This window comes from Streptomyces sp. 12E, assembly GCF_055633275.1.
The window spans coordinates 2,649,365-2,705,404 of the sequence record NZ_JBVNCJ010000001.1 but is presented as its reverse complement, the minus strand read 5'-3'; the positions used below and the strand labels follow the sequence as shown (position 1 = coordinate 2,705,404).

Sequence of the window (56,040 nt, the reverse complement as noted above, 5' to 3'; positions counted from 1 at the left end):
ATCGGGGAACCGGTGGCGGAGGAGTCCGCCGGGGCGGCCGAAGGACGGGGCAGGAAACGGGCCTTCGCCCGGTCCGCCAGCCGCATCACGGCCGGGGCCAGCAGCAGGCCGGCGCCCATGACGGCGGCGCCCGCCGCCGCGTCGAGGAAGTAGTGGTTCGCGGTGCCCATCACCACGATCGTGGTCACCAGCGGGTAGACGACGGCGGCCGTCTTCGTCAGGCGCGTGCGCCCGTACCGCCAGAGGATCACTCCGCACCACAGCGCCCAGCCCACGTGCAGGCTCGGCATCGCCGCGTACTGGTTGGTCATCCCGCCGAGCCCGCGCGGGGCGCTCGCCTCGCCGCCCCACCAGCCGTACGCGCTGTAGTGGGCCATCGTGTCCACGAAGCCGTGGCTCGCGTCGAGCAGCCGGGGCGGGCAGGTGGGCAGCAGGGTGAAGCCGATCAGACCGATGAAGGTGGACGTCATCAGCCAGGTGCGGGCGGCGCGGTAGTGCACCGCGCGGGAGCGGAACAGCCAGACCAGGACCGCCGGGGTCACCAGGTAGTGCAGCGACGCGTACCAGAAGTCGGCGGGTATGCCGAGCCACGGCTCGCGGGTGAAGAGACGGTTCAGCGGGTGCTCGGCGTTGAGGTACAGCGCCTTCTCGATGCGCAGGATCGCCAGGCCGTGGTCGACGGCGTCGGAGACGTCGCCGCGGACGACCAGCCGTCCCGCCGAGTAGCAGGCGTACACCAGGAGGATGAGCGGCAGCTCCGTCCACCAGCGCAGCCGGGTCGCCGGGGCAACCTCGGTGCCCGGTGTCTCGGTGTGCGGCATCCGATCGCTCCCCCTTTGTTCTCGCGCGGTGCTCCGTTCAGCGGCCAGCCACTCTACGGTGTGCGCGCGTCCCCCGTGACATGCCCTCGGCCCTGAGAGACGTCAGGACCGCCCGCCGGGTTGCCCGGGACCGGAGTGCGCGATGATGAAGGAGTCCCGCCTGCGAATTTTCACCCGGAAGGTCTCCCATGGCACCGCGCATCCTGCTGGCCCGGCACGGACAGACCGAGTGGTCGTTGTCCGGCAAGCACACCGGCAGGACCGATGTGCCGCTCCTGGAGGAGGGCCGCCGGGGCGCCAAGCTGCTCGGCGAGCGCCTGCACCGGGCGCCGTACGACGGGCTGCCCGGCGTCGAGGTGCGCACCAGTCCGCTGGTGCGCGCGCGGGAGACCTGCGAGCTCGCCGGGTTCGGCGACCGGGCGGAGCCCTGGGACACGCTCATGGAGTGGGACTACGGGGCGTACGAGGGCATGACGCCGGCCGAGATACGGGCGGTCCGGCCCGGGTGGCTGATCTGGCGGGACGGGGTCCCCGAGGGGGAGTCCCTGGCCGAGGTGACGGCCCGCGCGGACGAGGTGGTGGCCTGGGCCCGGTCCGCCGACCGTGACGTGCTGGTGTTCGCGCACGGGCACGTGCTGCGCTCGATCGGTGCGCGGTGGCTGGGGCTGCCGATCGATTTCGCCGCCCGTATCCGGCTGAACCCGACGTCCCTGTCGGTGCTGGGATGGGCGTACGGCGAGCCGGCCGTGGAGTCGTGGAACGAGACGGGGCACCTGGCGGCCGGCTGACGTCCGGGCGCCGGCCGCGCGGCCCGGCGCTCACGGGGCGCCTCCCGGAGGGGGTGCCCCCGGCGCGCTGGGGTCCCCCAGGCCGTTCGGGCAGGGGAGGCGCGACCCGACCGCGGTCGCGAGCCGGTCGTCACACCGGGCGGGGCAGGGAGTCGTGGCGGTCGAGGAAGGTGGAGACGCCGGCGGCCCGGCGGTGGGGGAGGAGGACGCGGGAGGTGCCCGCCAGCATCGTCCGGACCCGGGACGACTGGACCTCGTTCAGCAGGTCCAGCACCCGCATCCCGGCCTCGGCCGCCTCGTCGGGCAGGCCCCCGCGGGCCAGGTCGTCCGCCAGCTCCGCCGTGTACAGCGCGATGTTCCGCTTGAAGTGCGGGTCCTGCAGCTCCGCCGCCCGCCGTGCGTGCCGCGCCGCCCGCGGCCAGTCGCCCAGCGTCGACCAGCACTGCGCCTCCAGGCCCTCCAGCTCGGCCTCCCCGTAGAAGCTCATCCACTCCGGATCCGCCTCCGAGGCCCCGCGCTCGAAGTAGGCCCCCGCCCGGGCCAGCGCCTGCTCGCAGCCGGTGCGGTCGGCGAGCCCCGCCCAGCCGCCCGCCTCCCGCAGCGCCAGCAGCGACATCAGCCGCGCGGAGCCGAGCGGCCGCGCGGCCCGCTGCGCGGCCTGCGCCGCCCGCACCGCCTCCCGGGGCCGGCCCGCGTCCCGCGCGAGGAACGCCGTGTTGCAGAAGGCGTGCGCCTCCACCCCCGGGTCCCCGGCCATCCGCGCGGTCGCCAGCGCCTCCGCGTAGTGCGAGCGCGCGTCGTCGAAGCGGCCCGAGTCGTGCGCCAGCCAGCCCACCGAGATGGCCAGCTCGCCGGCGCCCGAGTACAACCGGTCCGCCGTCCGCTGCCGGGTCGTCCCCGCGTCCAGCAGCGCGTAGGCGGCGCGCAGGGGGGCCGCCGCACGGCGGTACAGCCCGTCCGCCCCGTGCCGGTCGTCCAGCAGCCGGATGCGGCGGACGGCCTCCTCCAGGGCGCCCGCGTCGCTCGCCCCCGCGCGGCGCACGGCGCGCTGCGCCGCCGACGCGTCCGGGGCGAACCCGTACGGGCTCAGCGAGGCGGCGGCCACCGTGGCGCCCCCGCCGGTCATGAATGCGCGACGCAGCACGTCGCTCTCCTCGTAGTCGTGCGTGTCGTACGTGTCGTACCGGTCCTGCGTCTCATACGGCTCGTACGCCCCGCTGTTCTCAGTCGTGGCGTTCGCCGGGTTCCCGGTGGGGGCCGGGGGCGTGTCCCCGGCGGCCCGGGTCCCGCGCCCGCGCACCGCCGAGCGGGGCGCGAAGCCCAGATCGGTCAGCGTGCGGCCGGGGAACATGTGCAGGAAGACCCGCTCATAGGCGTAGTTCGGGCAGCGGATCTCGCCCGCCTCCACCCGGTGCACATACCGCGCGTCACAGCTGACCCGCTCGCCGATCTCGCGGGCGGCCCGCCGGACCGCCGCGGCGAACTCGGCCGGCGAGCGCGGCCCGCGCAGGTGCCGGAAGACGAGGTTCGGCCGCGGGGGCCGGGGTGGCTGTGACGAGGGCACCGTTGACGACGCCATGGCCGGGTCCTCTCTGCGAACCGTCGAACCATGCCGGAATCAGGGATGTCCGTCCGTGTGGCGCCCTGCTTCCGGCGGGCTAGAACGTACCTGTTGTGACGGAGTCACTACGCGGAGTTTGGCAACAATCCGGATATGTCATCCGCGATCCGCCATGAACTGCCATCCTTTGCGGCGGTCTTTCGTCGTAGCCGTTGACGTTCCGGCTCGTTGAGCCCTGTGGACCGGGGGCCTGATGTGCGCGTTGGAGGCCGGGATGACGACCAGGCGGAGCAGGGATCCGTTGGAACTGCCGGACACGGAGTGTGACGTGGTCACGGTTCCGGCGCGGCAGGGGCTGGAGGCGGTCGACATCCTGCGGCGCGGCGGTGCGGACGCGGTGGGGCCGGTGCTCCACGACGACGGGCACGACACCCTCGGCTTCCTGGTCCCGCCGGGGACGGCCGCGGCCTGGGACGTGCCGGGCAGCGTCTGCACGGAGACGGACGGCCGCGGGCTGAAACCGGTGCCGGAGATCCCCGCCGAGGGGGTGGACTGGCTGCTGCCACCGGGAGAGGCGGAGCCGGCGACGGATCCCGCGGTGCTGCGGAAGGCGCTGGACGAGGCCCAGCGGGTGATCGAGGCCGCGGACGGGTGCGTGTGAGGTCCGGGTACGGGGCCCGCCCCGCCACCCTTGCCGTTCCCCTCCCCCGGGGGTTCCGTCCCCGGGACCCCCGCTCCTCGGACTGCGCAGGGGCTGAAAGCATGGGGCCATGGGAAGGACCAGGAACAGCGGGCGTCACCAGCCATCCGCCGAGGCCGTCGTCGAGCCGGTCGACGGAGGGCTCGCCCGGCTCGTTCCGGACCGGGAGCGGGCGCGGGGCTGGACGCTGCTGATCGACGACGCGCCGCAGTCGCACGTCGACCTCGACGACCCGGCGCACCTCTCCTTCGAGTACCAGCGCCGGTTCGGCCACGTCGTCGACCTCGCCGCCCCGCCCGGCAAGCCCCTGCGGGCCGTGCACCTCGGCGGCGGCGCCCTCACCCTCGCCCGGTACGTCGCCGCCACCCGCCCCCGCTCCACCCAGCAGGTCGTCGAACGGGACGCGGCGCTGGTGCGACTGGTCCGGCGGGAGCTGCCGTTGGACCCCAGGGCCCGTATCCGGGTGCGCTCGGTGGACGCCCGTGAAGGGCTCGCCAAGGTGCCGGACGGCTGGGCCGGACTCGTCGTCGCCGACGTCTTCAGCGGGGCCCGCACCCCCGCCCACCTCACCTCGACCGAGTTCCTCGACGACGTCCGCAGGGCCCTCGCCCCCGGCGGGGTCTACGCCGCCAACCTCGCCGACGGGCCGCCGCTGGCGCACCTGCGGGGCCAGATCGCCACCGCCGCCGCCCGGTTCGCCGAACTCGCGCTGATCGCCGACCCCGCGGTGCTGCGCGGCAAACGCTTCGGCAACGCCGTCCTGGTCGCCTCCGACGCGCCCCTGCCGATCGCCGAGCTGACCCGCCGGGCCGCCTCCGACCCGCACCCGGGCCGCGTCCAGCACGGCAGGGAACTCCTCGACTTCACCGGCGGGGCCGCCCCCGTGACGGACCGGTCGGCGGTCGCCTCACCGGCGCCGCCCGCGTCCGTCTTCCGGTGACCGGCGGCCGGCCAGCCACACGCGGGGACCTGGGCCCGTCGGTCGGCGGCGCCCGGGGCGGGACGCCTCAGTACGTCCCGATCTCCACCCGCGGCGGTCCGTCGTGCCAGGTGCAGAAGACCGACACCCGGTCCGCGCCCGCGGAGAACTCCACCCGGATCCACGTCTCCGTCTTCCACACCTGCATCGACCAGCCCGCCCCCGGAGTCGCCGAGACCAGCGACGCGGACGTCCCGCCGAGGTCGAACACCGCCCGGCCGCCCTCGGTGTCGTAGCCCTTCACCTCGCCGGAGGCGGCCGGAGCGGCGGGGGAGGGGGAGGGGGAAGGCGGGGGAGCGGCGGTCCGGGACGGCTCCGGATCCGGCTCGGGGGACGGCGTCCCGTCGGGCCCCGCCGACGGCTTCCGGGTCCGCCCGGTGTCCTTCGGACCCGCCGTCCCGGAGGGGCGCCGCGTCGACGACGACACCGGATCCGACTGTTCGGCGGCCGCGTCGACCGCCGCGACGGGCAGGGCGCGGGGCGGGTCGTAGGCGGTGCCCGTCAGCACCGTGCTGACACCCCACCACGACAGCGTGACCGCCGCGCCCGTGGCGAGCAGCCAGGCCAGTACGTGTACGAGTCCTCTGCGCATCGTCGGCCCATACTGCCCCATCCCCCTCAGGAGTGTCGCGTCGGCGGAGGCGTCCTGAGTTGTCCACAGGCCCGCGCTCCGCCCGTCCGGGATGGCGTACGGTGCCGCCCATGGCAAGTGTTCTCGTGGTCGAGGACGACCAGTTCGTACGCTCGGCGCTCATCCGGCAGCTCACCGACGCCTCGCACACCGTGCGCAGCGTGGGCACGGCGCTGGAGGCGCTGCGCGAGGTCGCCCACCACCGCTTCGACGTGGTCGTCCTGGACCTCGGACTGCCCGATCTCGACGGCTCCGAGGCCCTGAAGATGCTGCGCGGCATCACCGACGTACCGGTGATCGTCGCCACCGCCCGGGACGACGAGGCCGAGGTCGTACGGCTGTTGAACGCCGGCGCGGACGACTACCTGACCAAACCCTTCTCGGTGGAGCACCTCTCGGCCCGGATGGCGGCCGTGCTGCGCCGGGCCCGGGCCGGCGGAGGGGAGGCGGCGCCCTCTCCGGTCATCCGGGTCGGCGGCCTGACCGTCGACCCGCTGCGCCGCCAGGCCGAACTGGACGGCGTGCGCCTCGACCTGACCCGCCGCGAGTTCGACCTGCTCGCCTTCCTCGCCGGGCGCCCCGGCGTGGTCGTCCCCCGCAGGGAACTGCTCGCCGAGGTGTGGCAGCAGTCCTACGGCGACGACCAGACCATCGACGTCCATCTGTCCTGGCTGCGCCGGAAACTGGGGGAGACCGCCGCCCGGCCCCGCTACCTGCACACCCTGCGGGGCGTCGGCGTGAAGCTGGAGCCCCCGGCCGCGCACGCGCCCGGAGCGGAGCCGCCGCGATGAGATGGGCCCTGGTGAAGGTGTCGCTGGCGGTGACCGCGATGGTCGTGGTCGCCTTCGCGGTGCCGCTCGGTCTGGTGGTCCGGGAGATGGCCCGCGACCGCGCCTTTTCCAACGCCGAGCGGGAGGCGGCGGCCGTCGCCCCCGCGCTGTCCATCACCACCGACCGCGACCAGCTCGAACGCGTCGTCGCCTCCGCCGGTTCGAACGCCGCGATGGCCGTGCACATCCCGGCCGGCGACGGCGGCGAAGCCCTCGGCATGGGGCGACGACGGTCCGCCGAGGAGGACATCGCGGCCGTGCGGAGACTGGGCCGCGCCTCCACCTCCACCGTGTCCGGCGGCTCGGCCCTGCTCCAGCCGGTGGCGCTGAGCAGCGGCGAGATCGCCGTCGTCGAGGTGTTCGTCCCCGAGTCCGAGGTCACCAACGGCGTCGGCACGGCCTGGGCGGTGCTCGCCGCGGTCGGAGCCGCCCTGATCCTCGGCTCGGTCACGGTCGCCGACCGGCTGGGCGTACGGATGGTGCGACCCGCGCGGCGACTGGTCGAGGGGGCGCACGAGCTGGGCGAGGGGAAGCTGGGGGCCCGGGTGCCCGAGGAGGGACCTACCGAACTGCGGCTGGCGGCCGTGGCGTTCAACTCCATGGCCGACCAGGTCGTCCAACTGCTCGCCAACGAGCGGGAACTGGCCGCCGACCTGTCCCACCGGCTGCGCACCCCGCTGACGGTGCTGCGGCTCAACGCCGCCTCCCTCGGCGAGGGCCCGGCCGCCGAGCAGACCCGGGCGGCGGTCGAGCAGCTGGAGCGGGAGGTGGACACCATCATCCGCACCGCCCGGGAGGCCAAGCCGCAGACGGCCGCCCTCGGCCCCGGCGCCGGCTGCGACGCGGCCGAAGTGGTGCGGGAGCGGATGACGTTCTGGTCGGCGCTCGCCGAGGACGAGGGCCGCAAGTGGCGGGTGGCCGGCGCCGACCGGCCGGTGCGCGTACCCGTGGCCCGCACCGACCTGGCCGCCGCCCTCGACGCCCTGCTCGGCAACGTCTTCCGGCACACCCCCGAGGGCACCGCGTTCGCGGTCGACGTGCACAACGGCGACGACGCGGTGATCGTGCTGGTCTCCGACGCGGGCCCCGGCATACCCGACCCCGAGGCGGCGATGGCCCGCGGCCGGGGCTCCGGCAGCGACGGCTCCACCGGGCTCGGCCTGGACATCGTGCGCCGGCTCGCCGAGGCGACCGGCGGGGACGTGCGGATCGGCTCGTCCGTGCTCGGCGGGACCGAGGTGCGGATCTGGATCCAGCTCGACGGACGCGAACGGGCGCCCCGGCGGCGCGGACACCGGGGTACCGTGCGCCGCCGTCGTGGACCGGGCCGGCCGGCCGTCTCCTTTAACCGGTCCCGATCCCTTCCTTAAGCGCACCCTAAGATCCTCAACGGCCTCCCGGATCGGGAGATTCGTCCGGATCCGGCTCGCTAGCGTGCTGCCGCACCCCCGAACGGCGACGAAGGCAGGCACACGATGAGCACGCACCGGCGCAGGATCAGCGGCAGGAACAAGGCGATCGGCGCGATGACCGCCGCGGCCGTGGCCGGCGGCGGCGCGTTCCTGTTCACCGGCACCGCCCAGGCGGCCGGCGTCGGCGCGGCCTACACCAGGACCAGCGAGTGGTCGACCGGCTACACCGCCCAGTACGTGGTGACCAACAACGGCGGCGAACGGAACCAGGACTGGAAGCTGGAGTTCGACCTGCCCGCCGGCACCGAGCTCGGCTCGCTGTGGAACGCCGAGGCCGGCGTCAGCGGCCGGCACGTCACCGTCCGGCCGGCGAAGTGGGACACCGACGGCCTGGCCGCCGGCGAGTCCGTCACCGTCGGCTTCGTCGCCAAGGGCACCGGAGACCCGGCCGGCTGCCTGGTCGACGGCGCCGAGTGCGGCACGGACACCGCCCCCGCCCCCGGACCCGGCGGTCGTCCCACCGACGCCCCCACCCCCACCACCCGGCCGACCCCCACCGGGGAGCCGGCCGCCGAGCCCACCGAGGACACCGGCACCGGCACGGGCGCCACCGCCGGTTTCGCGCCCTACGTCGACACCTCCCTCTTCCCCGCCTTCGACCTGGTCGCGAGCGCCGAGGCGACCGGTGTGAAGGACTACAACCTCGCCTTCATCACCGACGGCGGCGGCTGCACCCCCGCCTGGGGCGGCGTCAGCGGCCTCGGCGGCAACGCGGTGGCCGGGCAGATCGGCGCGCTGCGCGCGAAGGGCGGCGACGTCCGGGTCTCCTTCGGCGGCGCGGCCGGCTCCGAACTGGGCACCACCTGCGCCTCGGCGGACGCGCTGGCCGCGGCGTACGAGAAGGTCGTGAACGCCTACGACCTCACCAAGGTCGACTTCGACGTCGAGGGCGGCGCCCTGCCCGACGCGGCGGCCAACACCCGCCGTGCCCAGGCGATCGCGAAGCTCCAGAAGGCCCACCCGGACCTGGACGTCTCCTTCACCCTCCCGGTGATGCCGGAGGGACTCACCCAGGACGGCGTGAACCTCCTCGCCGACGCGAGGAGGAACGGCGTACGGATCGACGCGGTCAACATCATGGCGATGGACTACGGCCCCGCCTACAGCGGCGACATGGGCACCTACGCCGAGCAGGCCGCCACCGCCACCCAGGCCCAGCTCAAGGGCGTCCTCGCACTGAGCGACGCCGACGCCTGGAAGACGGTCGCCGTCACCCCGATGATCGGCGTCAACGACGTCGTCACCGAGATCTTCCAGGTCGACGACGCCACCCAGCTGGTGGACTTCGCCGAGTCCAGGGGGCTGGGCCGGCTGTCCATGTGGTCCGGCGCCCGCGACCAGCAGTGCGCCGGCGGCGCCAAGCCGGCCGCCGACCCCACCTGCAGCTCGATCCTCCAGGACGAGTTCGCCTTCACGAAGGCGTTCGCCGCCTACCGGTGAGGTGCTCGTGGAAGAACGGGGCACGGCACTCCCCCCGGAGTGCCGCGCCCCGCCCCCCGTCATCCGGAACCGGAGTCGGTCAGATGTGCTCCGGCTCCGGAAGCGTCCCCGACTTCGCGGCCTGCGCGTACCACAGGGCACTGGACTTCGGGGTCCGCTGCTGGGTCACGTAGTCGACGTACACCGCGCCGAAGCGCTTGTCGTAGCCGTACGCCCACTCGAAGTTGTCCAGCAGGGACCACAGGAAGTAGCCGCGCACGTCCGCGCCGTCGGCGATGGCCCGCCGCACCGCGGAGAGGTGCCCGTGCAGGTAGGCGACGCGCTCCGGGTCGTGCACCGTGCCGTCGGCGTCCGGCTTGTCGTCGTAGGCCGCGCCGTTCTCGGTGATGTAGATCGGCAGTCCGGGCGCCTCGCGGTTGTAGCGCATGATCAGCTCGTGCAGGCCCGTCGGGTCGACGGACCAGCCCATCTCGGTCTGCTCGCCCGGCGACTGGTGGAAGGCGACGTCCTCCGCGGCGGGCCACGGCGAGTGCTCGCTCGCCCCGTGACCGTCGGCCCGCGGGCCCTTCGCGTCCGGGTCCGCCGCCGACACCAGGGTGGGCGTGTAGTAGTTGAGGCCGAGCGCGTCCAGCGGCTGGTGGATCAGGTCCAGGTCGCCGTCGAGGACGAACGACCAGTCGGTGAGCGACGAGGTCGCCTCCAGCAGCGTCTCCGGGTAGGCGCCGTGCATGATCGGGCCGTGGAAGATGCCGCTGGACAGGTCGTCGATCTTGCGCGCCGCCGCCACGTCCGCCGGGTCGCTCGGCGAGAGGGGCCGGACCACGGAGGAGTTGAGGCTGATCGCGATCGAGTTGCGGGCCGGCATCACCGAGCGCAGCGCCTTGGCGCCCAGGCCGTGCGCCAGGTTCAGGTGGTGGGCGGCCCGCAGCGCGGCCACCGGGTCGGTGCGGCCGGGGGCGTGCACCCCGGAGGCGTAGCCCAGGAAGGCGCTGCACCAGGGCTCGTTGAGCGTGATCCAGTTCTCCACGCGGTCACCGAGCGCCTCGCCGACGATCTGCGCGTACTCCGCGAAGCGGTACGCGGTGTCGCGCTCCGGCCAGCCGCCCGCGTCCTCCAGCTCCTGCGGCAGGTCCCAGTGGTAGAGGGTGACGGCCGGCTTGATGCCCTTCGCCAGCAGCTCGTCGACCAGCTTGCGGTAGAAGTCCAGACCGCGCTGCACGGCGGGGCCGCGGCCGGTCGGCTGCACCCGCGACCAGGAGACGGAGAAGCGGTAGGCGTTCAGGTTCAGGTCCGCCATCAGCGCCACGTCGTCGCGGTAGCGGTGGTAGTGGTCGACAGCGATGTCACCGGTGTCGCCGCCGAACGTCTTGCCCGGCGTGTGGCTGAAGGTGTCCCAGATGGAAGGCGTACGCCCGTCCTCCCGCACCGCCCCCTCGATCTGGTACGCGGAGGTCGCGGCGCCCCAGAGGAAGGCGGGAGGAAAGGTCACCGGGGTCGCCGGCGTTGTGGAGTCAGACATGGAAGCGCTCCCATAGGAGGTCGTGGAAGACCGACGAGTACGAAAAGGAGGGGGGAGGGGCCGAGGCGGCGGTGACCCGGCCCCCATGGGTACGAAGGCGAAGCGGGCGTCAGCCCTTGACGGCGCCCTGCATGATGCCGCCCACGATCTGCTTGCCGAAGATCGCGAAGACCAGCAGCAGGGGCAGCGTACCCAGCAGCGCACCCGCCATGATCAGGGACTGGTCCGGGGTGTACCCGCGGCCGAGGCCCGCGACCGCCACCTGCACGGTCGGGCTGCCGGTCTGGGTCAGCACCAGGAACGGCCACAGGAAGTCGTTCCAGGTCTGCACGAACATCAGCATGCCCAGCACGGCCATCGCCGGCCGCGCGGCCGGGAACACCACGTGCCACACCACGCGCCAGCTGCTCGCGCCGTCCACCCGGGCGGCCTCGATGACCTCGTCCGGCAGCGCCTGGAGCAGGTACTGCCGCATGAAGAACACGCCGAACGCGCTCACCAGCGACGGGAAGATGACCGCCTGCAGCTGGTCGGACCAGTCGAGCTTGGCGACCATCATGTACAGCGGGATGATGCTGAGCTGCGGCGGCACCATCATCGTGCCGATCACGATCAGCATCAGCGCGTTGCGGCCCTTGAAGCGCAGCTTGGCGAAGGCGAACCCGGCGATCGTCGACAGCACGACGATGGTCACCGCCGAGATGCCCGCCACGATCGTGGTGTTGAGGAAGGCCTCGCCGAGGTTGGCGTCCTTCCAGGCGATCTCCAGGTTCTTGAACAGGTTGGAACCGAACCAGAGCGGCGGCGGGTTCTGCGCCAGCCGCTGGTTGTCCCGGGAGGCGGCGATCGCGGTCCACACCAGCGGGAACAGCGACACGATCGTGAACACGATCAGGATCGCGTACGCGATCGGACCGCCGTGCAGCGTTCCGCCGGCCCGCGCGGACTTCGGCAGGCGCGGACGCCTGGCCTCCTTGGCGGGGGTGGTCTCGGGGGGCGTCACAGTCGTCGTCACGGCCACAACTCCTTAACTGCTGGCGCGCAGCCGGCGCGAGATGAGCTGGTTGATGATGCCGATGACGATCAGGATCGCGAACATCGTCCAGGCGATCGCCGAGGCGCGGCCCAGGTGCTGGTTCACCCAGCCCTGCTCGTACAGGTACAGGCCGAGCGTCTGGAACTGGTGCTCCGCGCCGCCGGACGCGCCCTTGTTGGCGTCGAACAGCAGCGGCTCTCCGAAGACCTGGCTGGCGCCGATGGTGGAGACCACCACCGTGAACAGGATCGTCGGACGCAGCGAGGGCAGCGTCACGTGGATGAACTGCTTCCAGCGGCTGGCGCCGTCCAGCGCCGCCGACTCGTACAGGTCCTGCGGGATCGCCTGCATCGCGGCCAGGTAGATCAGCGCGTTGTAGCCGGTCCAGCGCCAGATGATGATCGCCGACACGGCGAACTGCGAGGGCCACTTGTCGCCCTGCCAGTCGACCGGGTCGATCCCGACGAAGTCGAGCGCCCAGTTGATCATGCCGTAGTCGTAGCCGAAGAGCAGCACGAACACCAGGGAGGCGGAGGCGATCGAGGTGGCGTACGGCGCGAGCATCGCGACCCGGTAGAAGGTCGAGGCCCGCAGCTTGTAGTTGAGGATGTGGGCGATGCCCATCGCGATCAGCAGCTGCGGAACGGTCGCGATGATGCCGATGGTCAGGGTGTTCTGCGCCGCGTTCCAGAAGAACTCGTCGTCGAAGATCCGGGTGTAGTTCTTCAGCCCGACCCAGCTCATGTCGGTCGGGGCGGTCAGCTCCACCTGGTGCAGCGAGGCCCAGCCCGTGTAGATCAGCGGGAACAGGCCGAAGGCGAGGAACAGCAGGAAGAACGGCGAGACGAAGGCGTACGGGCTCCAGCGCATGTCGCGCTGCCAGCGCCGGGACAGCTTGGCCCGGCGTCGCTGTTCCTTGTCCGCGGGTGCGGAGCTCCCGGGCGGACGGCCCGGGGCCGCGCCCCCCTTGACGGGGAGCGCGGCGGTGTCGTGGCGGGTGGCCATGCGAGTCACTTGTCCAGGCTGTTGTCGATGGTCTTGGTGGCCGTCTCCCAGGCCTCCTTGGCGGACTTGCCCTTGGTCACCAGGATGACGCCGTTGTCCGTCAGACCCTGCTGGATGATCTGGTCCTTCGGGCCGATGACCTGGTCCGGGATCTGCTTGGCGGCCTCGGAGAAGATCTGGCCGATCGGGGAGTCACCGGTCATCTCGTTCTTCGCGCCGGTCACCTCGGGGCTGTCGTACGCGCCCGGGGTGCTCGGGAAGCTGCCCTGCACCTTGAACAGCTTCGTCTGCTGCTCGGGGGCGGTCAGCCAGGCCACCAGCTTCTGCGCCTCCTCGACGTTCTTGCCGCTCTTCGGCACGCCGAGGAAGGAGCCGCCCCAGTTGCCGGACTTGGGAGCCACGGCCACGTCCCACTTGCCGGCGGCGTCCGGCTGCGACTTGCCCTTGATGGTGCCGAGCATCCACGGCGGGCAGGCGACGGTGGCGAACTTGCTGTTGGCGATCGTCGTGTCCCAGGCCGGCTGGAACTGCGTCTGCGACTGGACCAGGCCCTTCTCGGCGGCCTCGGCGGTCAGGTCGAAGGCGTTCTTGACGGCCGGGTTGGTCTTGTAGATGACCTCGCCGGAGGCGTTGTAGAACTTCTCCTTCTCGCTGCTGAGGACGGCGTTGAGCAGGCCGCCGGGGGAGTCCATGAAGAAGGTCTCCTTGCCGGCCTTCTCCTTGTACTTCTCACCGGTCTCGATGAACTTGTTCCAGTCACCGGCCCACAGCTTGCCGACCTCCTCGCGGTCGGTCGGCAGGCCGGCCTTCTCGAAGAGGTCCTTGCGGTAACAGATCGCCATCGGGCCGATGTCGGTGCCGAGAGCCACGGTCTGGCCGTCCTTGGTGGTGGCCTGCTGCCACTTCCAGCTGAGCCAGTTGTTCTTGTCCACGCCCTCGGCCTTGGACATGTCCGCGAACTTGTCCGCCTGGGTGTCGACGATCTCGGCGATGTTGGCGATCTCGATGGCCTGGATGTCCATCAGACCGCTGTTGGTGGTGAGGTGGTTGAGCAGCGGAGGGTAGTAGTTCTCGTTCCGCTCGATGACGTTCTGCTCGATCTTGATGTCCGGGTTCAGCTTCTCGTACTCGTCGTAGAGGCCGGCTTCCTTGAAGCCCATGGTGCCGAACAGACCAAGCGTGATCTTGGTCTTGCCCTCGCTGTCGGACGAGGACCCGGAACCGCCGTCACTGCCGTCGTCGGCACAGCCGGCCAGCAGCCCGGTGCCCAGCGACACCACGGCCGCGATGGCCAGTGCCTTGCGGGCGATGGGCTTCCCCCCGCCCGACCGCTGACGGGAGAGGGGGAGGGTACGTGCTCGCATTGCGTCCTCCTGTTGCCCTGACGTGCCGACCCCCCGGCCAACGGCTTTGTTGGACCCGTATCTTGCGCGTTGCGGCTCGGGCGGGGAACGTGCGGGTTGTGTATGTGTCAGGTACTGTGGGAGCGCTCCCACAAGTGATGTGTTGAAGAGTCGCGGGTCCGGGCGGGGGTGTCAAGGGAACAGACGAGGCAAAGTGCCTTCAGTTATCTGCCTGTTAACTTGACGTCGAAGATCCGCCCCCGGAAGTCCGCAGTCCGTACACCGCCCTCCCGGCGGTGGCCGCCGTCACCGGCGGGACTGTTACATTCCAGGCCAGCGTGACACACGACGGAAGGCGGAGCCGATGGCAAGCCACGGAGCGCGGGGCCGGAGCGGCGGTCGGCCCACCCTCGAAGAGGTGGCCGCGCGCGCCGGTGTCGGCCGCGGCACGGTCTCCCGGGTGATCAACGGTTCGCCCCGGGTGAGCGACGCCACCCGCGCCGCCGTGGAGGCCGCGGTCGCCGAGCTCGGTTACGTCCCGAACACGGCCGCCCGCGCCCTGGCCGCCAACCGCACCGACGCCATAGCCCTCGTCGTGCCCGAGCCGGAGACCCGGTTCTTCGCCGAGCCGTACTTCTCCGACATGCTCCGGGGCGTCGGCGCGGCGCTCTCCGACACCCAGATGCAGCTGCTGCTGATCTTCGCGGGCAGCGACCGGGAACGGCAGCGGCTCGCCGAGTACCTCGCCGCCCACCGGGTGGACGGGGTGCTGCTGGTCTCGGTGCACGCCGACGACCCGCTGCCCGACATGCTGTCCCAGCTGGAGATCCCGGCCGTGATCAGCGGCCCCCGCTCGGCCGCCGAGACGCTCGCCTCCGTGGACTCCGACAACTACGGCGGCGCCCGCCAGGCCGTCGAACACCTCATCGGCCGGGGCCGGCGCACCATCGCCCACATCACCGGCCGCCTCGACGTGTACGGCGCCCAGCGGCGCGTCGACGGCTACCGCGACGCCCTGCGCGACGCGGGCCACGAGGTGGACGACCTGCTGGTCGAACAGGGCGACTTCTCCGAGGACGGCGGCCGTCGCGCGATGGCGGCCCTGCTGGAGCGCCGCCCCGACCTGGACGCCGTCTTCGCCGCCTCGGACGTCACCGCGGCCGGCGCCCGGCACGCGCTGCGCGACGCGGGCCGCCGCATCCCCGACGACGTGGCCCTGGTCGGCTACGACGACTCCGTCATCGCCCGCCACATGGACCCGCCGCTGACCAGCGTGCGCCAGCCGATAGAGGAGATGGGGCGCGCGATGATCGACCTCCTCCTCGCCGAGGTCGCCGACCGCCGTCCTTCGGTCTCCCGGGAACTGGGGCGGCGCCAGATGGTGCTGGCCACCGAGCTGGTGGGCCGCGCCTCGTCCTGACGCCTCAGTGCTCCGTGCCGGGGCCCGGGTCCTTCAGGACCGCCTCGGCGTGCAAGGTGGGGGCGGCGACGCGGTACTGCGCCCCGCGCTTCCACCACTGGGGGTCGGTGGCCCGCTCGTAGTCGTTGCGCAGGCGGGCCGGGACCAGGCCCAGACGCCGGTCCGGCACAGGCCTTCCGTTGGCCCCGGCCCACGCGCTGATCTCCTCGAAGTCGTCCGCCGGCGAACCCGCGACCGCGTACACGGGGAGGCGGTCCCCGGCGAGCACGGTACGGGGGAGGGAGAGGCCGAGGCGCTTCTCGAAGACGGCCAGGCCGAGGCGCTCGCGTTCGGCGTAGTCGTGGTCGCCGGTGTCGCGGTAGGTGTCCCCGTCGGGGTGCAGGATTCCGGCGGCCACCAGGTCCGGCAGGAACAGATCGCGTTCCTCGCCCCAGCGGATCCGCTCCTCGCACAGCCCGTACCCGCAGACGGTGCGGCCGTCGTGCGCGTACAGGACGGTGGTGGGAGGGTGTTCCGAGTTGTAGTGGTAGTGGACGGCCTCCACGCCGTCGCGGGAGACCTCCTCCAGCCGGTCGTGGTAGGAACCGTAGAGGACGGCGAACGCCCAGCCCGCGTGCTCGCCGACGCGGACCACGGCGCTGCCCGGCCCGCGCTGGGGATAGCCGTCGACGTCGAGCTCCTCCATCTCGGCGTCGGTCATCGGCCCGGCGGCCGATCCGCGCCGCGCCCCCATGCGGACCGCCAGCTCCTCGGCGTCGATGCCGCGCGCGAAGTGGACGTCGAACATCCACCCGGAACTCGTCACCGTGCCGACCATCCACTGCACACCGTCGCCCACGTGCTCTCCCCTTGTGTCGGCGAACAGGCCCTGCGCCCGTCCGTCGACGACCGTAGGGCGGCCCGCTGACGTCCCGGTGGCGGGAACGAGTACAGCCGGTGACCTCGGTACCGAGGTCACCGGCTGACCGGTGAGGGTGAGTGACGGGACTCGAACCCGCGGCATCCTGGACCACAACCAGGTGCTCTACCAGCTGAGCTACACCCACCATGGCCTTGTCGGTCGAGGTCAGTGACTTCTCCGACCGGCCGAGAAAAAGTGTACAGGGTCCGAAGGGGTGCTCGCGCACGCTTTCCGCGGCGGCCCCCGACGACCCCCCGATCCGCCTACTGAGCAGGCAGGACGTGCTTCGCGGCGATCTTCTTCGCGGCGTCCGAGTCGGGTCCGGGCTGCGGTACGAAGACGGCCTCGCGGTAGTAGCGCAGCTCCGCGATGGACTCGCGGATGTCGGCGAGGGCGCGGTGGTTGCCGTTCTTCTCGGGGCTGTTGTAGTACGCCCTCGGGTACCAGCGACGGGCCAGCTCCTTGATGCTGGACACGTCCACGATGCGGTAGTGGAGGTAGTCCTCCAGGGCCGGCATGTCCCGCAGCAGGAACCCGCGGTCGGTGCCGACGGAGTTGCCGCACAGGGGCGCCTTGCCGGGCTCCTTGACGTGCTCCCTCACATAGTCGAGGACCTGCCGCTCGGCCTCCTCGAGCGTCGTGCCGCCCTCCAGCTCGGCGAGCAGTCCGGACGCGGTGTGCATCTCCCGCACCACCTCCGGCATCGTCTCCAGGGCCCGCGCCGGCGGGCGGATGACGATGTCCACGCCCTCGCCGAGCACGTTCAGTTCGGAGTCGGTGACGAGGGCGGCCACCTCGATGAGCGCGTCGTCCGACAGCGAGAGGCCGGTCATCTCGCAGTCGATCCACACCATGCGATCGTTCATGTGTCTCACCTTACGGGGGCGCCGCGCCGTGCGGGACCGGGCGGCGGAGCGCGAGGTCCCGGCACCGGTGTGAACGTCACGGGGGCGCCGCCCCCAGGGCCCCGCTCCGGCCCCGGACGGGCCGGAGGCCGCGGCCTCCGGCCCGTCCGGGGCCGCCGTCGGCTCAGGGCGCGCTGCGCTGGCCCGGGAAGGCCGAGGCCGTCACGGACGGGCCCGCGGCGCCGGCCGCCGCCGTGCGGCGGGACTGGTGCGGGAGCGGGCTGTCCGGGTGCAGGGCGGGCGGCGCCTGGGGCCCCGCGTGACCCGGCTGACCCGGCGGGAAGGAAGCCGCGGTGCCCGGGGCGCCCTCGGCGTCCTGGCTCCGGTCGGCCTGCGGGCGCCGCGCGCGGTACGCGGCCCGGTAGGCGGCCGGGGACGACCCCAGCTGGCGCCGGAAGTGGCCGCGCAGCGCGACCGGGGAGCGGAAGCCGCAGCGGCCGGCGACCTCGTCCACCGAGTAGTCCGACGTCTCCAGCAGGCGCTGCGCCTGGAGCACCCGCTGCGTGATCAGCCACTGCAGCGGCGCGCTGCCGGTCAGCGAGCGGAAGCGGCGGTCGAACGTACGACGGCTCATGTACGCGCGCGCCGCCAGCGTCTCCACGTCGAACTGTTCGTGGAGGTGCTCCAGCGCCCAGGCGACGACCTCGGCGAGCGGGTCGGCGCCGATCTCCTCCGGTAAAGACCTGTCCAGGTAGCGTTCCTGGCCCCCGCTGCGGCGCGGCGGCACCACCAGGCGGCGGGCCAGCGCGCCGGCCGCCTCGTTGCCGTGGTCCGTGCGCACGATGTGCAGGCACAGATCGATTCCGGCCGCCGTGCCCGCGGAGGTCAGCACGTCGCCGTCGTCCACGAAGAGCTCCCGTGGATCGACGTGCACCGACGGATAGCGTTTCGCCAGCGTCGGCGCGTACATCCAGTGCGTGGTCGCGGGCCGGCCGTCCAGCAGGCCCGCCGCCGCGAGGACGAAGGCGCCGGTGCACAGCCCGACGATGCGGGCACCCTCCTCATGGGCCCGGCGCAGTGCGTCCAGGGCCTCCTCCGGTGGCGGCGAGGTGATCGAACGCCAGGCCGGCACCACGACGGTGCCCGCCCGGGATATCGCCTCCAGGCCATGCGGCGCGGTGAGCTCCAGGCCCCCCGTGGTCCGCAGCGGGCCCTCCTCGCCCCCGCAGACGAGCAAGCGGTAGCGCGGTACGCCGGCGTCCTGGCGGTCAACCCCGAACACCGACAGCGGTATGGAACTCTCGAAGATGGGGCCGCCGCTGAACAGCAGCACCGCGACGATCTCCTTGCGGCGGCGCCCGGAGAGTTTCCGGGCCGTCGTCTCCGGCGTGGCAGTGGAGTCGTGGCTCATACTGCTAAGCCCCCCTCGGTGGTCGCGGCTCCTCGGTTGTGTCGCTCCTGCACGTTTCCCCTCGGTCCTGCACGAGTCCCCCGCCGTAAGACATCAAGATCGAATCTACTGCGTCCCGTCGCGCGCCGATGGCCGGTTCGCCACCGGTGCATTGTCGACTTGGCAACTTGGCGTGAAGCATTCGATCACGAAGCGTTGCACTCGTGGGCCGTGCGGGGAAGTGCGCCTTGTCGCAGTGGCCAATCCACGTAGGGTGCGCGGGGCCCGTCGGACCCTTTTCGTGCAGGTCGAACGGGGGTTGGGGGGTGGCTGCGGCGGAGGACGCACACCAGCCGGAAGTTGGCTGAAAAGATACGGGCGGGGGCGCGGAAACCGGTCAGTTGACCGGTGTCTCCCCGCCACCGCGCACCGTTGCCGCCGCACCCCGGTCCCGGCCCGCCCGCGCCGGCCCCGCGAGGGCTCCGGCCCCTCGGACGGCGGCGGGCGCGAAGTGCCCTGCGGCACGGCTCACGGGGCCCGGCGCGCGGCCGGCCCGTCGGTCCGCCGCGGGACCCGCGGCGGACCCCTCGTGGCGGCTCGCTCCCACCGGCGGGTGAACCCCGTGCAAACCACTTGTACGGGACAGCAACCATTGCGTGACGGGCGGGCCCTCGTGCATGCTCCGGTGAACCCGCCTGCCGGTACGCGCGGGACCTGGGCTCAGGAGGCGTGCCGCCGTACCCTTGAGGGTATGGGGTCGGGAAGGCACTTCCCGGACACAGCTCCGCCGCACACTGTCGTCCTCGCAAAGGATCACACCCCCGAGACAGCCATGGCCGGTCACGAATTCTTCGAACCCGCGGACCGCAAGCGGCCGGTCGCCGATCCCACGGCGGCCGAACCCCTGGCGGCGGAGGAGTCGCGCCATCCCTGCGACCCCGCGTTCCGGCACGGTGTCGTCGTCGGCTTCGACGGCTCCACCTCCAGTGAACGGGCCCTCGCGTATGCCATCGGCATGGCGCGGCGTTTCGGCTCGGGCCTGATCATCGTCCACGTCGCCAACCGGCTGCCCACCACGGTCTGGGCGGGCTGCGAACCGCCGGTCTTCGTGGACGTGCCCGACCACCGCACGGAGGTGCTCGGACTCGAGCTCGCCTGTGCGGACTATCTGACCGAGGTGCCGTGGATCCTTGTCGAGCGCGGCGGGGACATCTGCCACGAGCTCGAAGAGGTGGGGCGGGAGTACGCCGCCGACGCGATCGTCGTGGGTTCCACCCACGGCCTCGCGGGGCGGATCTTCGGGTCCGTCGCCGGGAGGCTGGCGAAGCGGGCGCAGCGGCCGGTCGTCGTCATTCCGTAAGTCGCTCGCGGGCCCCCGGTGTTGAGTGGCGACACCGGGGGCCCGTTCCGTGATCCGGCCCGTGCGGGCGCGTGGGGGTCGATCGCGCCCGCACGGCAAAGCCGCATGCCGGTACGGCTCCGCGGCCCCGGGCGGCCTACTCGACCGTGACCGACTTCGCCAGGTTCCTGGGCTTGTCGATGTCCCGGCCGAGGGCCAGGGCGGTGTGGTAGGCGAGGAGTTGGAGGGGGATGCCCATGAGGATGGGGTCGAGTTCGTCCTCGTTCTTGGGGACGAGGATCGTGTGGTCGGCCTTCTCCTGGTCCTGGTGGGCGACGGCGAGGATCCGGCCGCTGCGGGCCTTGATCTCCTCCATGGCCGCGCGGTTCTTCTCCAGCAGGTCGTCGTCGGGGACGATCGCGACCGTGGGGAGGGCCGGCTCGATCAGGGCCAGCGGGCCGTGCTTGAGCTCGGAGGCCGGGTACGCCTCGGCGTGGATGTAGGAGACCTCCTTGAGCTTCAGGGAGGCCTCACGGGCCACCGGGTAGCCCCGGACGCGGCCGATGAAGAGCATCGAGCGGGCCTCGGCGTACTCCAGGGCCAGCTTCCTGATCTCCTCCTCCTGCTCCATGATCTCGGCGATCTGGGCGGGGAGCCGGCGCAGGCCCTCGATGATCCGCTTGCCGTCGCGCACCGACAGGTCACGGGTACGGCCCAGGTGCAGGGCGAGCAGGGCGAAGGCGACCGTGGTGTTGGTGAAGCACTTGGTGGACACCACGCAGACCTCGGGCCCGGCGTGCACGTAGACGCCGCCGTCCGCCTCGCGGGCGATCGCGGAGCCGACGACGTTGACCACGCCCAGCACCCGCGCGCCCTTGCGCTTCAGCTCCTGCACGGCCGCCAGCACGTCGTAGGTCTCGCCGGACTGCGAGACCGCGACGTACAGGGTGTCGGGGTCCACGACCGCGTTGCGGTAGCGGAACTCGGAGGCCGGCTCGGCGTCGGCGGGGATCCGGGCCAGCTCCTCGATCATCTGCGCGCCGATCATGCCGGCGTGGTAAGAGGTGCCGCAGCCCAGGATCTTCACGCGGCGGATCCGGCGCGCCTCACGGGCGTCCAGGTTGAGGCCGCCCAGGTGCACGGTGGAGAAGCGGTCGTCGATCCGGCCGCGCAGCACGCGGTCCACGGCCTCGGCCTGCTCGTGGATCTCCTTGTGCATGTAGGTGTCGTGGCCGCCCATGTCGTACGAGGCCGCCTCCCACTCCACGGTGGTCGGCTCGGCGGTCGTACGGGTGCCCTCGGTGGTGTAGGTCCGGAAGTCGTCGGCCTTCAGCGTCGCCATCTCGCCGTCGTCCAGCGTGACGATCTGGCGGGTGTGGGCGACCAGCGCGGCGATGTCGGAGGCGACGAACATCTCCTTCTCGCCGATGCCGAGCACGACCGGCGAGCCGTTGCGGGCCACCACGATGCGGTCCGGGAAGTCGGCGTGCAGCACGGCGATGCCGTACGTGCCCTCGATGAGGCGCACGGTCTCGCGGACCTTGTCCTCCAGCTTCTCGGCCGTCGAGCGGGCGATCAGGTGGGTGAGGACCTCGGTGTCCGTCTCGGAGAGGAACTCGACGCCGTCCGCCTCCAGCTTGCGGCGCAGGTCGGAGGCGTTGTCGATGATGCCGTTGTGGACGACGGCGACCTTGCCCTCGGCGTCCAGGTGCGGGTGGGCGTTCACGTCGGAGGGGGCGCCGTGGGTGGCCCAGCGGGTGTGGGCGATGCCGGTGGTGCCCTTGAAGCGCGCCGGGACCTTGGCCTCCAGGTCGCGCACCCGGCCCTTGGCCTTGACCGTCTTCAGGCCGGACGCCTTCGGGGACGTGACGGCGATGCCCGCCGAGTCGTAGCCGCGGTACTCCAGGCGCTGCAGGCCCTCCAGCAGCAGGGGAGCGACCTCACGCCTGCCGATGTATCCGACGATTCCGCACATATGCGTAGTTCCTAGCCGTAGACGATGCGGCGCAGCTGCCGGAGCGAGAGCTCGGGCGGTGCCACCGCTCGGTATCTGAGGTCCGCCTCGATCCGCTCGAAGATCGTCGCGTTCACCAGGCCCTGGGCCTGGAGCTCGCGGTGGCGGCGACGGACGTACTCCTCGGTCGTCTCGTCGAAGTAGGCGAGCACGTCCTGGACCACCCGCAGCGCCTCGCCCCGGCTGAGGGGCGTGGACCGCGTCAGATGATCAACAAGTTCGTCGTGCACTCGATGATCCTGAGGTACCGGTGGCGGTTTCGCAAGAAACCTGCCCGATTTCGGGCAGGACTCACGGGACAGGTCCGGGATCGGCCTACATGCGCTTGAGGATCGCCTGTTTGGCGAGGGTGAACTCCTCGTCCGTCAGCACCCCGGACCGGTGCAGCTCGCCCAGCTCCCGCAGCCGGCGCAGCAGGGCGTCGTGGTCGTCCTCGGCCGCGGCGGGGGCCGTCTGCGGCGGCGCGGTCCCCGGCTCCCGCGGGCGCTCGTCGGCGGGAGCGGCCGGGTGCGGCAGGCGGGCCTGGACGGCGGCGGCGACGAGCGCCATCAGCGGGTCCTTCTTGAAGCCCCACAGCTCCACGGCGTGGGGGTCGTACTTGGCGGGCGCCTTGGCGGGGGAGTGCCGCACGAGGAAGCGGAGGTAGCCGTTCTCCAGACCGACGGCCGGCTGCCACTCCACGCCGGTCAGGTCCGCCAGCGCGAGGGTGCGGGCGCCGGCGGCGGCCTTGGCGTCCTCCGTCTTCCAGTTCCACTCCAGTCGGACGCGCTCGCCGTCGAAGCCGACCGTGCCGTCCCCGGCGGAGACGGACAGCGGCACGGACGGGCCGGGCAGCAGGTACTCGGTGACCGGGTCGGCGGGAACCTGGTCCAGCAGCAGGGCGGTGCGGACCTCCTGCGTGAAGTACTCGGCGACGCCGTAGCGGTCGGATTCGACGATCAGCCGGTAGGGGTCGTGCGGCTCGGCGAGCCGGCCGCCGGTCGCGTGCAGCAGGGGGTCCGCGCCGTCGCGCAGCCGCAGTCTGAGCCGTCCGGCCCGCTTGCCCTGCTCCAGCGATATGCCCGCCAACGCCCGCAGCGGCAGCACCAGTTCGCCCAGGGTCCTGCGGAGCAGTCCGACGCTCTTGTCCCGTCCGGGGGTCAGCCGCAGGGTGTCCCCGTCGAAGGTCCAGGTGCCGTCCTTCTGGATGATTTCCGCCATGGGGGGGATTGTTCCACCGGATCCGCGGGAGGGCGGTCCGGGCTGGTTCGGCGCCCCTTGCGGGGCACCGGGGTCCACCCGGCTCCCATGCCGACGGGCGCCCCGGAGGACCGTACTCCGGGGCGCCCGTCCGTTCGTGGGTCAGAACCCCGCGAGCGGGTTCCTCAGGGTGCCCACCAGCTGGAGCGCGCCGGACGGGTCCGTGAGGTCCACCATCTGCTTGTTGTTGCGCAACTGGAGGCGGTTGAGGCAGGACAGGGCGAACTCGGGGGCGAACATGTCGTACCGGGCGAACCTGTCGGCCAGTTCGGGCACCGACGCCTGGTACTCGCGGGTGATCCGGGCGACCGTGCCCCAGAAGCCGTCCTCGTCCAGGACGCCCTCCTCGGCGAGGTTCGCCGCGAGGAAGCGGAAGAAGCAGTCGAAGACGTCCGTGAAGATCGACAGCAGCTTCGTGTCGTCCGGGACCTCCACCCGGATGCGGGAGACCTCCGGCGGCAGCACCGCGTCCGGGTCCATCACCACGATCTCCTCGGCGATGTCCTTGTAGACCGCGCGCTTCACCACGCCGTCCTCCAGCACCAGGATGACGTTCTCGCCGTGCGGCATGTACGCCAGGTCGTAGGCGTAGAAGCTGTGCAGCAGCGGGACGTAGTACGCCCGCAGGTAGTGCCGCAGCCACTCGGCCGGAGCGAGCCCCGAGCGCTCGATCAGCGCGCCCGCGAAGGACTTCCCCTCGTGGTCGACGTGGACCAGCGACGCCATCGTGGCGAGCGACTCGCCGTCCTCCAGCGACGGCACCGGGCTCTCCCGCCACAGCGCGGCCAGCATCTTCCGGTACGGCGAGGAGCGGTCCGTGGCCTGCTCGTACTCCAGGTGCCGGTAGCCCACGGCGGCCCGCTCGCGGATGACCGACAGCCCCGTGGCCCGCAGCACCGGGTCGCTGTCGACGAGCCGGGCCAGCCAGTCGTTGATCGCCGGGGTCGCCTCCATGTAGGCGGCGGACAGCCCGCGCATGAACCCCATGTTGAGGACGGACAGGGCCGTCTTCACGTAGTGCTTCTCGGGGTGCGAGGTGTTGAAGAAGGTGCGGATGGACTGCTGGGCCAGGTACTCGTCGTCGCCCTCGCCCAGGCAGACCAGGTGTCCGCGCGCCACCTCGGCGGCGAAGGTGACGGACAGCTTGTTCCACCACTGCCAGGGGTGGACGGGGACGAGGAGGTAGTCGTCGGGGTCGAGGCCCCGCTCGCGCAGCACGCCGTGGAAGCCCTCGACGGTCTCCTCGCCCAGCTCCTGCCGGATGAACGACTCGTACTCGATCCCCGCCCCGGCCGTGAACGCGGCCCGCGAGCGGTGCGCGGCCAGCCACACCAGCTTCACCGGGTTCGCGGCCTCCGGCGCGTACGACAGGTACTCGTGGACGCCGAAGCCGAGCCGCCCGTTGTTGGCCACGAAACAGGGGTGGCCCTCGGTCATCCCGGTCTCGATGGCCTGGAAGCCGGCGTCGACCAGCTCGGCGACCGGGACCTGCGGTTTGGTGAGCTTGTAGCAGGTGCCGGAGAGGGTGGAGGAGATCTCCTCCAGGTACACCGGCAGGATCTCCTCGCTCAGGCCCAGGGACTTCTGCAGCTCGATGAAGAAGTCCAGGGCCGCGAGCTCGAGTTCGGCGCCGTCGCGGTGGCGGGTGATCGAGTCGGCGTCGACCTGCCAGTGGTCCAGCGCGCGGCGCGTGGCCGTGAAGGCGTACCGGGTCAGGCCGTCGTCGCTGCGGACGACGTACCCGCCGTCGCCGGTGGCCTCCGGGGTGACGAGCCGCTCGTGCGCGAACTCGGCGAGCGCCTTGCGGATCAGCAGGCGGTTGGCCCGTGCCCAGCGGTGGGGGGACAGGTGCGCCACGGCGTCGGACGGGGTCATACGGATGCTCCTCGTGCGGCCTCGAACTGTTCGCGCGTGCAGAAGCTCAGCAGCGCGCGCTTCTCCGGCTTGTCGATCTCACGCTCGGGGACGAAGCCCACGGCCTCGTTCAGGGCGTGCACGGCCTTGTTGGACACGTCCGGCTCGACCACGACCCGCCGGGTTTGCGGGTCGGCGAACAACTCCTCCATCACGGCGGTGATGACGGCCCGGGTGAAGCCGTGGACGGGCCGGTCGGTGGGGGCGACCAGGAAGTGCATGCCGACGTCGCCGGGCTCGGGGTCGTACAGGCCGACGAGCTCGACGTACCGGGGGTCGTACTTCTCCATCAGGAAGGCCGGTTCGCCGTCGTGCAGGCCCAGGTGGGCGTGGTGGTGCTCATGGGCGGCGATGCGCATGTACTCGCGCTCGACGTCCTGGAGCGCCGCGTCCTGCATCATCCAGAAGGCCGCCTTGGGGTCGGTGACCCAGCGGTGCAGCAGCTCGGCGTCCCGCAGCGGGTCCAGGGGACGGAAGGTGAACCTGCCGATGCTCATACGGCGAACTCCTGGAACGCGATGGTCTTCTCGACCGGGTAGTACTCGGCGCCCAGCAGCTCGCGGATGATGGTCGCGTTCCGGTACGGGCCCATGCCCAGGTCGGGGCTGGTGACGCTGTGCGTGTGGACGCCGGCGTTCTGCAGGAAGACGCCGCGGCCGGTGACGTCGACGGCGTAGTCGCGGCTCACGTCGAAGCGACCGTGGCCGTCGAAGCGGAGCCGGTCGCGCACCGGGTCGAGGAAGGCCGGCGGCTCGTAGTGGTAGCCGGTGGCCAGCACCAGGCCCTCGGTGCGGATCTCGAAGTCCTTGTCCTGCTCGTCCTGGTGGAAGCCGAGCGTGTAGCCGCCGTCCTCGTACCGGGCGGTGGTGAGCGAGGAGTTGGTGAGCAGCCGGGTGGGGAGCGGCCGGTCGCCGCTCTCGACGTTCTTCTGGTACAGCAGGTCGAAGATGGCGTCGATCAGTTCCGAGTTGATGCCCTTGAACAGGCCCTTCTGCTGCTTCTCCAGCCGGTAGCGGGTCTCCTCGGGCAGCGCGCGGAAGTAGTCGATGTAGTCCGGGGAGGTCATCTCCAGGGTCAGCTTGGTGTACTCCAGCGGGAAGAACCGCGGGGAGCGGGTGACCCAGTTGAGCTGGTAGCCGTGGACGTCGATCCCGGAGAGCAGTTCGTAGTAGATCTCGGCGGCGCTCTGCCCGCTGCCGACGATCGTGACCGATTCCTTCTCCAGCAGCTCCGCCTTGCGGTGCACGTAGTGCGCGTTGTGGAAGAGGTCGCCGTCGAGGCCGCGGCAGGGTTCCGGGACGAACGGCACGGTCCCGGTGCCGAGCACCAGGTGCCGGGCGCGGTACGTCTCGCCGGCCGCCGTCGCCACGGCGTACAGCCCGTCGCCCTCGTCGTACGTCACCTCGGTGACCGTGGTGCCGAAGCGGATGCTGCTGAGCCGGGCGGCGGCCCAGCGGCAGTAGTCGTCGTACTCGACCCGCAGCGGGTAGAAGTTCTCGCGTATGTAGAACGAGTACAGCCGCCCCTTCTCCTTCAGGTAGTTGAGGAAGGAGTACGGGGACGTCGGGTCGGCCAGGGTGACCAGGTCCGACATGAACGGGGTCTGGAGGTGGGCGCCGTCGAGGAACATCCCGGAGTGCCACTCGAAGTCCGGCTTGGACTCCAGGAAGACGCCGTTCAGTTCGGCGATGGGCTCGGTGAGGCAGGCGAGGCCGAGGTTGAAGGGGCCCAGTCCGATCCCCACGAAGTCGTAGGCCGGGTGCGTGGTGCCCGTCGGGTCAGGAAGCGCGGTCAAGGGACTCTCCCAGGTACTGCTCGGCGTGGCCGGCGATCAGATCGAGGACGGCGGCGATGTCGGACGTGGTGGTCTCGGGGTTGAGCAGGGTGAACTTCAGGTAGTGGCGTCCCGCCACCTTGGTGCCCGCGACCACCGCGTCACCGGAGGCGAACAGGGCCTTGCGCGCGTAGAGGTTGGCCCGGTCGATCTCGGCGGGGTCGGTGACGGCGGCCGGGACGTAGCGGAAGACCAGGGTGGACAGGCTCGGCTCGACCACGACGTCGAAGCGGGGGTCGGCGGCCAGCAGTCTCCAGCCCTCGGCGGCCAGGTCGCACACCTCGTCGAAGAGCTGCCCGATGCCGTCGGCGCCCATCACGCGCAGCGTCATCCACAGCTTGAGCGCGTCGAAGCGGCGGGTGGTCTGCAGGGACTTGTCCACCTGGTTGGGGATGCGTTCCTGCACCGTGCGGCGCGGGTTGAGGTACTCGGCGTGGTAGGTGGCGTGCCGCAGCGTGGCCGCGTCCCGGACCAGCACGGCCGACGAACTGACCGGCTGGAAGAAGGACTTGTGGTAGTCGACGGTGACGGAGTCGGCGCGCTCGATGCCGTCGATGCGGCCGCGGTACTTCAGCGAGGCGAGCAGGCCGCATCCGTAGGCGGCGTCGACGTGCATCCAGGCGCCGTACCGCTCGCACAGCTCGGCGATCTCGGGCAGCGGGTCGATGGAGCCGAAGTCGGTGGTGCCGGCGGTGGCGACGACGGCCATGGGGATCAGGCCGGCCTCGGCGCAGCGCTCCAGCTCGTGGGCGAGGGCGACGGTCTGCAGGCGCTTGTCGTGGTCGACGGGGACGACCACCACGGCGTCCTGGCCGAGGCCGAGCAGTTTCGCGGACTTCTGCACGCTGAAGTGGCTGACCTCGGAGGCGAAGACGCGCAGTTTCGTCAGGTCGGCTCCCCCTTGCCACCCGTCCCGCCCCGGCTTCGCCTCCTCGCGGGCCAGCAGCAGTGCCTGGAGGTTGGACTGGGTGCCGCCGGAGGTGAACACGCCGTCGGCGGCCGGGCCGAGGCCGATGCGGCCCGCCGTCCAGTCGATGAGTTTCCGCTCGATGAGGGTGCCGCCGGCCGACTGGTCCCAGGTGTCCAGGGAGGAGTTGACGGCGGAGAGCACGGCCTCGCCGAGCACGGCCGGGATGACGACCGGGCAGTTGAGGTGGGCGAGGTAGCGGGGGTGGTGGAAGTAGACGGCGTCCCGGAGGTAGACGTCCTCCAGTTCGTCCAGCACGGCGGTGGTGTCGTGGAGCGGCTGGTCGAGGTCGATGCCGTCGATGCGGGGGGCGAGCGCGTCGACGGTGACGCCGGTGAACGGACGGTCGGTGGTGGCGAGTTTGGCCGCCACCCGCTCGACTCCTTCGGTCACGGAGCGGCGGTAGTGCTCCGCGGTGGTGTCGTTGAGCAGGTGCGAGCGCATGTAGGGGTCCTCCGGTGGGGACGATCCGGTGCGGGAAAGGGCCGGCGGTGAAAAACTTAGGTAAGCCTAACCTAACTTTTTTCGGCTCAAACCTGCTTCGGCCGTGACTGTCATCACTCCTGCACCAGGTGTAATCGAGGGCGGGTCCGTTTCTTGCTAGCCCTGCCGGCGCAACTGCTCCTCCGTCAGCCCGCGGCGCCAGTAACCCACGAACGTCACCCGCCCGCGGTCGATCCCCCGCTCGCCCACGAAGTGCCGCCGCAGCAGCTTCACGCAGTCCGCCTCCCCGGCGATCCAGACGTACGGCCGCTCGGCGGGCGGGAGTCCGGTGGTGCGCAGGCCGTCCAGGGCCAGGGGGGAGCCCTGGTCGTGCGCGTCCCTGACGAACCACGTGACCTCGGCGTCGGCCTCGGTCGTCAGGTCCTGGACGTCTCCGGGGTGCGGCACCTCCAGCCACACCCGGGCACGGGTGCCGGCCGGGAGGGCTTCCAGGACGGCGGCCGCGGCCGGCAGGGCGGTCTCGTCGGCCCAGAGCAGCACCAGGTCGGTGTCCTCGGGCGGACGGAAGCGGATCGCGCGGTTGTCGGCGATCGCGGGGCCGAGCAGCAGCACCCGGTCGCCGGCGGCGGCGCGGGCGGCCCAGCGGGAGGCCGGCCCCGCCGCGGCGGACGCGCCGGCCCCCTCGGCGACGCCGTGCAGCACGAAGTCGACGTCGACCTCGGTGGTGCGCCCCCCGGCGTCCGCGCGCAGCCCCCGGAGCGTGTACGAGCGCATCACGGCCCGCACGTCGTCGGGGAGTTCGCGCCACCCCTGCCACCAGTCGTCGCCCAGTTCGAGCGGCACGACCGGCTCGCTCTGCCCCGGGTGCGGCAGGAACAGCGACAGGGACTGGTCGTGCCCGTCGGAGCGGAAGTCGCGCAGTTCGGGGCCGGTGAAGGTGACCCGGACCAGGGACGGACCGAGCCGCCTCACCGCTGCGACCTGGAGGGAGAAGAAGCGGAACGGGGCGGCTACGGCGGTGGTCACGTGTGGCTCCGGGGGGAGAGGGGTCTCGGCGGGTGCGGTCAGCCGACCTTCTCGGCCTTCTCGATGGCCTCGGCGAGGTTGTCGAGCAGCGGCGTGCACTTGTCGTAGGAGAGGATCGGCTCGGGCGAGCGGGCGATGACCTGACCGGCCTTGACCGCGGGGAGCTTCTTCCAGGTCGCCTCGGTGATGTCGGCGGGCTGGATGGTCGAGGCGCGGTCGTCCATGATGATGACGTCGGCCGGGTACTTGTCGACGTTCTCCCAGCTCAGCGTCTCGAACCAGCCGCCGGTCGCCTTCTTGGCCTCCTCCGGGGGCTCGACGAGGTTCACGCCGAGGGCCTTGAAGTACTCCAGGTCGATGGAGTAGTTGGAGCCGGAGACGTAGAAGACGTCCGGGGCGGCGGAGCCGGCCAGCACCCTGATCTCCGGGCGGGCCTTGGCGGCCTTGCGCAGCCGCTCGGCGGCGTCCTCGAACCTCTTCTTCGCCTCGACGACCTTCGTGGCCTTCATGTCGGCGCCCAGCGACTCGGCCAGCTCGGCCATGCGCTGCAGCGGCCGGGGCATCTGGAGGTCGTAGACGGAGACGGCCACGCTCGGGGCGAGCTTGGCGATCTTGTCCTTGGAGGCCTCCGGGACGTACCAGAGCGACCCGGCCTCGTCGAACGTCGTGCTGATGAGCACCTCGGGCCCGAAGGCCGCGTACTGCTCGACGTTGAAGCTGTCGAACTTGTTGCCGAAGATCGTCAGCTTGCTGACGTCCATGTCGCCGGCCTGGACGTCGGCCTTGCCGTCCGGCGTCCTGGTCGGGCCGAAGACGCCCTTCACCTCGACGCCGTAGTCGTACAGCGCGGCGGCGACACCGGTGAACGCGACGATCTTCGTCGGCACCTTGTCGAGCTTCACGGTGGTGCCGCGGTCGTCCTTGAAGGACCACGGACCGGACTTCGACCCGCCGGACCCCGTCGCGTCCGAGCCGCCGCTCTTCGCGTCGTCGCCCCCGCAGGCGGTGAGCACGGCGCCGAGTCCGAGGGCGCCACCGGCGGCGAGCAGTCCCCGACGGGAGAAGCGGGCGGTTGTGGCGTTCGACATGGAAGGTTCTGCTTTCGTGCGTACGGAGCCGTCCTGGGCTGGAAACAGGCTTAGGTTAGCCTAACCTCAGGATCTGTCCAGAGGGCGCCCGGTATGCGTTCCCTCCCGGCCGGTCGGCATGCCCGTGCCGAACCGTGGACCGAGCCGCACGAACAGACGGGCCTATGCCGGGGAGGGCTCCTCCCGGTCCTTGCCGTAGCGGCGGAACGCGGACGTGTCCACCGTCCAGGGGCCGAACGGGACCATGTCCCCGAAGATGTACGGGTCGTTGTCGCCGTAGTGGCTCCCGCACGGGGCCGAGTGCACCTCGATCGTGCCGGTCCTGGGGTCGACGATCATGTAGTGCGGGATGCCCATGGCGGGGTACTCGGCGAGTTTTTCGCCGTAGTCGTTGTTCGGGTCGGCCGGGGAGACGATCTCGACGACCGCCAGGACCTGCGTGGCGTCGACGGCGAGGCCCTCTTCGTCGAGCACGGCCTCGGGAATGACGACGGCGTCGGGGCGCCGCATGCGGCCGATCGCGGGGTGCTCGATCTCCGGGCCGTTCGCGCAGATGTAACCACGGTGGGTGGTGAGGAGCTGCTCGTCCGACTGCTTGCAGATGCGCCGGATGGTGCCCTCGTGACGCTTCGAGGGGCACATCATGGCCAGTACCGGACCCGACGGGCCGATCTCTACGCTCCAGGAACCCTCGAGCTGTTCGGCATGGGCTCCGAGCTGCTCGGCGATCGCGCGCATCTTCGCGTAGTCCACGGTTCCAGAGTACTGATGACTTCGCATGGTGGCCGTCCGTGTTCGGCGCGCGATCAAGCCGGGCCGGACGCTTCGCCGACGGGCCGACCGGCCCGCGTACACGCTGGACGCGGGCCGGTGCCGAGGCTCAGCCCGCCAGGCCCAACTCCCGCGCGATCAGCATGCGCTGGACCTCGCTCGTGCCCTCGCCGATCTCCAGGATCTTGGAGTCGCGCCACATGCGGGCCACCGGGTACTCGTTCATGAAGCCGTAGCCGCCGTGGATCTGGGTGGCGTCGCGGGCGTTGTCCACGGCGACCGTGGACGAGTACAGCTTGGCCAGCGCCGCCTCCTTCTTGAAGGGCTCGCCGGTCACCAGCCGGCTGGCCGCGTCGCGCCAGGCGAGGCGGGCCGTGTGGGCCTTCATCTCCATGTCGGCGATCTTGAACTGGATCGCCTGGTTGGCTCCGATCGGCCGGCCGAACGCGTGCCGCTCCTTGGCGTACCTCACCGACTCGTCCACACAGCCCTGCGCGAGCCCCGTGCCCAGCGCGGCGATGGCGATGCGGCCCTCGTCCAGGATGCGCAGGAACTGGGCGTACCCGCGGCCCTCCTCGCCGAGGAGGTTGGCGGCCGGGACCCGGACGTCGGCGAAGGACAGCTCCCGCGTGTCCGAGGCGTTCCAGCCGACCTTCGAGTAGGGCGCCGCCACCGTGAAGCCCGGCGTGCCCGACGGGACGATGATCGCCGAGATCAGCGGCTTGCCGTCCGGCTTGCGGCCGGTGACCGCGGTGACCGTGACCAGGCCCGTGATGTCGGTGCCCGAGTTGGTGATGAAGCACTTGGTGCCGTTGATGACCCACTCGCCCGTCGACTCGTCCAGCCGGGCCGTCGTACGGGTCGCGCCCGCGTCGCTGCCGCCGTCCGGCTCGGTCAGGCCGAACGCGCCGAGGATCTCGCCCGAGCACAGGCGGGGGAGCCACTCGCGCTTCTGCGCCTCGGTGCCGAAGAGGTGGAGCGGCATCGCGCCCAGGGAGACGCCCGCCTCCAGGGTGATGGCCACCGAGGAGTCGACCCGCGCGAGCTCCTCCAGGGCCACGCCCAGCGCGAAGTAGTCGCCGCCCATGCCGCCGTACTCCTCCGGGAACGGCAGCCCGAACAGGCCCATCCGGCCCATCTCCCGCACGATCTCGTACGGGAACTCATGCCGCTCGTAGAAGTCACCGATCTTCGGCGCCACCACGTCGTGCGCGAACTCCTCGACCGTACGGCGGAGTTCTTCCAGTTCGGGGGAGAGCTTGTGGTCCATGTCGTTCACTGCTCCTGGTGGGAGAGGGCTCGTACGGTGCGGGACGGGCTGGGTCGGCCCAGGTGGGCGGCCATCCAGACGCTCGTGGCGACCAGACGGCCGAGGTCGACCCCGGTGTCGATGCCGAGGCCCCGCAGCATCCACACGAGGTCTTCGGTGGCGAGATTGCCGGTGGCGGACTTCGCGTACGGGCAGCCGCCGAGACCGCCGGCGGAGGCGTCGACCGTGGTGACGCCCTGCCGGAGCGCGGCCAGCGTGTTGGACAGGGCCTGGCCGTAGGTGTCGTGGAAGTGCACGCCCAGCGCGGACACGGGCACGTCCGCCGCGGTGAGCGCGGTGAGCAGGGCCGTGACGTGCCCCGGGGTCGCCACGCCGATGGTGTCGCCCAGGCTCAGCTCGTCGCAGCCCATGTCCAGCAGGGCCCGGCAGACCTTCACCACCTGCGGGACGGGGACCGCGCCCTCCCACGGGTCGCCGAAGCACATCGACAGGTAGCCGCGGACGTGGACGTCCTGCGCCTTCGCCCGCCGCACCACCGGCTCGAACATCGCCAGCGCCTCGTCCACCGTGCGGTTGAGGTTGGCCTTGGCGAAGGACTCCGTGGCGCTGGCGAAGACCGCCACCCGCCGGACGCCCAGCGCCAGCGCGCGGTCCAGGCCGCGCTCGTTCGGCACCAGGACGGGCAGCTCCACCGGCAGGTCCGCGACGGCCGGGTACAGCTCCTCGGCGTCCGCCAGCTGGGGCACCCACTCGGGGCGCACGAAGCTCGTCGCCTCGATGGTGGTCAGACCCGTGCCGGCCAGGCGGCGGACGAACTCCGCCTTGACGGCCGTCGGCACGGTCGCCTTCTCGTTCTGCAGCCCGTCGCGCGCGCCGACCTCGTGGATGCGCACCCGCGCGGGCAGGCCCTCGGCCGGTACGACCATGGGCAGGTCCGGTTCCGTGGTGTTCACGCCGTCTCCTCCTCCACGGGGGCGATGACCGCCAGCACCTGGTCCATCGCGACCGTCGTGCCCGGGGCCACGTCCAGTTCGGTGACCGTGCCGGCGTGCGGGGCGGAGACGACGTGCTCCATCTTCATCGCCTCCACCACCAGCAGGCTCTGGCCCGCGCTCACCTCGTCGCCGACGGCGACCTTCACCACCGTCACCGTGCCGGGCATCGGCGCGGTCAGCGAGTCGGCGCCCGCCCGGCCGGCGCGGGTGAGGGACGCGACGACCGGGTCGTGGTCGCGCACGTGCCAGGCGTCGCCGTCCCGGCCCAGCCAGGTGCCGTCCGGCAGGGCGGCGAAGGTGTGGGTGACACCGTCGAGCGCGAAGGTGAACCGGTGCCCGCCCACCGGGCCCGCGGACGCCCGCAGCGGGGCGCCGGAGCCGGGGAGCAGCAGTTCCGTACCGCCGTCCGGGGTGCTGCGCACGCGCACGGTCACCGGGTCGTGGCCCGCCACCCGGAGGTGGTGCGCCGTCCAGGCCCGCGTGCCGCCCAGACGCCATCCGTCGGCCGCGGCGAAGGGGTCCCGCCAGCCGGACGCGCCGGCGGGCGCGAGGCAGGCCTGCCGCAGCAGCGCCGCCGCCGCGTACGTCTCCGCCGGCACCGCGTCCGGTACGAGCCCGTCCACCTCGCGCTCGACCAGCCCGGTGTCCAGGTCCCCGGCGGCCACCGCCGGGTGCGCCAGCAGCCGCCGCAGGAACCCGGCGTTGGTCTGCACGCCCAGCGTGACCGTCTCCGCGAGGGCCGCGCGGAGCCTGCGCAGCGCGGTCGCGCGGTCGGGGCCGTACGCGATCACCTTGGACAGCATCGGGTCGTAGAGGCTGCCGACCTCCGTGCCCTCGCTCAGCCCGGAGTCGGTGCGCACCCCGTCGCCCTGCGGCTCGCGCAGCCTCAGCACCGTGCCGCCGGAGGGGAGGAAGCCCCGCGCGGGGTCCTCCGCGCAGACACGGGCCTCGACCGCGTGGCCGGTGAGCCGGACGTCGTCCTGCCCGAACGGCAGCGGCTCGCCCGCCGCCGCCCGCAGCTGCCACTCCACCAGGTCGAGCCCCGTGATCAGCTCGGTGACCGGGTGCTCCACCTGGAGGCGGGTGTTCATCTCCATGAAGTAGTACGACGAGGGGTCGTCGCCCGGGACGATGAACTCCACCGTGCCCGCGCCCCGGTAGCCGCAGGAGCGGGCCGCCTGGACCGCCGCCTCGCCCATCGCGGCCCGGGTCCGCTCGTCGAGGAGCACGCTGGGCGCCTCCTCGATGATCTTCTGGTGGCGGCGCTGCAGCGAGCACTCGCGCTCACCGAGGTGGACGACGCCTCCGTGGCCGTCGGCCAGCACCTGGATCTCGATGTGCCGGGGGCGGTCGATCCACCGCTCGACCAGCAGCGTGTCGTCGCCGAAGGAGGCGCGGGCCTCACGGCGGGCGGCGGCGATCTCGTCGGCCAGCGCCGAGGCGTCCCGCACCAGGCGCATGCCCTTGCCGCCACCGCCCGCGGACGGCTTCAGCAGCACCGGCATCCCGATCTCCCGGGCCGCCCCGGCGAGCTGCTCGTCCGTCAGCCCGCTGCCGCTGGAGCCGGGCACCACCGGCACCCCGGCCGCCCGCACCGTCTCCTTCGCGCGGATCTTGTCGCCCATCAGGGCGATCGCGTCCGCCGGGGGACCGATGAACACCAGCCCCGCCTCCGTGCACGCCCGCGCGAAGGCGGCGTTCTCGGCGAGGAAGCCGTACCCGGGGTGGACCGCCTGCGCGCCGGTGCGGGCGGCGGCCCGCAGCAGCCGCTCCACCGACAGGTAGCTCTCCGAGGCCGCCGCCGGCCCGATCCGCACCGCCGTGTCGGCCTCCCGCACGTGCCGGGCGTCGGCGTCCGCGTCGGAGTACACGGCCACCGAGCGCACGCCCATCGACCGCAGGGTGCGGATGACGCGGACCGCGATCTCGCCCCGGTTGGCCACCAGCACCGTCTCGAACATCTGCTCTGTCATCGTCAGGGGTCCCCTCACATCCGGAAGACGCCGAACTGAGGGTCGCTCAGTGGCGCGTTGGCGCACGCGGTCAGGGCCAGGCCCAGGACCTGCCGGGTCTCCATCGGGTCGATCACGCCGTCGTCCCAGAGGCGGGCCGTCGCGTAGTAGGCGTTCCCCTGACGCTCGTACTGGGCGCGGATCGGGGCCTTGAAGGCGTCCTCGTCCTCGGCCGGCCACTCCTCGCCGCGCGCCTGGAGCTGGTCCCGCTTGACGGTCGCGAGGACGGAGGCGGCCTGCTCGCCGCCCATCACCGAGATCTTGGCGTTCGGCCACATCCACAGGAACCGGGGCGAGTACGCCCGTCCGCACATCGAGTAGTTGCCCGCCCCGTACGACCCGCCGACCACCACCGTCAGCTTCGGCACGCGCGTGCAGGCGACCGCCGTGACCATCTTGGCGCCGTGCTTGGCGATGCCGCCCGCCTCGTAGTCCCGGCCGACCATGAAGCCCGAGATGTTCTGCAGGAACACCAGGGGGATGCCGCGCTGGTCGCACAGCTCGATGAAGTGGGCGCCCTTCTGGGCGGACTCGGAGAACAGGATGCCGTTGTTGGCGACGATGCCCACCGGGTGGCCGTGGATCCGGGCGAAGCCGGTGACCAGGGTCTGCCCGAACTCCGACTTGAACTCGGCGAAGCGGGAGCCGTCGGTGACGCGCGCGATGATCTCGCGCACGTCGTAGGGCGTGCGGGAGTCGACCGGCACCGCCCCGTACAGCCCCGCCGGGTCCACCTTGGGCTCGACGGCCTGCTCCACCTGCCAGGGCAGCCGCCCCCGCGCGGGCAGCGTGGAGACGATGTTCCGCACGATCCGCAGCGCGTGCGCGTCGTCCTCCGCGAGGTGGTCGGTGACGCCCGAGACCCGCGCGTGGACCTCGCCCCCGCCCAGCTCCTCCGCCGTGACCACCTCGCCGGTGGCCGCCTTCACCAGCGGCGGGCCGCCCAGGAAGATCGTGCCCTGGTTCCGGACGATCACCGCCTCGTCGCTCATCGCCGGGACGTACGCGCCGCCCGCCGTGCACGAGCCGAGCACCGCCGCGATCTGCGGGATGCCGGCGCCGGACATCCGGGCCTGGTTGTAGAAGATCCGCCCGAAGTGGTCCCGGTCCGGGAACACCTCGTCCTGCATCGGCAGGAACGCGCCGCCCGAGTCCACCAGGTAGACGCAGGGGAGCCGGTTGTCGAGGGCCACCTCCTGCGCGCGCAGGTGCTTCTTCACCGTCATCGGGTAGTAGGTGCCGCCCTTGACGGTGGCGTCGTTGGCCACGACCACGCACTCCCGGCCGGCGATCCGCCCGATCCCGGCGATCACGCCGGCCGCCGGGGCCTGCCCCTCGTACATCCCGTCGGCCGCCAGCGGGGCCAGCTCCAGGAAGGGCGATCCGGGGTCGAGGAGCGTGTCCACGCGGTCGCGCGGGAGCAGCTTGCCGCGCGCGGTGTGCCGCTCCCGCGCCCGCTCGCCGCCGCCGAGCGCCGCCGCGGCCAGCTTGCCGCGCAGCTCCTCGACGAGCGCGCGGTGCGCCTCCTCGTTGGCCCGAAAGGCCTCCGACGCGGGATCGGCCGCGCTGTGAAGCTCCGGTGCCTCATGCATCCTGCGGGTCCCCTCACCTCGTTAATGAGCGTTAACGCACTTCCTTCAGGTTAACGACCGCTAACCGCGCTGTCTAGAATCGTCTCCATGGCCACCAGAACCGACGCCCCCACCCGCCGCGAGCAGATCCTCAAGGAGGCCGCCCGGCTCTTCGCCGACCGCGGCTTCCACGGCGTCGGGGTCGACGAGATAGGCGCCGCGGTCGGCATCAGCGGCCCCGGGCTCTACCGGCACTTCGCGGGCAAGGACGCGATGCTCGCGGAGCTGCTGGTGGGGATCAGCGGCCGACTGCTGACCGGCGCGAAGCGGCGCCTGAAGGAGGCCGACGGGGTGGCCCCCGAGGCGGTCCTCGACTCGCTGATCGAGGGGCACATCGACTTCGCGCTCGACGACCGCCCCCTCATCACCCTGCACGACCGCGAGCTGGACCGCCTCCGGGACACCGACCGCAAGCTGGTCCGCCAGTTGCAGCGGCAGTACGTCGAGCTGTGGGTGGGGGTGGTCCGCGAGCTGTACCCGGAGCTGGCCGAACCGGCCGCCCGCTCGGCGGTCCACTCGGTGTTCGGCCTGCTCAACTCCACCCCCCACCTCACCCGCCCCGGCTCGCTGCCCGGCCGCGCGGGCACCGCCGAACTGCTGCACCGGATGGCCCGGGGCGCGTTCGCGGCGGCGGGCTCGCCCTGACCCCGGCGGAGTGACGAGCGTTACGGGACGTCCGCTCTGGACGGCTGTGGATACTCGCCGGTACCTTTGATCTGAGCAAGCGCTTAGACATGCCCAGGTTCTGGAGGTGGCGGACAGTGCGCCGTACGGTTTTCAACGAGGATCACGAGGCGTTCCGGGAGACCATCCGCGCCTTCATCGAGGCCGAGGTCGTCCCCGTCTACGACGAGTGGTTCGCGGCGGGCCAGGCGCCCCGCGACTTCTACTACAAGCTCGGTGAGCTGGGCATCTTCGGCATCAGCGTGCCCGAGGAGTTCGGCGGCGCGGGCATGGACACCCACAAGTTCGAGGCCGTCCTCTACGAGGAGACCGCCCGCGCGGGAGTCCAGTTCGGCGGCTCCGGCGTGCACGTGCTGCTCGCCCTGCCGTACATCAAGATGCTGGCCACCGACGAGCAGAAGAAGCGCTTCCTGCCGAAGTTCGTCACCGGCGAGGAGATGTGGGCCATCGCGATGACCGAGCCGGGCACCGGCTCCGACCTCGCGGGCATGAAGACCACCGCCAAGCTCAGCGAGGACGGCACGCACTACGTCCTCAACGGCGCCAAGACCTTCATCACCGGCGGCGTCCACGCCGACAAGGTGATCGTCTGCGCCCGCACCGCCGCCCCGACGGCCGAGGACCGCCGCCACGGCATCTCCCTGTTCGCCGTGGACACCAAGTCCGAGGGCTACTCGGTCGGCCGCAAGCTCGACAAGCTCGGCCTGAGGACCTCCGACACCGCCGAGCTGGCGTTCGTCGACGTCAAGGTGCCCGTCGAGGACCTGCTCGGCGAGGAGAACAAGGGCTTCTCCTACCTCGGCCACAACCTGGCCTCCGAGCGCTGGGGCATCGCCTTCGGCGCCTACGCCCAGGCCAAGGCCGCCGTCCGGTTCGCCAAGCAGTACGTGCAGGAGCGCACCGTCTTCGGCAAGCCGGTCGCCCACTTCCAGAACACCAAGTTCGAGCTGGCCGCCTGCCAGGCCGAGGTGGACGCCGCCGAGGCCGTCGCCGACCGCGCCACCGAGGCCCTGGACGCCGGCGAGCTCACCCCCGCCGAGGCCGCCAGCGCCAAGCTGTTCTGCACCGAGGTCGCGCACCGCGTCATCGACCGCTGCCTCCAGCTGCACGGCGGCTACGGCTACATGAACGAGTACCCGATCGCCCGCCTGTACGCGGACAACCGCGTCAACCGCATCTACGGCGGCACCAGCGAGATCATGAAGTCGATCATCGCCAAGGACATGGGGCTGTAAGGCCCCGGAAATCCCTGCCGTATACAACTGACCTCATGAGTCAGGCACTACAGGATCTCCTCGATCTGCTCGACCTCGAGCAGATCGAGGAGAACATCTTCCGCGGCCACTCCCGCCCCGCCGTCGTCCCCCGCGTCTTCGGCGGGCAGGTCGCGGCGCAGGCGCTGGTCGCCGCCGGGCGGACCGTCCCCGAGGACCGGCCCGCCCACTCCCTGCACGCGTACTTCCTGCGCCCCGGCGACCCCGGCGCCCCGATCGTCTACACCGTCGACCGGATCCGCGACGGCCGCTCCTTCACCACCCGTCGGGTGGTCGCGGTCCAGCACGGAAAGCCGATCTTCCACCTCTCGGCCTCCTTCCAGGCGTACGAGGAGGGCCTGGACCACCAGGACCCGATGCCGCCCTCCCCCGACCCGGCCACGCTGCCCGCCTCGGAGGAGCGCCTGCGCGGGTACGCCCACCTCGCGCCCGAGGTCGTGGAGCGCTTCCTGGAGGCCCGCGCCGCCGTCGACCTGCGCTACGTCGACGAGCCGCCCTACGGCCGCTTCGGCGAACCCCGCGAACCCCGCTCCCAGGTGTGGTTCCGCACCAGCGGCAAGCTCACGGACGACCCCCTGCTGCACGTCGTCCTCGCCACGTACGTCTCCGACATGACGCTGCTGGACTCCGTCCTCCTCGCCCACGGCCGCGGCGGCTGGGCCGTCGGCGACGTCGTCGGCGCCTCCCTGGACCACGCGATGTGGTTCCACCGCCCGTTCCGCGCCGACGAGTGGCTCCTGTACGACCAGCAGTCCCCGTCGGCCCACGGCGGCCGGGGCCTGGGCCAGGGCCGCATCTACACCCAGGACGGCCGGCTCGCGGTCTCGGTCATCCAGGAGGGCGTGGTCCGGGTCCCGCGCTCCTGAGCCGGCTCCGGACGTCCCCCTCCCCCTCCACTCCCTTCCACGTGACGCGCGGAAGCGGCCCCCGCACATGTCCCGCGCGGGGGCCGGACGGCTGTCCACGTCCCAGTGGACCGTTCCAGACGGTCGGCATCCTTGCTGGTCAGAGGCCGTTCCAGCGTTCCGGCGTCCCGGCATGGGCGTCCGATGTGGCGGGCGGGACGGATCACGGCACAAGCTGCGGTCATCCCGGCAGCCCGCCGGCCGATCCACCACGTCACACCATGGAGACCGCCATGCGCTCACGCCTCGCCACCCGCTCCGCCCGCCTCGCCCTGGCCGCCGTCGCCGCGCTCGCCCTCGGCGGCGCCGCCACCGCCACGGCCACCGCCGACAGCGGCGGCTTCACCACCCAGCCCTGCGCGACCAGCGACCTGAACTTCAAGATCACGGCCAAGACGCAGGCGGGCGGCTACTACCTGGTCACCGCCAAGGCCAAGCCCGGCATCATCTGCCACCTGGAGGGCGTGTTCCCCTCCGCCTCCTTCGGCTCCCACCCCGACACCGAGGTCTCGCCCGCCGAGCACGGCGTCAGCGACGACGTCGTCCTCGCCGGCTCCGCCGCCGCCTACGCCGGCATCAGCCCCAAGTCCACCAACAACGACAACGGCGTGCAGTTCGACCGGATCCACCTCTCGGTCGCCGGCGACGAGGAGAACTCCGTCACGCTCCGCCTCCCCGACACCGCCACGGTCGACCGGCCGATCGCCACCAACTGGCACGCCGACCCCGCCGACGCCGTCCCGTTCACCAGCTGATCCCCGCGTCCACCGGCCGCCCCGTCGGCCGGGCGTGTCCCCCGCGCCCGGCCGACGGGGCGTTTCACCGCGCCAGACCGGCCTCCGCCAGCAGGTACGCCGTCATCGGGTCGTAGTGGCGGGGGCTGGTGACGTGGTCGTCGAGGGGGACCGTGACCTGGACGGTGCCCTCGGACTCGGCGACGAAGAGGGCCGGGTCGTTGCAGTCGGCGTAGCCGACGCTGTCCACGCCGTACTGCCCTGCCGCACCCGCCCAGCCGTGGTCGGCGACGACCAGGTCGGGCAGCGGGCGGCCCTCGCGCTCCAGGGCGGTCAGGACGGTCTTCATCGGCTCACCGGAGTGGGTGTGCCACAGCGTGGCGCCGTGCTCCAGCACCGCCACGTCCGCGAACTGCATCACGTAACCCTCGTCCGTGACCAGCCCGTCCGGAATGACCACGATCTCGCAGCCGGCGGCCCGCAGCGCGGCGGCCGTCGCCCGGTGCACGTCCAGCAGCCCGCCCGGGTGGCCGGTCGCGAACAGCACCCGCTGCCGCCCGTCCGCCGCCTTGCGCAGCCGCCCGGCCATGCGCTCGAGCCCGGACACGGTCAGCTCCGGGTCGATGGTGTCCTGCCCGTACCGGTACTCCGGGTCGTCGTTGACGCCGACCCGCTCCGCCATCACCGCCAGCACGTCCTGCTCGTCGGTCCAGCGGTCGCCGAGCTCCAGACCGAGCCAGAAGTGACGGTCGCCGTTCGCCAGTTTGCGGTAGTGCGAGAGGTTGTTCTCGCGCGGCGTGGCGACATCGCCCGCGATGCGCGTGGCGACGAGGTGGGCGAGGAGTTCGGCGCGGCTGGGTGTCCCGGGTATCGGCATGCCCTCATTGTGAGGCAGCGGCCTGGGGGCGTCCCCGGGGTGTCGCGCGCTGGGACGTGCGTCACGTACTCGGTCGACTCCGTACGGCTGCCCGGTGCCGCCCGTACGGCTCATGTCCGGCGCAGCGCGAACCACAGCTCCATCCGCACGTCCGGATCGTCCAGGTCGGCCTCCAGCAGCGCCGCGCACCGCGCGATGCGCTGCCGCACGGTGTTGCGGTGCACCGACAGCGCCACCGCCGTACGGTCCCAGCTGCCGTGCAGGGAGAGCCAGGTGCGCAGGGTGTCGGTGAGGGCGGGAGCGGTCGCCATCGGCGCGAGCAGCGACCGGGCGTGGGCGTCCGCGTCGTGCGGCGGGACGAGGTCGGCGAGGGCGGGGCGGTCGCCGTGCCGGAGCAGCGGGACGCGGGTGGCGCGGGCCCGGGCCAGGGCGCGGGCGGCCCGGGTGTCGGCGTCCGGCCAGTCGGGCGGGTCGGCGACCGTGCTGACGCCGAGGGTCCAGCCCGGCAGCGGTTCCACGGGCCGGTCGGCCGGCACCAGCACGCGTACGACCTCGCCCGCCGGGTCGACCAGGGGCGAGCCGAGCGCCGTGCCGAGCGCGGCGGCGGCCAGGGGGTCGGGTGCGGTGCGGTCGTCCGGCCGGGCGTGCACGACGTGCCACCGTGCTCCGCCGAGGAGGGGGGTGACGTCCTCGGGCGGGGCGCCCAGCAGCAGGCGTACGAGCGCGCAGGAGTGGGCCGTGGCGGTGCCGCTCCGGTGGCGGCCGGTGAGGAGGGTGAGCAGGGCGGCCGCGACGGAGGCGATGGTGTGGTCGCCGGGGGTGCGGTGGGGGGAGGCCACGCCGAGTACGAAGCCGTGGCCCGTGCCCAGGGCGTAGGCGGCGAGGTGGGTGCCGTCGACCGTGTCGCTGGCGGTGGCGGGGACGGGGGCCGCTTGTCGGTGCTCGCCGGGGACGGGCTTCACCGGCCGGCGTTCGCCGGGTGCCGCTGCGCCCACCCGTGCCGCCCCAGCGGCACGACTGCCCGCGGCTACGTCGGCTCGGCTGCCCGTGGCCGGGGCGGTACGACTGTCCGTACTCATGTCGGGGCGTACGACTTTGGCCAGGTCGGCCAGGGAGTGTCTCGTCCCGGGGGGCGGGGTGGTTCCCGCGGTGGCGAGCTCGGTGGCGTCCGGGGCGAACAGGACGGCCCAGCCGTCGATCCGCTGGGCCAGTTGGTGGAGCACCGGCCGGAGCGGGTCCGGACGGGCGGCGGCGGTGGCGAGGCTCTGCTGGGCCTCCGTGACCCGGCGCAGCTCCGCCGTGCGGGCCTGCGCCATCAACTGCCAGACCGCCCGCGCCACCCCCGAGAACGTGGTCCGCGGCGGCACCTCCAGCAACGGCAGCCCGTGCATCTCGCACGCCTCCACCAGCGCCCCGGGCACCGCCTTGTGGACCGGCGCCAGACCGAAACCGAGCGCCGCCCCGCCCGCCGCCACGATCCGCGAGACGTACGCGTCGAAGTACCCCGCGCCCGCCCCCTCCGGGATGTGCACCCCCGCCGACAGCAGCAGCTCCCCGCCCAGCAGATACGGGTACGGGTCCGCCATCTCCGAGGTGTGCGCCCCGTGCACGACGGTGCCGGGGTCGTCGGGCCCCGCGATCCGGCGCAGGCCGAGGTCCGCGCGGGCCAGCAGGGCCTCCAGGGGCACGGGGGGCGTGGGCGGAACCATGGGGTCCGGCATGCTGGACACTTCCTCCATTCCGTGCGGCGGGAATGGAGGAAACGTACACTTCGCAGATGCTTTCCGCCCCCTTATGGTCGGAACGGACCGGCAGCCCACGGGTACGGGCGCACGCATGAGCCAAGGCGAAGAGCAGGAAAGAAGGCAGTCCCATGAGCAGCAACGAGACGCCCCGCGGCCCCGTCGACTCCTCCCGCGTCCCGCGGTACGCCGGGCCCGCGACCTTCGCCCGGCTGCCCCGGCTCGACGAGGTCGGCCGCGCCGACGTCGCCGTGGTGGGCGTGCCGTTCGACTCGGGCGTCTCCTACCGGCCGGGCGCCCGCTTCGGCGGCAACGCCATCCGTGAGGCGTCCCGGCTGCTGCGTCCCTACAACCCCGCGCAGGACGCCTCCCCCTTCGCCCTCGCCCAGGTCGCGGACGGCGGCGACATCGCCGTGAACCCGTTCAACATCAACGAGGCCGTGGAGACGGTCGAGGCCGCCGCCGACGACCTGCTCGGCACCGGCGCCCGCCTGATGACCCTGGGCGGCGACCACACCATCGCCCTGCCCCTGCTCCGCTCGGTCGCGAAGAAGCACGGCCCCGTCGCCCTGCTCCACTTCGACGCCCACCTCGACACCTGGGACACCTACTTCGGCGCCGAGTACACCCACGGCACCCCGTTCCGCCGCGCGGTGGAGGAGGGCGTCCTCGACACCTCCGCCCTCTCCCACGTCGGCACCCGCGGCCCGCTCTACGGCAAGCAGGACCTCACCGACGACGAGAAGATGGGCTTCGGCATCGTCACCTCCGCCGACGTCTACCGCCGGGGCGCCGACGAGGTCGCCGACCAGCTCCGCCAGCGCATCGGTGACCGCCCGCTGTACATCTCCATCGACATCGACTGCCTGGACCCGGCGCACGCCCCCGGCACCGGCACCCCCGAGGCCGGCGGCATGACCTCCCGCGAGCTCCTGGAGATCCTGCGCGGACTCGCCTCCTGCAACCTGGTCTCGGCGGACGTCGTCGAGGTGGCGCCCGCGTACGATCACGCCGAGATCACCTCGGTCGCCGCGTCCCACACGGCGTACGAGCTGACCACGATCATGTCCCGCCAGATTGCAGAGGCCCGCGCGCAGTGACCCACGACCACGACCTGGTGCTCCGCCCGACCGCCGCCCAGACGGAGGCCGCGCTGAATCCCCCTCCCGGCCGCAACGGCGGGGACCTGGTCGTGGAGACCCTGGCCGGGCTCGGCGCGACCACCGTCTTCGGTCTGCCCGGCCAGCACGCCCTCGGCGTGTTCGACGCCCTGCGCCGCTCCGACCTGCGCTACATCGGCCTGCGCGTGGAGAACAACGCCGGTTTCGCGGCGGACGCGTACGGCCGGATCACCGGCGAGGCCGCCCCGCTGCTGCTGTCGACCGGCCCGGGAGCCCTCACCTCCCTGGCCGCGCTCCAGGAGGCGGCGGCGGCCTCCGCCCCCGTACTGGCGATCTGCAGTCAGGTCCCGACGGCCGGTCTGGGCGGCGGGCGCCACGGCTACCTGCACGAACTCCCCGACCAGTCGGCCTCGTTCCGCGGCGTGGTCAAGTCGGTGCACACGGTCCGTACGCAGTCCCAGCTCCCGTCGGCGATCGCGGCGGCCTGGCAGTCGGCGCTGACCGTCCCGCACGGCCCCGTGTGGGTGGAGATCCCGCAGGACGTGCTCCTCGCGGAGACGGTCCTGCCCGTGGTGACGGCGATGGACGCCACCCCCGAGGAGCTGCCCCCGCGTCCCGAACTCACCGCGCTCGCCGCCCACCTGCTGGCGAACGCCGCCCGCCCCGCGATCATCGCGGGCGGGGGAGTGGTCCGCTCCGACGCCTCGGGCAAGCTGAGGCAGCTCGCCGAGCGCATCCAGGCCCCGGTGGTCACCACCCCCGGCGGCAAGGGGGCCTTCCCCTGGACGCACCCGCTGTCGCTGCAGTCCTGGCTGGAGGACCGCCACACCACCGACTTCCTCCAGGACGCCGACGTCCTGCTGGTCGTCGGCTCCGGCCTCGGCGAACTCTCCTCCAACTACCACACGTTCGAGCCGCGCGGCCGGGTGATCCAGATCGAGGCCGACCTCGGCAAGCTGGAGTCCAACCACCCGGGCCTCGGCATCCACGCCGACGCCCGCCTCGCGCTCCAGGCGCTCCTGGAGACGGTGGAGCCGCGCGAGGACGCGAGGGCCGCCGAGCGGGTGCGGGGAGTCCTGGACCGGGTCCGTGAGCGCATCGCGGCCCAGGAACTCACCCTGGAACGGCAGGTGCTGACGGCGGTCCGCCGCGCCCTGCCCACCGGCTCGCCGTCCTTCTGGGACATGACGATCCTGGCGTACTGGGCCTGGTCCGCCTTCGACGCCATGGGCCCCAACCACCTGCACTCCGCGCAGGGCGCCGGCGGCCTCGGTTACGGCTTCCCGGCCGCCCTCGGCGCGGCCGTCGCCGACCCCACCCGCCCGGTCCTCGCGGTCTCCGGCGACGGCGGCGCCCTGTACTCCGTCGCCGAACTGGCCACCGCCCGCCAGCACGAGCTGGACGTCACCTGGCTGATCGTCGACGACGGCGGCTACGGCATCCTGCGCGAGTACATGACCGACGCCTTCGGCGAGCCCACGGCGACGGAGCTCATCCGCCCCGACTACGTGGCCCTGGCGGAGTCCTTCGGCGTACCGGGCCTGCGCACCAGCCCCGAAACCCTGGAACAGGACCTCGCGAAGGCCCTGGCCACCCCGGGCCCGGCGGTGGTCGTCCTCCCCGCCGTGCTGCGGATGTTCGCCCCGACCCACGGGGAGTGATCCCCGCCCGGAGCGATCAGCGGAGATCCGCTCCGGGCGCGGACGTGCCTCGGGCCCCTGTGCCTACCAGGGGTACATGACCACGTGGCGGCCCTCCTGCACACAGCTGAAGCCCGTCAGCTCCCCCTGCTGCGCAGCCTGGTTGCCGAGGGTCTGGCACTCCAGGAAGGAGTCGGTGTAGTGCGGGAGCAGCCTCGTCTCGGCGGAGGCCGAGCCGGCCAGCGGGAGCGCGATCGCCGCGGAAGCCATGATCCCTACGAGTGCGGTCCTGGTGGTGCGCAGTTTCGTCACGGTCCTACCCCTTCGACGTGTCCGGTGGTGAGGGAAACCCTCTGAGAGCCATTACAACGGCGCCGCCACGGGGAAGGACCGTGAACCACTGATCATTAAGGGTTCCGCCGTTCGCGCATCACCGACCCGTCATACGGTGACGCCCGGGTGTCCGCAACCCCTCATCGCCGCCGTCGCCCCCTCGGGGCGACGAGGCCGCGGTCGTCGTCGGCGGGACCGGCCGGCGGAGGCGCACGGCGACCCCGGCGTGCAGCCGCCGGGCCGCCGGCACCGGGCCGGGGCCCGAGGAGCGAACTCGGTGTCGGGTCGTTCGGGGCCCGGCAGCCCGCACGCTCCCGGACCGGGGCCGCCGGTCAGCAGCCGCCCGGGCCGACCCCGTCGATGCGCCCGCCGAAGTCGCCGAGGTAGCGGGAGCGCCAGTCGCCGTTGAAGACGTCCCGCTTCTCGGTGGGCTGCCAGTTCACGAAGCAGGCCCGGGTGCTCGCGACGAACGAGCCGACGTGGTCGTGCAGACGGGGCGGCATGTCGCGGTAGCCGCTGCGCGCGGTCCACTCCCAGTAGTCGCCGCCGAAGCCCTCCTTGCTCCAGAAGCACACGGACCCGTCGGGGCAGGACGGGGGCGCGGCCGGGGCGGCGGACGCCGTGTGGGCGGGCAGCAGGAGCGAGGTCAGGGCGAGGACGGCGGCGATGGACCAGGAACGAGTCTTCACGGCACTCTCCGGTGAGGTGTCGGGGACGGATCGCCCCGGCGGACGTGCCGGGGCGGTTCCATGCTCACGGCGGGGCGGGCCGGACCTGCCCGGGTTGCCGTCCACACCACCGGATGGAGCGAACCGGAGGCTCGGCGGCGTGCTCCCTGTCGAACGACGGACCCGGACGCGCGGGGCGTGCGTGCCCGGCGTCGCCGGATCGGCCCGGCGCACTCGGGACGGCCGGCCCCCTGCGCGCCGGGCCTCGTACGGAGGCGTTCCGCGTACCGTCTCCGCGCTCGGTCCCGGGGCGAAGGACGAGCCGGGCTTCTCCGAGGCGGACCTCGCCCCCGCGGGGGGCGCGCCGGACGTACGGGTCCGAGGCGGGCGTGAGCCGCGCCGACGCACGGGACCCGGACCCTTGCGCCGGGAGCGGTCCGGGGACCTAGGATCGGGAGCCGGCCGTAGGGGGGACCGTGGATCCGGAGATCGCCGCACTGGCAGGGACGGCGGGCACGACCGTCGTCACGTTGATGGTGACGAACGCCTGGGAATCGGCGAGGGACGGCATGGTCGCCCTGTGGCGCCGTTTCCAGCCCGCCAGAGCCGAGGGCATCGGTGAGGAACTGGAAGCGGGCCGTGCGGACCTGCTTCTCGCGCGCCAGGCCGGTGACGCCGAGTCCGAGGCCGAGCTGACCGCCGAATGGCAGGGCCGCGTACGGCGGTTCCTGCTGGCGCAGCCGGAGGCCGCCGACGAACTGCGGCGCATCCTGGACGAGTTGAACCCGTCGGTTCCGGGGGATCCGGAACCGGAGCGGATCCGCCTGCAGGCCCGGGCGTCGGGCAGTTCCCGGATCTACCAGGCCGGACGTGACCAGCACATCACCGAACGATGAGCGTGCCGACGCCGATGGAGGGAACCGCGTCGGGCAGTGCCCGGGTCTACCAGACCGGTGGCGACCAGTACGTCGAGGAACACGTCCACCACTACGCCCCGGGCTCGGCCCCGCTGTTCGGACGCCACGCGGTGGCCCCGGCCGAACCCCGGCCGGCCGCTCCCGACTCCGTCCGCCTGCCCCTGGTCGGCCGCGCGCCCGGCGTCCTGCGGGACCGCACCGACCTCATGGAACGCTTACGGGCGGCCGTGGCCGGCCCCGGCGGCGACATCCAGGTCCTGCACGGCATGGGCGGCTGCGGCAAGACGGCCGTCGCGCACGCCCTGTTCACCGAGGCCGTACGGGACCACGGCCGCGTCGGCCTGTGGGTCAACGCCTCCGAGCGGGTGTCGCTGCGCGCCGGCATGCTCGCCGTCGCCGGCGACCGCGGCGCCGCCGGCGGTGAACTGGCCGCCGCGGCCGGCGGCCGACGCGCCGCGGCCGACCTGGTCTGGCACCACCTGGACCACTCCGCGGAGCCCTGGCTGCTGGTCCTCGACAACGCCGACGACCCCGGCATCCTGGAGGAAGGCGCCTGGCTGCGCTCGAGCCCCTCGGGGACGGTGCTGGTGACCACCCGGCACGCGACCTCCCCGCTGTGGCACGCCCCGGGGGTGAGCAGCCACCGGATCGGTGTGCTCCCCCTGGAGGACGCCGCCCTGCTCCTGCGCGACCTGGCCCCGGAGGCGGGTACCCAGGAGTCCGCACGGAAGGTCGCCCGGCGTCTGGGCTGTCTGCCCCTGGCCCTGACCCTGGCCGGGGCGCACCTGGCCCACCAGCTGCTGGAGTCGTGGACCATGGACGAGTACGACCGGAGGCTGGGCGAGGAGTCGACGGCCCTGGTCGACCGGGGGGCGCCGGCGGTCGGCGGCGGACAGTCCCGCCGCCTGGTGGGCCGCACGTGGCAGCTGTCGCTGGACACCCTGGCGGAGGGCGGTCTGCCGGAGGCGACGACCCTGTTGCGGCTGCTGTCCCTCTGGGCGGCGGACCCCGTCCCGCTGTCGCTGCTGGTGCCGGCGGCACAGGGCAGGGTCGACGGCCTCGGACACCTCGATCCGCCGCTGAGCGCCGAGCGGGTCGAACCGGCCCTGCGCGGGCTCCTCGACCACTCGCTGATCGACCTGGTCGAGACGGACGGGCACCGCTGCGTGAAGGCCCACGGGGTCCTGCTGGACAGCGTCGCCGCAGGCGTGTCCGACGCGCAGCGCGAGCTCCTGGCGGGAGCGGCGGGCCGGCTGCTGCGGGCGGCGCTGCCGCCGGAGGGCGCCGCGTCACCGCGGGCCCGCTCCCAGGTGCGGCTCCTGGCGCCGCACGCGGCCGGCCTGCTGCACCGGTCCCACCGCCACGGCCTGGTGACGGCGGAATCCGTGCGGATCGCGGCACGCGTCGCACGACTGGTGTACGAGGCGGGGGACTGGACCGCCGCGCTGGCCCTGGCCGCCACCGCCGCGAGGACCGCCGCGGAGCACCTGGGGGACGAGCATCCGGCGACCGTCGAGGCCCGGTCGGGCCAGGGGCCCGTCCTGTTCAGGCTCGGCCGGTACGCCGAAGCCGCCGACCTCCTGCGACCGGTCCACCGGGACGCGCTGCGCACGCTCGGGCCCCATGACGCGCGCACCCTGGAAGCGGCCTACGAGCTGCAGCGGGTGCTGCACCGCCTGGGCGAGCTGGCACAAGCCCGTACGCTGCTGGAGACGGTCCTGGACGGTCGCCGCCGCGCGCTCGGCGAGGACCACGTCGCCACCCTCAAGACCCGCTGCGAGATGCTGGAACTCCGCGCCGCGCAGAACGAGTTCGACCACTACGTGGAAGCGGCCGAGGAACTGGCGGAGGACTGCGAACGCCGTCTCGGCCCCGACCACCTGGTGACCGTGTGGGCGCGCGACGCACTGGCGCGGGGGCTCCTGCGCTCCGGTCGGGGAGCCGAGGCCGAGGCCCTCTTCCGCAGGGTGCTCGCCGGGCAGAGAGCCGGGTACGGGGACGACCACCCCCTGGTCCTCGGGGTGCTCATCCAGCTCAGCCGCGCCCAGTACGCGCAGGGCAAGCGGGAGCAGGCCGCCGACAGCGCACGCGAGGTGGCCGAGCAGCGGGCCGCGATCCTGGGCGAGGACCATCCCGAGACCGCCGCGGCCCGCGCCTGGCACGCCGAGGTCCGGGCGGGCCTGCGTCCGCTCGGGGCGTGACTCCCGAACTCCCGATCGCCTCACCCCAGCAGCTCGCCGAACTCCTTCCTGTCGTGGGCGAGGCGCTCGGCGTAGCCCGCGGAGAAGGCCGCCTGCTCGCCGGGGCTCATGGTGTCGCGGGGCAGGCGGGACGGCGGCAGGAGGTCCGGCACCTCGCGGTAGACGGTCACCGCGGCCTCCCAGTGTTCACCTCCTCGGCTCCTCGCCCGGACGAGATGGGCCGACAAGCGGGACAGCTCCTCGTCCAGCAGCCGTGCCGGGACCTTCTTCGAGAGGAACTCCCCGGGCTCGGGAGGTGATCCCTCCGAAGCGGCGAGGAGCCGCAGCGTCCAGAGTGCGGCGAGCAGCCGTCCCGAAAGTGTGTGATCGCTCGGTGTCGCGTCAGCCATGAGGAAGTCTGCCCCGGCACCGGCCACCGTGACACCGGCGTCCGGCTACCAGATCGACTCGACCCACTCCGGGTGGTCGATGAACGGGTTGCGGTTGTGCTGGTACGAGGCGTAGATGACCTCGTTGCGGTTCTTCTCGAACGCGCTCGGCGGGTCCTCCCGGTGCCACTGCTTCAGGACCGAGAGGCGGCCGTGGTACGGGTCGCTGCCGTTGGTGACGGAGTCGTTGGGCTCCAGGTCGGGCCAGCCGTCGGTGCCCTCGTAGCGGACCGCCATGTAGAGGATCATGCGGGCCACGTCGCCCTTGACCGCGTCGCGCGGCTCGAAGGAGTTGGAGTCGGTCAGGCTGCCGCCGCCGTCGGTGAACGAGCTGCCGCCGTCGTCGAAGTCCTTGTTGCCGCGGACGGAGTTGACCCGGACGTCCTCGGGGCGCAGGTGGTGCAGGTCGGTGCCGGGGCCGGTGGAGGTGCCGAAGTCGCCGTGGGACTTGGCCCACACGTGCTCGCGGTTCCAGTCGCCCGTGTCGCCGCCGTTGAGGGACTTGCTGCGGGAGATGCCCGAGTACAGCAGGATCACGTTGTTGCTGTTGTCCGGGTCCTGGTCGGTGACCTTCAGGGCGTTCCAGACCGCCGAGTACGAGATCTTCGTCTGGTCGCTGATGATCGTGTGCAGGGAGTCCTTGAGCGCCGTGCCGGACTTGCCGATCGCGGCGGCGTAGTAGGTGTCGTCGTACGCGGTGGTCGCGGCGCCGGCGGAGGGGGCGTTCAGCGCGGGGACGGCGAGGGCGGCCAGGACGGCCGAGGTGGCCAGGGCGAGGGTCTTCCAGCGGCGGCGTATGTGTGTCACGGGCATGGGGGACGTCCGATCTACGCGGGTTGATTGAGCGGCCGAACGGCAGAATGACATGGACATGTATGCGTGGGGGTGAAGGAGAGGTGTCGGTCATGTGTCGGTAGGAAGCGACCGGCCGTCACCCGGCTGCCCTACGGTGACGCCCATGCGTCTGCGACCGATCCTCGCCACCCTCACCGCCGCCCTCGCGGCCGCCACCTGCCTCACGGCCGCAGGCCCCGCCGCCGCACACGGCGGCGGGGCCTGCTCCCCGTCCGTCTCCCTCGACCGCTTCTCCGACGCCCTCGACGAGACGACGTACGACGGCACCTACGTCGGCAACCTCTCCGCCCTCGCCCCGGACCGTCACCGCACGGTCGCCGCCCTCTCCGACCGGTCCGCCCTGTTCCGGCTGGACGCGCGGACCCTGCGGCCCGAGGGCGTGATCCCGCTCGCCGACGAGAACGGGGCCGCGCTCGACTCCGAGGGACTGGTCGTCGACCGGGACGGCACGTACCTCGTCTCCTCCGAGACCGAGCCCGCCGTGCGCCGCTACTCCCGCGACGGGAAGATCCTCGACCGGCTCCCCGTACCCGGGGAACTCCGCACCCGCGCCCGCCCCAACGGCACCTTCGAGGGCCTGACCCTCCTCCCCGGCGGCCGCACGTTGATCGCCTCGATGGAGTACCCCCTCACCGGCGACCCCGACGACCGGGTCCGTCTCCAGACCTGGCGGCGCACCGCCCACGGCGACTTCCGGCTCGGCGCCCAGTACACCTACCGGGTCGACCCGGGCCTCGGCGTCACCGAGGTCACCGCCGTCCCCGACGGCCGCCTGCTCGTCCTGGAACGCGGCTTCACCTCCGGCGTCGGCAACACCGTCCGGCTCCACCTGGCCGACCGCCGCGGCGCCGCGTACGACAAGACCCTGCTCGCCGACCTCGCCGACTGCCCCTCCCTCGGCGCCACCGCCGAGCAGCCCCAGCCCAACCCCCTCCTCGACAACGTCGAGGGCATGGCGGTCACCGGCCGCGACCACGGCCGGCTGAAGGTGCTCCTGGTCAGCGACGACAACCAGAACGAGAACCAGACGACCCGCCTCTACGCTCTGCGCGTACGCCTCTGAACATTGCGGAGGGATGAAATCCGCCGCCGGCCGCGTTGGTGCCTTCCGGCAGATCAGGACGATCGGAGGGCACCCGCGTGACACCGCAACGGGGATGGGCACGGCGACTGGCCGAATACGCGTGGCGACATCCCAAGGACGTGGTCCTCGCGCTGGGCTCCTCCCTCGGAGGCATGGCCGTCATGGCCCTGGTCCCGCTGATCACCAAGGTGATCATCGACGACGTCATCAGCGACAGGACCAGATCCATGGCCACCTGGGCCGGCCTGCTCGTCGGCGCCGCGCTCGCCGTCTACGTCCTCACCTACGTCCGCCGCTACTACGGCGGCCGGCTCGCCCTCGACGTCCAGCACGACCTGCGCACCGAGATGTACGGGACGATCACCCGGCTCGACGGCAGACGCCAGGACGAGCTGTCCACCGGGCAGGTCGTCGGACGCGCCACCAGCGACCTCCAGCTGATCCAGAGCCTGCTCTTCATGCTGCCGATGACCATCGGCAACCTCCTGCTGTTCCTGATCTCCCTCGTGATCATGGCGTGGCTGTCGCTGCCGCTCACCGCCGTCGCCGTCGCCGTCGCCCCCGCCCTGTGGTGGATCGCCAAGCGCAGCCGCACCCGGCTGCACCCCTCCACCTGGTACGCGCAGGCGCAGGCGGGAGCCGTCGCCGGGGTGGTCGACGGCGCGGTCAGCGGCGTCCGCGTGGTGAAGGGCTTCGGGCAGGAGGAGCAGGAGACCGGGAAGCTGCGCGAGGTCGGGCGGCGGCTGTACGCCGGACGGCTGCGCACCATCAGGCTGAACTCCCGGTACACCCCGGCCCTCCAGGCCGTCCCCGCCCTCGGCCAGGTGGCGATGCTGGCGCTCGGCGGCTGGCTCGCGGTGCGCGGGCACATCACGCTGGGCACCTTCGTCGCCTTCTCCACCTACCTGGCCCAGCTCGTCGGGCCGGTCCGGATGCTCGCGATGGTGCTCACCGTCGGCCAGCAGGCCCGCGCCGGCACCGAGCGCGTCCTGGAGCTGATCGACACCGAGCCGTCCCTGACCGACGGCACCAGGGACCTGCCCGCCGACGCCCCGGCGACCGTCGAGTTCGACGACGTCTCCTTCGGCTACGAACCCGGCCGGCCGGTCCTGGACGGCCTCTCCTTCGAGATCCGCCCCGGCGAGACCCTCGCCGTCGTCGGCGCCTCCGGCTCCGGCAAGTCCACCGTCTCCCTGCTGCTGCCGCGCTTCTACGACGTCACGCACGGCGCCGTCCTCGTCGGCGGCCACGACGTGCGCGAGCTGACCACCGAGTCCCTGCGGGCCGCGATCGGACTGGTCCCCGAGGACTCCTTCCTCTTCTCCGCCACCGTGCGCGACAACATCGCGTACGGCCGCCCGGACGCCACCGAGGAGCAGATCGTCGCCGCCGCCCGCGCGGCCCAGGCCGACCGGTTCATCAGCGAGCTGCCCGACGGCTACGACACCACGGTCGGCGAGCACGGCCTGACCCTCTCCGGCGGCCAGCGCCAGCGCGTCGCCCTGGCCCGCGCGATCCTCACCGACCCGCGCCTGCTGGTCCTGGACGACGCGACCTCCGCCGTGGACGCCCGCGTCGAGCACGAGATCCACGAGGCGCTGAAGGGGGTCATGCGGGGCCGTACGACGCTGCTGATCGCCCACCGCCGCTCCACCCTCAACCTCGCCGACCGCATCGCCGTCCTCGACGGCGGCCGGCTCGCCGACATCGGCACCCACGACGAGCTCCAGCGGCGCTCCGCCCTCTACCGCAGGCTGCTCACCGACCCCGACGAGCTGGGCGCCGTCTCCCCGGGCCACACCCCGCCCGCCGGGCCGCGGGAGGAGGACGACACCTCGGTCCGCGCGGAGCTGGACGCCGAGTTCGACGCCGAGCGCGGGGTCACGCCCCGGCTGTGGACCGGCGACCGCGAACCCAAGGACACCGCGCTGGCCGGCACCCCGGCCACCCCGGAACTCCTCGCCCAGGTCGAGGCGCTGCCCCCGGCGAACGACGTCCCCGACGTCGACGAGGACCGGGCCGTCCGCCCCGAGGACTCCTACGGCCTGCGCCGTCTCCTGCGCGGCTTCCGCACCCCCCTCCTCATCAGCCTCGGCCTGGTCGCCGTGGACGCCGGAATGGGCCTGCTGCTGCCGGTGCTGATCCGGCACGGCATCGACCAGGGCGTGACGCGGGCGGCCCTCGGCGCGGTCTGGGCGGCCGCCCTGCTGGGCCTGCTCACCGTGCTCGTGCAATGGGCGGCGCAGACCGGCGAGATCCGGATGACCGGACGCACCGGCGAACGCGTCCTGTACGCGCTGCGGCTGAAGATCTTCGCCCAGCTCCAGCGGCTCGGCCTCGACTACTACGAGCGCGAGCTGACCGGCCGGATCATGACCCGGATGACGACGGACGTCGACGCGCTGTCCACGTTCCTGCAGACGGGCCTGGTCACGGCGTTCGTCTCGGTGGTCACCTTCTTCGGCATCATGGTCGCCCTGCTGGTCCTCGACGTCGGGCTCGCCCTGGTCGTCTTCGCCACCCTGCCCCCGCTGGTCGTCGCCACCTGGTTCTTCCGCCGGGCCAGCGTGAAGGCGTACGAGCTGGCGCGGGAACGGGTGTCGGTGGTCAACGCCGACCTGCAGGAGTCGGTGGCGGGGCTGCGGATCGTGCAGGCGTTCCGCCGCGAGCGGGACGGCGGACGCCGGTTCGCCGAGCGCAGCGCCGACTACCGCAGCGCCCGCGTCCGGGGCCAGTGGCTGATCTCGGTGTACTTCCCGTTCGTGCAGCTGCTGTCCTCGGCCGCGGCCGTGGCGGTACTGGTCGTGGGCGGCGCCCGGGTCGACGACGGGACGCTGGCGATCGGCTCGCTGGTGGCGTACCTGCTCTACATCGACCTGTTCTTCGCGCCGGTGCAGCAGCTCTCCCAGGTCTTCGACGGCTACCAGCAGGCGTCCGTCTCGCTGGGCCGGATCCAGGAGCTGCTGCGGGAACCGGCCTCCACGAAGGCCGCCGAGAAGCCGCTCGACGTGCCGTCCCTGCGCGGGGAGATCGCCTTCGAGAACGTGCGCTTCGCCTACGGCGACGACGAGGAGGCCCTCGACGGCATCGACCTCACCATCCCGGCCGGGCAGACCGTCGCCTTCGTCGGCGAGACCGGCGCGGGCAAGTCCACCCTGGTCAAGCTGGTCGCCCGGTTCTACGACCCGACGGGCGGGCGGGTCACCGTCGACGGCACGGACCTGAGGGACCTGGACATCACCGCGTACCGGCACCGGCTCGGGGTCGTACCGCAGGAGGCGTACCTCTTCCCGGGCACCGTCCGCGACGCCATCGCCTACGGCCGTCCGGACGCCACCGACGCAGAGGTGGA

The 56,040-nt window shown here is 72.4% G+C and carries 48 protein-coding genes and 1 tRNA gene (2 of these 49 only partly in view); 18 read left to right on the top strand and 31 right to left on the bottom strand.

The genetic code is table 11. From position 1 onward, the window contains the following. Positions 1-821, bottom strand: the 5' portion of a protein-coding gene (locus ACZ8ZB_RS12615) for a phosphatase PAP2 family protein (protein WP_470737811.1). 139 nt of this gene lie to the left of the window's left edge; the window shows 821 of its 960 coding nt (coding positions 1-821); it begins with the start codon at positions 819-821; the stop codon falls past the left edge of the window. A gap of 188 nt (positions 822-1,009) precedes the next feature. Here ACZ8ZB_RS12615 and ACZ8ZB_RS12610 point away from each other — a divergent pair, with 188 nt between their 5' ends. Further along, complete coding sequence (locus ACZ8ZB_RS12610) at positions 1,010-1,609, top strand: histidine phosphatase family protein (protein WP_470737810.1); 600 nt, start codon at positions 1,010-1,012, stop codon at positions 1,607-1,609. Between the two features lie 130 nt (positions 1,610-1,739). Here the strand turns inward: ACZ8ZB_RS12610 and ACZ8ZB_RS12605 are convergent, their stop codons facing one another. Further along, positions 1,740-3,188 (bottom strand): hypothetical protein, encoded by a 1,449-nt coding sequence (locus tag ACZ8ZB_RS12605; protein WP_470737809.1) that lies wholly within the window; start codon positions 3,186-3,188, stop codon positions 1,740-1,742. Positions 3,189-3,444: 256 nt separating this feature from the next. On the opposite strand from ACZ8ZB_RS12605, the gene ACZ8ZB_RS12600 reads away from it, so the two are divergent. Then, positions 3,445-3,831 (top strand): hypothetical protein, encoded by a 387-nt coding sequence (locus ACZ8ZB_RS12600; protein WP_470737808.1) that lies wholly within the window; start codon positions 3,445-3,447, stop codon positions 3,829-3,831. 109 nt (positions 3,832-3,940) lie between these two features. Next, positions 3,941-4,810, top strand: coding sequence for a spermidine synthase (locus ACZ8ZB_RS12595; protein ID WP_470737807.1), 870 nt, complete (start codon positions 3,941-3,943; stop codon positions 4,808-4,810). 67 nt (positions 4,811-4,877) lie between these two features. Here the strand turns inward: ACZ8ZB_RS12595 and ACZ8ZB_RS12590 are convergent, their stop codons facing one another. Then, entirely contained in the window at positions 4,878-5,441 is a 564-nt protein-coding gene (locus tag ACZ8ZB_RS12590; protein ID WP_470737806.1) for a hypothetical protein, read from the bottom strand. A 110-nt stretch (positions 5,442-5,551) separates the two neighbouring features. On the opposite strand from ACZ8ZB_RS12590, the gene ACZ8ZB_RS12585 reads away from it, so the two are divergent. From ACZ8ZB_RS12585 to ACZ8ZB_RS12575, 3 genes are all read left to right on the top strand, one after another. Then, on the top strand, positions 5,552-6,271 hold the full coding sequence (locus ACZ8ZB_RS12585; RefSeq protein WP_470737805.1) for a response regulator transcription factor: 720 nt from the start codon (positions 5,552-5,554) through the stop codon (positions 6,269-6,271). After that, a complete protein-coding gene (locus ACZ8ZB_RS12580; RefSeq protein ID WP_470737804.1) occupies positions 6,268-7,680 on the top strand; it encodes a sensor histidine kinase in 1,413 nt (470 codons plus the stop codon). The genes ACZ8ZB_RS12585 and ACZ8ZB_RS12580 overlap by 4 nt, the downstream gene beginning before the upstream one ends. Positions 7,681-7,785: 105 nt before the next feature. After that, complete coding sequence (locus ACZ8ZB_RS12575) at positions 7,786-9,222, top strand: glycoside hydrolase family 18 protein (RefSeq protein WP_470737803.1); 1,437 nt, start codon at positions 7,786-7,788, stop codon at positions 9,220-9,222. A gap of 79 nt (positions 9,223-9,301) precedes the next feature. Here ACZ8ZB_RS12575 and ACZ8ZB_RS12570 read toward each other — a convergent pair whose 3' ends face one another. The 4 genes from ACZ8ZB_RS12570 to ACZ8ZB_RS12555 all read right to left on the bottom strand — a co-directional run bounded on the left by ACZ8ZB_RS12570 (position 9,302) and on the right by ACZ8ZB_RS12555 (position 14,146). Beyond that, positions 9,302-10,741 (bottom strand): GH1 family beta-glucosidase, encoded by a 1,440-nt coding sequence (locus ACZ8ZB_RS12570; protein ID WP_470737802.1) that lies wholly within the window; start codon positions 10,739-10,741, stop codon positions 9,302-9,304. Positions 10,742-10,850: 109 nt separating this feature from the next. Further along, complete coding sequence (locus ACZ8ZB_RS12565) at positions 10,851-11,756, bottom strand: carbohydrate ABC transporter permease (RefSeq protein ID WP_470737801.1); 906 nt, start codon at positions 11,754-11,756, stop codon at positions 10,851-10,853. Positions 11,757-11,768: 12 nt separating this feature from the next. Further along, entirely contained in the window at positions 11,769-12,782 is a 1,014-nt protein-coding gene (locus tag ACZ8ZB_RS12560; protein ID WP_470741470.1) for a carbohydrate ABC transporter permease, read from the bottom strand. Positions 12,783-12,787: 5 nt separating this feature from the next. After that, the gene (locus ACZ8ZB_RS12555) at positions 12,788-14,146 is read right to left on the bottom strand and encodes an ABC transporter substrate-binding protein (RefSeq protein WP_470737800.1); all 1,359 of its coding nucleotides are present in this window, start codon (positions 14,144-14,146) and stop codon (positions 12,788-12,790) included. Positions 14,147-14,489: 343 nt separating this feature from the next. On the opposite strand from ACZ8ZB_RS12555, the gene ACZ8ZB_RS12550 reads away from it, so the two are divergent. Continuing rightward, positions 14,490-15,545, top strand: coding sequence for a LacI family DNA-binding transcriptional regulator (locus ACZ8ZB_RS12550; RefSeq protein ID WP_470737799.1), 1,056 nt, complete (start codon positions 14,490-14,492; stop codon positions 15,543-15,545). Positions 15,546-15,549: 4 nt separating this feature from the next. Here the strand turns inward: ACZ8ZB_RS12550 and ACZ8ZB_RS12545 are convergent, their stop codons facing one another. The 4 genes from ACZ8ZB_RS12545 to ACZ8ZB_RS12530 all read right to left on the bottom strand — a co-directional run bounded on the left by ACZ8ZB_RS12545 (position 15,550) and on the right by ACZ8ZB_RS12530 (position 18,702). Continuing rightward, entirely contained in the window at positions 15,550-16,383 is an 834-nt protein-coding gene (locus tag ACZ8ZB_RS12545; protein WP_470737798.1) for a DUF6461 domain-containing protein, read from the bottom strand. 135 nt (positions 16,384-16,518) lie between these two features. Then, positions 16,519-16,591 (bottom strand) — tRNA-His (locus ACZ8ZB_RS12540). Positions 16,592-16,709: 118 nt separating this feature from the next. After that, on the bottom strand, positions 16,710-17,312 hold the full coding sequence (gene orn / locus ACZ8ZB_RS12535; RefSeq protein WP_470737797.1) for an oligoribonuclease: 603 nt from the start codon (positions 17,310-17,312) through the stop codon (positions 16,710-16,712). A 163-nt stretch (positions 17,313-17,475) separates the two neighbouring features. After that, positions 17,476-18,702 carry a helix-turn-helix domain-containing protein gene (locus tag ACZ8ZB_RS12530; protein ID WP_470737796.1) on the bottom strand — a complete coding sequence of 409 codons (1,227 nt, stop codon included), beginning with the start codon at positions 18,700-18,702 and terminating at the stop codon, positions 17,476-17,478. A gap of 811 nt (positions 18,703-19,513) precedes the next feature. Between ACZ8ZB_RS12530 and ACZ8ZB_RS12525 the strand changes: the two genes are divergently transcribed. Beyond that, the gene (locus ACZ8ZB_RS12525) at positions 19,514-20,041 is read left to right on the top strand and encodes a universal stress protein (protein ID WP_470737795.1); all 528 of its coding nucleotides are present in this window, start codon (positions 19,514-19,516) and stop codon (positions 20,039-20,041) included. A gap of 136 nt (positions 20,042-20,177) precedes the next feature. Here the strand turns inward: ACZ8ZB_RS12525 and glmS are convergent, their stop codons facing one another. From glmS to ACZ8ZB_RS12455, 14 genes are all read right to left on the bottom strand, one after another. Further along, positions 20,178-21,995 carry a glutamine--fructose-6-phosphate transaminase (isomerizing) gene (gene glmS, locus ACZ8ZB_RS12520; protein ID WP_470737794.1) on the bottom strand — a complete coding sequence of 606 codons (1,818 nt, stop codon included), beginning with the start codon at positions 21,993-21,995 and terminating at the stop codon, positions 20,178-20,180. A gap of 11 nt (positions 21,996-22,006) precedes the next feature. After that, on the bottom strand, positions 22,007-22,264 hold the full coding sequence (locus ACZ8ZB_RS12515) for a hypothetical protein (RefSeq protein ID WP_030217181.1): 258 nt from the start codon (positions 22,262-22,264) through the stop codon (positions 22,007-22,009). Positions 22,265-22,349: 85 nt separating this feature from the next. Beyond that, positions 22,350-23,234, bottom strand: coding sequence for a DUF4429 domain-containing protein (locus ACZ8ZB_RS12510; RefSeq protein WP_470737793.1), 885 nt, complete (start codon positions 23,232-23,234; stop codon positions 22,350-22,352). Between the two features lie 141 nt (positions 23,235-23,375). Continuing rightward, complete coding sequence (locus ACZ8ZB_RS12505; protein WP_470737792.1) at positions 23,376-25,148, bottom strand: IucA/IucC family protein; 1,773 nt, start codon at positions 25,146-25,148, stop codon at positions 23,376-23,378. Continuing rightward, the gene (locus ACZ8ZB_RS12500) at positions 25,145-25,684 is read right to left on the bottom strand and encodes a GNAT family N-acetyltransferase (protein ID WP_470737791.1); all 540 of its coding nucleotides are present in this window, start codon (positions 25,682-25,684) and stop codon (positions 25,145-25,147) included. The genes ACZ8ZB_RS12505 and ACZ8ZB_RS12500 overlap by 4 nt, the downstream gene beginning before the upstream one ends. Next, entirely contained in the window at positions 25,681-26,982 is a 1,302-nt protein-coding gene (locus tag ACZ8ZB_RS12495; RefSeq protein ID WP_470737790.1) for a lysine N(6)-hydroxylase/L-ornithine N(5)-oxygenase family protein, read from the bottom strand. The genes ACZ8ZB_RS12500 and ACZ8ZB_RS12495 overlap by 4 nt, the downstream gene beginning before the upstream one ends. Then, positions 26,966-28,432: a lysine decarboxylase DesA gene (gene desA, locus ACZ8ZB_RS12490; protein WP_470737789.1), complete on the bottom strand. Its 1,467-nt coding sequence runs from the start codon at positions 28,430-28,432 to the stop codon at positions 26,966-26,968. The genes ACZ8ZB_RS12495 and desA overlap by 17 nt, the downstream gene beginning before the upstream one ends. Before the next feature lie 156 nt (positions 28,433-28,588). Next, positions 28,589-29,458: a siderophore-interacting protein gene (locus tag ACZ8ZB_RS12485; RefSeq protein ID WP_470737788.1), complete on the bottom strand. Its 870-nt coding sequence runs from the start codon at positions 29,456-29,458 to the stop codon at positions 28,589-28,591. 38 nt (positions 29,459-29,496) lie between these two features. Beyond that, entirely contained in the window at positions 29,497-30,546 is a 1,050-nt protein-coding gene (locus tag ACZ8ZB_RS12480) for an ABC transporter substrate-binding protein (RefSeq protein ID WP_470737787.1), read from the bottom strand. Between the two features lie 162 nt (positions 30,547-30,708). Continuing rightward, the gene (locus tag ACZ8ZB_RS12475; protein WP_470737786.1) at positions 30,709-31,299 is read right to left on the bottom strand and encodes a Uma2 family endonuclease; all 591 of its coding nucleotides are present in this window, start codon (positions 31,297-31,299) and stop codon (positions 30,709-30,711) included. A gap of 127 nt (positions 31,300-31,426) precedes the next feature. Then, a complete protein-coding gene (locus ACZ8ZB_RS12470) occupies positions 31,427-32,587 on the bottom strand; it encodes an acyl-CoA dehydrogenase family protein (protein ID WP_470737785.1) in 1,161 nt (386 codons plus the stop codon). Positions 32,588-32,592: 5 nt separating this feature from the next. Continuing rightward, entirely contained in the window at positions 32,593-33,513 is a 921-nt protein-coding gene (locus tag ACZ8ZB_RS12465; RefSeq protein ID WP_470741469.1) for a hydroxymethylglutaryl-CoA lyase, read from the bottom strand. A 23-nt stretch (positions 33,514-33,536) separates the two neighbouring features. Then, positions 33,537-35,543: an acetyl/propionyl/methylcrotonyl-CoA carboxylase subunit alpha gene (locus ACZ8ZB_RS12460; protein WP_470741468.1), complete on the bottom strand. Its 2,007-nt coding sequence runs from the start codon at positions 35,541-35,543 to the stop codon at positions 33,537-33,539. Positions 35,544-35,569: 26 nt separating this feature from the next. Then, the gene (locus ACZ8ZB_RS12455; RefSeq protein WP_470737784.1) at positions 35,570-37,186 is read right to left on the bottom strand and encodes a carboxyl transferase domain-containing protein; all 1,617 of its coding nucleotides are present in this window, start codon (positions 37,184-37,186) and stop codon (positions 35,570-35,572) included. 87 nt (positions 37,187-37,273) lie between these two features. Between ACZ8ZB_RS12455 and ACZ8ZB_RS12450 the strand changes: the two genes are divergently transcribed. The 4 genes from ACZ8ZB_RS12450 (at position 37,274) to ACZ8ZB_RS12435 (ending at position 40,843) form a co-directional block, all read left to right on the top strand. Beyond that, complete coding sequence (locus tag ACZ8ZB_RS12450; RefSeq protein ID WP_470737783.1) at positions 37,274-37,870, top strand: SACE_7040 family transcriptional regulator; 597 nt, start codon at positions 37,274-37,276, stop codon at positions 37,868-37,870. A 116-nt stretch (positions 37,871-37,986) separates the two neighbouring features. Continuing rightward, a complete protein-coding gene (locus ACZ8ZB_RS12445; protein WP_470737782.1) occupies positions 37,987-39,144 on the top strand; it encodes an acyl-CoA dehydrogenase family protein in 1,158 nt (385 codons plus the stop codon). Between the two features lie 35 nt (positions 39,145-39,179). Then, a complete protein-coding gene (gene tesB / locus ACZ8ZB_RS12440; RefSeq protein ID WP_470737781.1) occupies positions 39,180-40,049 on the top strand; it encodes an acyl-CoA thioesterase II in 870 nt (289 codons plus the stop codon). Between the two features lie 272 nt (positions 40,050-40,321). Further along, positions 40,322-40,843 carry a DUF4232 domain-containing protein gene (locus ACZ8ZB_RS12435; RefSeq protein ID WP_470737780.1) on the top strand — a complete coding sequence of 174 codons (522 nt, stop codon included), beginning with the start codon at positions 40,322-40,324 and terminating at the stop codon, positions 40,841-40,843. A 64-nt stretch (positions 40,844-40,907) separates the two neighbouring features. Here the strand turns inward: ACZ8ZB_RS12435 and ACZ8ZB_RS12430 are convergent, their stop codons facing one another. Together ACZ8ZB_RS12430 and ACZ8ZB_RS12425 are read right to left on the bottom strand one after the other, a co-directional pair. Next, positions 40,908-41,699 (bottom strand): phosphatase, encoded by a 792-nt coding sequence (locus ACZ8ZB_RS12430; RefSeq protein ID WP_470737779.1) that lies wholly within the window; start codon positions 41,697-41,699, stop codon positions 40,908-40,910. Between the two features lie 110 nt (positions 41,700-41,809). Further along, positions 41,810-43,420: a PucR family transcriptional regulator gene (locus ACZ8ZB_RS12425; protein WP_470737778.1), complete on the bottom strand. Its 1,611-nt coding sequence runs from the start codon at positions 43,418-43,420 to the stop codon at positions 41,810-41,812. 152 nt (positions 43,421-43,572) lie between these two features. Here ACZ8ZB_RS12425 and speB point away from each other — a divergent pair, with 152 nt between their 5' ends. Both speB and ACZ8ZB_RS12415 read left to right on the top strand, forming a co-directional pair. Then, complete coding sequence (speB, locus tag ACZ8ZB_RS12420; RefSeq protein ID WP_470737777.1) at positions 43,573-44,541, top strand: agmatinase; 969 nt, start codon at positions 43,573-43,575, stop codon at positions 44,539-44,541. Then, positions 44,538-46,223 (top strand): thiamine pyrophosphate-binding protein, encoded by a 1,686-nt coding sequence (locus tag ACZ8ZB_RS12415; protein WP_470737776.1) that lies wholly within the window; start codon positions 44,538-44,540, stop codon positions 46,221-46,223. The genes speB and ACZ8ZB_RS12415 overlap by 4 nt, the downstream gene beginning before the upstream one ends. Before the next feature lie 63 nt (positions 46,224-46,286). On the opposite strand, the gene ACZ8ZB_RS12410 is transcribed toward ACZ8ZB_RS12415, so the two are convergent. Beyond that, complete coding sequence (locus ACZ8ZB_RS12410) at positions 46,287-46,514, bottom strand: hypothetical protein (RefSeq protein WP_470737775.1); 228 nt, start codon at positions 46,512-46,514, stop codon at positions 46,287-46,289. Between the two features lie 353 nt (positions 46,515-46,867). Further along, positions 46,868-47,224: a peptidase inhibitor family I36 protein gene (locus ACZ8ZB_RS12405; RefSeq protein ID WP_470737774.1), complete on the bottom strand. Its 357-nt coding sequence runs from the start codon at positions 47,222-47,224 to the stop codon at positions 46,868-46,870. Positions 47,225-47,679: 455 nt separating this feature from the next. Here ACZ8ZB_RS12405 and ACZ8ZB_RS12400 point away from each other — a divergent pair, with 455 nt between their 5' ends. Next, positions 47,680-48,099, top strand: coding sequence for a hypothetical protein (locus ACZ8ZB_RS12400; RefSeq protein ID WP_470737773.1), 420 nt, complete (start codon positions 47,680-47,682; stop codon positions 48,097-48,099). Further along, complete coding sequence (locus ACZ8ZB_RS12395; protein ID WP_470737772.1) at positions 48,096-50,321, top strand: tetratricopeptide repeat protein; 2,226 nt, start codon at positions 48,096-48,098, stop codon at positions 50,319-50,321. Before ACZ8ZB_RS12400 ends, ACZ8ZB_RS12395 begins: the two co-directional genes overlap by 4 nt. Positions 50,322-50,341: 20 nt before the next feature. On the opposite strand, the gene ACZ8ZB_RS12390 is transcribed toward ACZ8ZB_RS12395, so the two are convergent. After that, positions 50,342-50,710, bottom strand: a complete 369-nt coding sequence (locus ACZ8ZB_RS12390) for a hypothetical protein (RefSeq protein WP_470737771.1) — start codon at positions 50,708-50,710, stop codon at positions 50,342-50,344. Positions 50,711-50,755: 45 nt separating this feature from the next. Continuing rightward, positions 50,756-51,562 (bottom strand): endonuclease I family protein, encoded by an 807-nt coding sequence (locus ACZ8ZB_RS12385; RefSeq protein WP_470737770.1) that lies wholly within the window; start codon positions 51,560-51,562, stop codon positions 50,756-50,758. 145 nt (positions 51,563-51,707) lie between these two features. Between ACZ8ZB_RS12385 and ACZ8ZB_RS12380 the strand changes: the two genes are divergently transcribed. Together ACZ8ZB_RS12380 and ACZ8ZB_RS12375 are read left to right on the top strand one after the other, a co-directional pair. After that, a complete protein-coding gene (locus ACZ8ZB_RS12380) occupies positions 51,708-52,667 on the top strand; it encodes an esterase-like activity of phytase family protein (protein ID WP_470737769.1) in 960 nt (319 codons plus the stop codon). Positions 52,668-52,744: 77 nt separating this feature from the next. After that, a protein-coding gene (locus ACZ8ZB_RS12375; RefSeq protein ID WP_470737768.1) for an ABC transporter ATP-binding protein crosses the window boundary here: on the top strand, positions 52,745-56,040 show its 5' portion. Its footprint extends 415 nt past the window's final position; the window shows 3,296 of its 3,711 coding nt (coding positions 1-3,296); the start codon lies at positions 52,745-52,747; the stop codon falls past the right edge of the window.

What these genes read in the sequence shown, in the direction of transcription:
- ACZ8ZB_RS12510 (WP_470737793.1), bottom strand. Translation starts at nt 23,234, where the DNA reads ATGGCGGAAATCATCCAGAAGGACGGCACCTGGACCTTCGACGGGGAC.
- ACZ8ZB_RS12385 (WP_470737770.1), bottom strand. Translation starts at nt 51,562, where the DNA reads ATGCCCGTGACACACATACGCCGCCGCTGGAAGACCCTCGCCCTGGCC.
- ACZ8ZB_RS12380 (WP_470737769.1), top strand. Translation starts at nt 51,708, where the DNA reads ATGCGTCTGCGACCGATCCTCGCCACCCTCACCGCCGCCCTCGCGGCC.
- ACZ8ZB_RS12610 (WP_470737810.1), top strand. Translation starts at nt 1,010, where the DNA reads ATGGCACCGCGCATCCTGCTGGCCCGGCACGGACAGACCGAGTGGTCG.
- ACZ8ZB_RS12390 (WP_470737771.1), bottom strand. Translation starts at nt 50,710, where the DNA reads ATGGCTGACGCGACACCGAGCGATCACACACTTTCGGGACGGCTGCTC.
- ACZ8ZB_RS12575 (WP_470737803.1), top strand. Translation starts at nt 7,786, where the DNA reads ATGAGCACGCACCGGCGCAGGATCAGCGGCAGGAACAAGGCGATCGGC.
- ACZ8ZB_RS12555 (WP_470737800.1), bottom strand. Translation starts at nt 14,146, where the DNA reads ATGCGAGCACGTACCCTCCCCCTCTCCCGTCAGCGGTCGGGCGGGGGG.
- ACZ8ZB_RS12460 (WP_470741468.1), bottom strand. Translation starts at nt 35,543, where the DNA reads ATGTTCGAGACGGTGCTGGTGGCCAACCGGGGCGAGATCGCGGTCCGC.
- ACZ8ZB_RS12480 (WP_470737787.1), bottom strand. Translation starts at nt 30,546, where the DNA reads ATGTCGAACGCCACAACCGCCCGCTTCTCCCGTCGGGGACTGCTCGCC.
- ACZ8ZB_RS12525 (WP_470737795.1), top strand. Translation starts at nt 19,514, where the DNA reads ATGGCCGGTCACGAATTCTTCGAACCCGCGGACCGCAAGCGGCCGGTC.
- ACZ8ZB_RS12570 (WP_470737802.1), bottom strand. Translation starts at nt 10,741, where the DNA reads ATGTCTGACTCCACAACGCCGGCGACCCCGGTGACCTTTCCTCCCGCC.
- ACZ8ZB_RS12530 (WP_470737796.1), bottom strand. Translation starts at nt 18,702, where the DNA reads ATGAGCCACGACTCCACTGCCACGCCGGAGACGACGGCCCGGAAACTC.
- ACZ8ZB_RS12560 (WP_470741470.1), bottom strand. Translation starts at nt 12,782, where the DNA reads ATGGCCACCCGCCACGACACCGCCGCGCTCCCCGTCAAGGGGGGCGCG.
- desA (WP_470737789.1), bottom strand. Translation starts at nt 28,432, where the DNA reads ATGCGCTCGCACCTGCTCAACGACACCACCGCGGAGCACTACCGCCGC.
- ACZ8ZB_RS12395 (WP_470737772.1), top strand. Translation starts at nt 48,096, where the DNA reads ATGAGCGTGCCGACGCCGATGGAGGGAACCGCGTCGGGCAGTGCCCGG.
- speB (WP_470737777.1), top strand. Translation starts at nt 43,573, where the DNA reads ATGAGCAGCAACGAGACGCCCCGCGGCCCCGTCGACTCCTCCCGCGTC.
- ACZ8ZB_RS12470 (WP_470737785.1), bottom strand. Translation starts at nt 32,587, where the DNA reads ATGGACCACAAGCTCTCCCCCGAACTGGAAGAACTCCGCCGTACGGTC.
- glmS (WP_470737794.1), bottom strand. Translation starts at nt 21,995, where the DNA reads ATGTGCGGAATCGTCGGATACATCGGCAGGCGTGAGGTCGCTCCCCTG.
- ACZ8ZB_RS12550 (WP_470737799.1), top strand. Translation starts at nt 14,490, where the DNA reads ATGGCAAGCCACGGAGCGCGGGGCCGGAGCGGCGGTCGGCCCACCCTC.
- ACZ8ZB_RS12590 (WP_470737806.1), bottom strand. Translation starts at nt 5,441, where the DNA reads ATGCGCAGAGGACTCGTACACGTACTGGCCTGGCTGCTCGCCACGGGC.
- ACZ8ZB_RS12455 (WP_470737784.1), bottom strand. Translation starts at nt 37,186, where the DNA reads ATGCATGAGGCACCGGAGCTTCACAGCGCGGCCGATCCCGCGTCGGAG.
- ACZ8ZB_RS12605 (WP_470737809.1), bottom strand. Translation starts at nt 3,188, where the DNA reads ATGGCGTCGTCAACGGTGCCCTCGTCACAGCCACCCCGGCCCCCGCGG.
- ACZ8ZB_RS12580 (WP_470737804.1), top strand. Translation starts at nt 6,268, where the DNA reads ATGAGATGGGCCCTGGTGAAGGTGTCGCTGGCGGTGACCGCGATGGTC.
- ACZ8ZB_RS12585 (WP_470737805.1), top strand. Translation starts at nt 5,552, where the DNA reads ATGGCAAGTGTTCTCGTGGTCGAGGACGACCAGTTCGTACGCTCGGCG.
- ACZ8ZB_RS12430 (WP_470737779.1), bottom strand. Translation starts at nt 41,699, where the DNA reads ATGCCGATACCCGGGACACCCAGCCGCGCCGAACTCCTCGCCCACCTC.
- ACZ8ZB_RS12505 (WP_470737792.1), bottom strand. Translation starts at nt 25,148, where the DNA reads ATGACCCCGTCCGACGCCGTGGCGCACCTGTCCCCCCACCGCTGGGCA.
- ACZ8ZB_RS12595 (WP_470737807.1), top strand. Translation starts at nt 3,941, where the DNA reads ATGGGAAGGACCAGGAACAGCGGGCGTCACCAGCCATCCGCCGAGGCC.
- orn (WP_470737797.1), bottom strand. Translation starts at nt 17,312, where the DNA reads ATGAACGATCGCATGGTGTGGATCGACTGCGAGATGACCGGCCTCTCG.
- ACZ8ZB_RS12435 (WP_470737780.1), top strand. Translation starts at nt 40,322, where the DNA reads ATGCGCTCACGCCTCGCCACCCGCTCCGCCCGCCTCGCCCTGGCCGCC.
- ACZ8ZB_RS12500 (WP_470737791.1), bottom strand. Translation starts at nt 25,684, where the DNA reads ATGAGCATCGGCAGGTTCACCTTCCGTCCCCTGGACCCGCTGCGGGAC.
- ACZ8ZB_RS12425 (WP_470737778.1), bottom strand. Translation starts at nt 43,420, where the DNA reads ATGCCGGACCCCATGGTTCCGCCCACGCCCCCCGTGCCCCTGGAGGCC.
- ACZ8ZB_RS12600 (WP_470737808.1), top strand. Translation starts at nt 3,445, where the DNA reads ATGACGACCAGGCGGAGCAGGGATCCGTTGGAACTGCCGGACACGGAG.
- ACZ8ZB_RS12465 (WP_470741469.1), bottom strand. Translation starts at nt 33,513, where the DNA reads ATGGTCGTACCGGCCGAGGGCCTGCCCGCGCGGGTGCGCATCCACGAG.
- tesB (WP_470737781.1), top strand. Translation starts at nt 39,180, where the DNA reads ATGAGTCAGGCACTACAGGATCTCCTCGATCTGCTCGACCTCGAGCAG.
- ACZ8ZB_RS12450 (WP_470737783.1), top strand. Translation starts at nt 37,274, where the DNA reads ATGGCCACCAGAACCGACGCCCCCACCCGCCGCGAGCAGATCCTCAAG.